Origin of the sequence: Streptomyces sp. NPDC048637 (genome assembly GCF_040650675.1) — a bacterium.
Classification (GTDB): domain Bacteria; phylum Actinomycetota; class Actinomycetes; order Streptomycetales; family Streptomycetaceae; genus Streptomyces.
In genome coordinates this window covers 1-55,853 of sequence record NZ_JBEZHQ010000026.1, presented here as the reverse complement: position 1 = coordinate 55,853, position 55,853 = coordinate 1, and the positions used below count along the sequence as shown (strand labels likewise).

The window sequence follows — 55,853 nt, the reverse complement described above, 5'->3', positions numbered from 1 at the left end:
GACCACGGTGGCCACCGGTCTGATGGCGGCGTTCGCCCAGGCCGGTCTCGTGGTGTCGCCGCACAAGGTCGGCCCGGACTACATCGATCCGGGCTATCACTCCCTGGCCACCGGCCGCCCCGGCCGCAATCTGGACGCCTATCTGTGCGGGCCGGACCGGATCGCACCGCTGTTCCTGCACGGTGCGGCGGGCGCCGATCTCGCGCTCGTCGAGGGCGTGATGGGGCTGTTCGACGGCGCGTCCGGGATGGGCGAGCTGTCCTCTACGGCACATGTGGCGAAGCTGCTGCGGGCGCCGGTGGTGCTGGTGGTGGACGCGTCCTCGCAGTCCCGGTCGGTGGCCGCGCTGGTGCACGGCTTCGCCTCCTGGGATCCGGAGGTGCGGCTGGCCGGGGTGATCCTCAACAAGGTCGGCTCGGACCGCCACGAGGAGCTGCTGCGGGAGGCGATGGACTCCTCCGGTGTGCCGGTGCTGGGCGCACTGCGCCGTGACGGGCGGGCCGGTACGCCCTCCCGGCACCTGGGCCTGGTGCCGGTCGCCGAACGGCGGTCCGAGGCGGTGGAGTCGGTGGCCGAACTCGCCGCGCGGGTCCGCGAGGGCTGCGACCTGGAGGCGCTGCTGGCGCTGGCGCGTACGGTGCCGGAGCTGCCGGACGCGGCCTGGGACCCGGCGGCGGAACTCGCGCCGGCCGAGGGCGCGGCCGCCCCGGAGAAGCCGCTGATCGCGGTCGCGGGCGGCGCCGCGTTCACCTTCTCGTACGCCGAACACGCCGAGCTGCTGACCGCCGCGGGTGCCGAGGTGGCCCCGTTCGACCCGCTGCGGGACGAACAACTGCCGCCCGGCACCCAGGGGCTGGTGATCGGCGGCGGCTTTCCCGAGATCTACGCACCGGATCTGTCGGCCAACGCTCCGCTGCGCGCCGCGGTGACCGCGCTGGCCGCCTCCGGGGCGCCGGTGTCCGCCGAGTGCGCCGGGCTGCTCTACCTGTGCCGGTCCCTCGACGGGAAGCCGATGTGCGGGGTACTGCCCGCCGAGGCCCGGATGACCGAACGGCTCACCCTCGGCTACCGCGAGGCCGTGGCGCTGCGGGACAACGCGCTGGCCGCGGCCGGCACCCGGGTGCGCGGCCATGAGTTCCACCGCACGGTGCTGGAGCCGGGCGCGGGCGCGGACCCGGCGTGGGGGCTGACGCATCCGGAGCGGCGGGTGGAGGGCTTTGTGTCCGGCGGGGTGCACGCCTCGTATCTGCACGTGCACTGGGCGGCCGAACCGTCGCTGGCCGGACGGCTGGTGGCGAGCGCGGCGCGGAGCGCGCCGGCCCGGGGCGCCGCCCGATGACCCGCGGCACCGGCGGGGAGGGGACCCGGCCGCCCGCCGTCCTCGGCCCTCTCGTCTGTGCCACACCCGGCCTGGACCGCACGGTCGCCGAGGTCGCCGAGCCGGCCGCGTCCGGTGTCCACTGGCCGGGGGCGCCCTTCACCGCCGGGGCGGCCGGGCTCGCCGCGGTCCTGGAGGGGCGGCGCGGCCGGGTGGCCTCCGGCCGGGGAGCCGTCGCGGTATGAGGCGTCGGGCGGCCGACGGGACCGGCGGTGCTGACGCGCCACTGGTCGTCGGGGTGGGGGCGAGCCGTGGCGTCCCGGTGTCCGAGGTGCTGGAGCTGATCGCGGCCACCCGCGCGGCGGCGGGGTGTACGGACCGGCCGGTCGTCGCGCTGGCGACGGTCGCGGCCAAGGCCGCGGAGCCCGGTCTGCTGGGGGCGGCGCGGCGGCTGGGGGTGCCGTTGCGATCGTTCCCGGCGGCGGACCTGGCGGCGGTGCGGGTGCCCCGTCCGTCCCTGGCCGCGGCGGCCGCCGTCGGGACGCCGAGCGTGGCCGAGGCGGCGGCGCTGCTGGCCGCGGGGCCGGGCGCCGAACTGGTCGCCGGCAAGCAGAAGTCGGCGCCGCGGGGCCGGCCGGCCCGCGCGACCTGCGCGCTGGCCGGGCCCGCTGTAACGGACAGCGGTGCCCTTACCGCTGGTAGGGAGGGAGTGGCCGCCGACCGCTCTTCCGCTGCGGATAGTGTCAGGACCTCCCCCCACCCGCCCCGCCGTGGCCCGGGTCGGTGGACGGCGGTCGTCGGTGACCCGGCGACCGGCAGCGGACCCACCGGTACCAAGGAGACCAAGTGACGACCCCTCCCGCACTGCTCATCGCCGGTCACGGCACCCGCGACGAAGGCGGGGCCGACGCCCTGCGCGCGCTGGTGCGTCTGCTCGGCGAGCGCCTTCCTGATGTGCCGGTCGCCGGCGGGTTCTTCGGCGTCCCGGCCTCGCCGCTGCCGCTGGCCGGCGCCATCGACGATCTCGTCGGGCGGGGTGCGGCCCGGCTCGCCGTCATACCGCTGCTGACGGCCCCGACCGGACCGGTCCCGGAGGCGCTGCCCGCGGTGCTGGAGCGGGCGACGGAGCGCCACCCCGGGCTCGGCCATGTCTGCGGCGCCGAGCTGGGGCCGCACCCCAAACTGCTCGACGTACTGGAGCGGCGGCTGGTCGAGGCGCTGGGCAGCGGCGCCCGCAGGCCCGCGGACCGGGCCCGCACCACGGTGCTGCTGGTGGGCCAGGGCGCGACCGATCCCTACGCCAACGCCGAAGTGGTGCGCGCCGCCCGGCTGCTGTGGGAGGGCCGCGGCTTCGCGGGTGTGGAGACCGCGTTCGTCTCGCAGGCGGCACCCGATGTCCCGGCGGGCCTCGACCGGTGCCGGGCACTGGCGGCCGCGGCGGCGCCCGGCGGACCGGGCCGGATCGTGGTGCTGCCCTACTTCCTCCTCCCCGGCGGCCCGGTGGAGCGGCTGCATATGCAGGCCGAAGGCTGGGCCGCGGCGCACCCCGGCACCGAGGTCTTCGGCGCGACGGTGATCGGCCCGGAGTCCGAGGTGGCCGACGTGGTCATGGAGCGCTACCACGCGGTGGTAGCGGGCGGTCCGCCGCTCGGCGGTGCGTCGTGCGGGTGCCGGGCGGCGGCGGAGGACGCCCGGCCGGCGCACCGCGCACGGGAGAGCGCCGCCCTGGCCGCGGGCGCCGGGGAACGGTGACCATGCCCCCGCTCACCGGGTCCGCACAGCTCCACGGCCCCGGCCCGGCCGCCCCGCCGCACGAACCCGACCTGCGGCATCACGGCGACGCCGAAGTACGGGGCGCGGACGCCGGGCTGACGGATCTGGCGGTCAATGTCCGCACCGGCACTCCCCCGGCCTGGCTCAAGGCGCGGATCGCCGCGTCGCTGGACGGTCTCGCCGCGTACCCCGACGGCCGCGCGGCGCGCCGGGCGGTGGCGGCGCGGCACGGTCTGCCCGTGGACCGGGTGCTGCTGACATCCGGGGCCGCGGAGGCCTTCGTGCTGATCGCGCGCGCCGTGGCGGCCCGCCGGCCGGTGGTGGTGCACCCGCAGTTCACCGAGCCCGAGGCGGCGCTGCGGGACGCCGGACACGAGGTCGCGCGGGTGCTGCTGGAGGCGCGGGACGGTTTCCGGCTGGATCCGGCCGCGGTGCCCGAGGACGCCGATCTGGTCGTCGTCGGCAACCCCACCAACCCCACCTCGGTCCTGCACCCCGCGGAGGTGCTGGCCTCCTTGGCGCGGCCCGGCCGGACGCTGGTGGTGGACGAGGCGTTCATGGACGCGGTGCCCGGTGAGCGGGCGACGCTGGCCGGGCGCACGGATCTGCCGGGTCTGGTCGTGCTGCGCAGCCTCACCAAGACCTGGGGGCTGGCCGGGCTGCGGATCGGCTATGTGCTGGCCGCCGCGGACACCGTCGCCGCCCTGGAGCGGGCCCAGCCGCTGTGGCCGGTCTCCAGTCCCGCGCTGGCCGCCGCCGAGGCGTGCTGTACGCCCCGGGCGCTGGCGGAGGCGGCCGCGGCGGCCGAGGAGATCGCCGTGGACCGGGACCGACTACTGGCCCGGCTGGGCGAGTTCGGGCAGGTCCGGACGGCCGGCCCGGCGGCGGGTCCGTTCGTGCTGATCCGGCTGCCGGGCGCGGACGGGGTGCGGGCCGCGCTGCGGGACCGCGGCTTCGCGGTGCGCCGTGGTGACACCTTCCCCGGCCTGGGCCCCGACTGGCTGCGGCTCGCGGTACGCGACCGGGCCACCACGGACCGCTTCGTGACGGCGCTGGGCGAGGTGCTCGGGTAGGGCGTACCCGGCAGCCTCCGGCGGGCGGACCCCGCCGGGTTCCCCGTCACACCACGCTTCGCGGGGACCCCGGCGAGGAGGAGGTGTGCCGTACGGTCCGCGGCCCGTACGGCACACCTCGGGCCGTACTCCGCGCGCGACGCCCCCACAGCACCGGCGCGGTGTACGGGGTCGGTCAGCCGCGGCCGCCCTGCGGTGCGGCGCTGCGGCGCCGGCGGGCGAAGACCATCGATCCGGCGCCCGCGGCGAGCAGCAGAGCGGCGCCGCCGGCGAGGTACGGAGTGGCGGAACTGCCGCCGGTCTCCGCGAGGTTCTGGGTGCTGGGCCCGGAGCCCGCCGGGGTCACCTCGGTGCCCTTGCCGCCGGCCGGCTCGGTGCCGCCGCCCGTCTGGCCGCCGCTGGTGCCGCCCTGCTCGGGCGTCTTGCCGCGCGGCGTGGTGCAGGTGGCCTTGGCCAGCGTGACCCGGCCCTGCACGTCGGCGACGTTCAGCTTCAGCGGGTTGAGGGAGACGTTGAGGTCGAGTGCGGTGGCCGCGGCGCCCTTGGAGGTGACGTTCTTCTTCGACAGGTCGAGCCGCACCTGTCCCACCCCCGGCACCTTGACGTCCGTCGTGCCGCCCGCGGTGAGCGTGACCTTCTGGCCCAGGACGCGCACGGGTCCCAGCACATTCGACTCGGCCCGGGGCCGCGTACCCGCCTCGCAGACCGCCTTGGCGGTGACCTGCTGGACTTCGATCACGGACTGCAGCGGCAGACCGGGCAGCTGCACCTTCGCCCGGACGAGGTTGGCGTAGCCCTCGGCCTTGCGGCGGTCGGCGGTGGCCCGTGCGGTGGCGGCGTCGGCGCGCAGCACGCTGAACGGCCTGCCGTGGTCGATGCCGTCGAGCTTGACGGTGAGCGCGGTCTTGTTGGCGGAGGCTGGGGCGTGCACCTCGTTGAGGGCGACGTTCAGCGGGACGTCGACCGTCTTGTTGAGCAGCCCGACGTTCACGCCGGTACGCAGCACGACCGCGTCGGCGGTGCCGCGGGCCGGGCCATGGTCTCCGGTGGCATGCGCGGGGACGGCGCCGAGCAGGACGGCGGGACCGGCCGTGAGCGCGGTGGCGACGAGGGTCGCGGCGAGGCGTCGGGGCATGCCGAAGGAGCTGGTGGGACTGGTGGACACGTGTGTGGAACCCTCACAGGAGAAATGGAGCCGCCGGCCGCGCCAATGGGGGACATCACGCGGGCCGACGGCATCGACCCGCACATCGTGTCCGTACCGAGGGTGAACGGGCAGCCACGTGACGTCAGTTCATCCCAATGGGTGGTTTCCGTGCCTTTATTCGATTCCCGTGACACGGGGCACCACCCGCGCACCAGCCGCCCCACCTCCCGGGTGACCCGCGTTGACCGGGCCGGTGCACGGGCCGGTGCACCGGCGCACCCCGGCAGCTACCCCACGATCCGCCCTCGCAGCACCACCCGGCGCGGTGCGGCCAGCACCCGGACGTCCTCGCGCGGATCGCTCTCGTAGACCACCAGGTCCGCCGAGGCCCCCTCGGTGAGGCCGGGGCGGCCGAGCCAGTCCCTGGCGCCCCAGGTGGTGGCGGAGAGGGCCGCCACGGCGGGCAGGCCGGCCCGGGTCAGCTCGACGACCTCCTCGGCGACCAGGCCGTGGGCGAGCGAGCCGCCGGCGTCCGTACCGGCGAAGACGGGCACTCCGGCGTCGTAGGCCGCCCGCACGGTGTCGTAGCGGCGGGCGTGCAGGCGCCGCATATGGTCCGCCCAGCGCGGGAACTTCGCCGCGCCACCGTCCGCGAGCCGCGGGAAGGTGGCGATGTTGACGAGCGTGGGGACGATGGCCACCCCGCGCTCGGCGAACAGCGGGATGGTCTCCTCGGTGAGCCCGGTGGCGTGCTCGATGCAGTCGATACCGGCCTCGACGAGCGGGGCGAGGGTGTCCTCGGCGAAGCAGTGGGCGGTCACCCGGGCGCCCAGCCGGTGGGCCTCGGCAATGGCCGCCTCGACCGCCCCCCGGGGCCAGCAGGCCTCCAGATCGCCCGTGGAGCGGTCGATCCAGTCACCGACGAGCTTGACCCAGCCGTCGCCGCGGCGGGCCTCCCGGGCGACGTAGGCGACCAGGTCCTCCGGCTCGATCTCGTGCGCGTAGTTGCGGATGTAGCGCTTGGTACGGGCGATGTGGCGGCCGGCGCGGATGATCCGCGGCAGGTCCTCGCGGTCGTCGACCCAGCGGGTGTCGGAGGGGGATCCGGCGTCGCGGATCAGCAGCGTGCCGGCGTCACGGTCGGTGAGCGCCTGTTTCTCGCTGGTGGGGGCGTCCACCGGGCCGTGCGCGTCCAGGCCCACGTGACAGTGGGCATCGACCAGGCCCGGCAGGGCCCAGCCCGTCACGGTGGTGGCATCCCGTGCCATGGCCGGCCGGTCGAATGTCACCCGGCCGCCGACCACCCACAGCTCGTCGCGCACGTCGTCCGGTCCGACGAGGACCCTCCCCTTGAGGTGCAGCACCGCACCTTCACTCATGGACGTCATACCGGCACTTTAGGCGGCGCGCCGCGCCGGGTGACCGTGGCGGTCGCACCCGTTGCACGGTCGCATTTCCCCGCTCGTTTCCCGGGCGTCCGGTATCCCGCCGGGCTTTCGGTCCGGACCGTTGTCCGTGCACTCTCCGTACAGCTTCCGCCACCCGCGCCGCACGGTTCTCCGTGCGTTCTCCGCAACTCTCCGTACGTTTCCCGCAACCTTCCCGGACATCGCCTGGCGCATGTTCTTGCGGGTCTTGTCATGGGTTTGCCGCACAGGTTTCCATGGGCCTTCCGCCCGACCTTCCGGCGGCGAATTCCCAATTCCTCAGAAGTACAGCTTCCCGTATTCTTCTGCCCGCTTTTCCGCACCTCAAACGCCAAGATTTCGCTAGGGCAAGTTCCATAATTCGGACGGATCTCATGGGTGTTACGGAGCTGTGACCGACTACACAACGTGTCTGTTTTGCCCCGAACATCCTGGTCAAATCGGGACAACACGCGGTGGCATCGCGCGTACGGGCGCCCCCGCGCGATAACACATCTTGCCCGCTTCCGTAACCCCTGCTCGCGATGCAATTTCCCTTTTCCCTGGGTAAATTTAATTCCCATGACCGCCGCACAAGCAGACCATGCAGGTGCCCGAAGCGATATCAGAGAATTTCCGGAGGGCTTCAAGCTCGACACCCCACGCGTGGAGGACGGAGCCGCGATCTGGCGCATCGCCCGCGACTCGCAGGCGCTGGATCTCAACTCCTCGTACAGCTACCTCCTGTGGTGTCGCGACTTCGCCGCCACCTCCGTCGTCGCCCGCGACACGGAGGGCGAGCCGGCCGCCTTCATCACCGGATATCTCCGCCCCGAGCGCCCGGAGACCCTCGTCGTCTGGCAGGTCGCCGTCGACGACGCGCACCGTGGGCAGGGACTGGCGGCCGCACTCCTGGACGGGCTCACCGCCCGGGCCAGGGACGAGCTGGGCGTACGTTTCGTCGAGACCACCGTCACCCCCGACAACACCGCATCCAACCGGTTGTTCGCGTCCTTCGCCGAGCGGCACTCAGTGCCGCTCAAGAGCGAGGTGCTCTTCGACGCAGGGCTGTTCCCGGAGCAGGGCCACGAGCCGGAGGTGCTGCACCTCATCGGCCCGTTCGAGCCACCGGCCCGCTCAGGGCACTCCTGACGCACCCAGGACCGCGCGGCGAGGACGCCGCAGCGGTCGTGCGGGACCCGGCACCACACCCCGTGACACCGCCGGCACCGCCCAGCCCCCTACAGACTTCTCATCCTTTCGCCACTCATCTCCCAGGAGCATGCTGTGACCATCACCCAGCCCGATCTGAGCGTCTTCGAGACCGTGGAGTCGGAGGTGCGCAGCTACTGCCGTAGCTGGCCCACCGTCTTCGACCGCGCGCAGGGCAGCCGCATGACCGACGAGGACGGCCACACCTACCTCGACTTCTTCGCCGGGGCCGGGTCGCTCAACTACGGCCACAACAACCCCGTCCTCAAACGCGCCCTGATCGACTACATCGAGCGGGACGGCGTCACCCACGGCCTGGACATGTCCACCACGGCCAAGCGGGCCTTCCTGGAGTCGTTCCAGAACATCATCCTGCGGCCCCGCGACCTGCCCTACAAGGTCATGTTCCCGGGCCCGACGGGCGCCAACTCCGTCGAGGCCGCGCTGAAGCTGGCCCGTAAGGTCAAGGGCCGCGAGTCGATCGTGTCCTTCACCAACGCCTTCCACGGCATGTCGCTGGGCGCGCTCGCCGTCACCGGTAACTCCATGAAGCGGGCCGGTGCCGGTATCCCGCTGGTGCACGGCACCCCGATGCCGTTCGACAACTACCTCGACGGCACCTACCCGGACTTCCTGTGGTTCGAGCGGCTGCTGGAGGACCAGGGCTCCGGCCTGAACACCCCCGCCGCCGTGATCGTCGAGACGGTCCAGGGCGAGGGCGGCATCAACGTCGCCCGTCCCGAGTGGCTGCGTGCCCTCGCCGACCTGTGCGAGCGCTGGGACATGCTGCTCATCGTCGACGACATCCAGATGGGTTGCGGCCGTACGGGTGCCTTCTTCTCCTTCGAGGAGGCGGGCATCACGCCGGACATCGTCACCGTCTCGAAGTCCATCAGCGGCTACGGCCTGCCGCTCGCGCTCACCCTGTTCAAGCCTGAGCTGGACATCTGGGAGCCGGGCGAGCACAACGGCACCTTCCGCGGCAACAACCCGGCGTTCGTCACCGCCGCCGCGACGCTGGACACCTACTGGGCCGACGGCCAGATGGAGAAGCAGACTCTCGCCCGCGGTGAGATCGTCGAAGCACACCTGAAGGCCATTGCCGAGGAGCACCCGGACGCCATTGCCGAGTACCGCGGCCGCGGTCTGGTGTGGGGCATGGAGCTCAACGACAAGCCCGTCGCCGACAAGATCGCCAAGCGCGCCTTCGAGCTGGGTCTGCTGATCGAGACCTCCGGCCCGGAGAGCGAGGTCGTCAAGCTGCTGCCCGCGCTGACGACCACCCCCGAGGAGCTGGACGAGGGACTTCGGGTCCTCGCCCGCGCGGTCCGCGACTGCGTCTGACCACTCCAGAGCCCCTTACCGTTCCACAGAAAGGCACCGAGTCACCGTGATCGTCCGATCCTTCAAGGACATCGAAGGCACCGACCGCCACGTCAAGGCCAAGTCCGGCACCTGGGAGAGCAAGCGCATCGTGCTCGCCAAGGAGCGCGTCGGTTTCTCGCTGCACGAGACCACCCTGTACGCCGGGACCGAGACGTCGATGTGGTACGCGAACCACATCGAGGCCGTACTCTGCGTAGAGGGTGAGGCCGAGCTCACGAACGATGAGACCGGCGAGAAATACACCATCACGCCGGGCACGATGTACCTGCTCGACGGGCACGAGAAGCACACCATGCGGATCAAGGAGGACTTCCGCTGCGTGTGTGTCTTCAACCCGCCGGTCACCGGCCGCGAGGACCACGACGAGAACGGGGTCTACCCGCTTCTCACCGAACCGGAGTCTGAGCCCGAGACGGTCTGAGGCGTCAACCCTGCCTGCCCCGTCCGGCAGCGCTGAGGAAGGCACACGCACGCGCACGTAAGCCAGATTCCGTACGAGAGGAGAGGAAGGCAACACCATGACCACCGCACCCGAGCGCACCGCCGACCTGTACCCGACCCGTGGGACCGCTGAGGTCATCACCCCGCGGAAGGACCCGGTGGTGTGGTCGCAGCCCGGAACGGCCGGCCCCTTCGAGCCGTCCGAGCTGAGCGACTTCGAACGCGACGGCTTTTTCGCCATCGGGGAACTGCTCACGGCGGAAGAAGTCGCGGTGTACCGCGCCGAACTGGACCGTCTCGTCCTCGACCCGACGATGCGTGCCGACCCGCGCTCCATCGTCGAGCCGAAGTCGCAGGACGTACGGACCGTGTTCGAGGTGCACAAGATCAGCGAGGTGTTCGCCAAGCTGGTCTCCGACCCGCGTGTGGTCGGCCGTGCCCGGCAGATCCTCGGCTCGGACGTCTATGTCCACCAGTCGCGGATCAATGTGAAGCCCGGCTTCGGTGCTACCGGCTTCTACTGGCACTCGGACTTCGAGACCTGGCACGCCGAGGACGGTCTGCCGAACATGCGCACCGTGTCGGTCTCGATCGCGCTGACGGAGAATTACGACACCAACGGCGGCTTGATGATCATGCCCGGCTCGCACCAGCACTTCGTGGGCTGTGAGGGCGCGACGCCGAAGGACAACTACAAGCGGTCGCTGCAGATGCAGGACGCGGGCATCCCGTCGGACGAGGTACTCACGAAGATGGCGGACAAGCACAGCATCCGCCTCTTCACCGGCAGGGCCGGCTCGGCGACGTGGTTCGACTGCAACGCCATGCACGGCTCGGGCGACAACATCACGCCCTACCCGCGCAGCAATGTCTTCATCGTCTTCAACAGCGTGGAGAACGCGGCGGTGGAGCCGTTCGCGGCGCCGGTCCGGCGCCCGGAGTACATCGGGGCCCGCGACTTCACTCCGGTGCGTTAGGGGACGTTCGCACCGGTGGCGCGGCCGCCGCACAGCAGGTCTGTGCGGCGGCCGTGCCGTTTTTGTACGGCGGGTGTGCGAAGGCACCCGCCAGGGCGGGGCCCCCGTACTCCGCCCTGCCGGGACCCCCGTACCCGGCAAGGCGGCCCGCCCGCACCCGGCCGGCGGCTCCTCAGGCCTCCAGCGCCGGGTAGTCGAGGTAGCCGGAGTCGTCGCCGCCGTAGAAGCTCGCCCGGTCCGGGGTGTTGAAGGGGCCGCCGAGCGCCAGCCGGCGGGGCAGATCGGGGTTGGCGAGGAACAGCGCGCCGTACGCGAGCAGATCGGCCCCGCCCTCCTCGACGAGGGACAGCTCCTCGGGCCCGGTGGGCCGGCCGTCGGTGGCCGGGTTGAGCAGGAACGTACCGCCGAAGCGCTTGCGCAGCCGGGCCAGCAGCTCCAGGTCGCGTACGTCGCAGGTGTGCAGATAGGCCAGGCCCAGCGGGGCGACGGCCTCGACCACGGCGGTGTAGGTGGCCTCGGGCGCGGGCTCGTCGATGTCGTTGAAGGGGTTGCCGGGCGACAGACGCAGACCGGTGCGGTGTGCGCCGGCCTCGGCGGCGACGGCCTTGACGACCTCGATGGCGAAGCGGGCGCGGGCTTCATCGGAGCCGCCCCACTCGTCGGTCCGCACATTGGAGTTGGGCGCCAGGAACTGGTGGACCAGATAGCCGTTGCCGCCGTGGATCTCCACACCGTCGAACCCGGCCTCCAGGGCGTTACGGGCCGCCGCCGCGAATCCGGCGATGGTCTGCCGGATCTCCTCGCCGGTCAGCTCCCGCGGGGTGACGAAGTCCGTCGGCCCCTCCTGGGTGAAGCCCTGGCCGGCTGCGGCGACCGCGGAGGGCGCGACGGGCACCAGGCCGTCGGGCAGCAGCACCGGATGGCCGATGCGGCCGCTGTGCCACAGCTGGGCGAAGATCTTGCCGCCCGCGGCGTGCACGGAGTCGGTGACCCGGCACCACCCGGCGACCTGCTCCGGGGTGTGCAGTCCCGGGGTCAGCGGGTAGCCACGGCCGACCGGCTCGGTCTGCGCGGCCTCGGCGATGATGAGTCCGGCGGAGGCCCGCTGGGTGTAGTAGCGGACCATCGACGGGGTCGGGACGCCCTCGGCGGTGGCGCGGTTGCGGGTCATCGGGGCCATGACGAGACGGCTGGCGAGCGGGGTGCCGGCGAGGTCTATCGGGTCGAACGCGGTGGTCACTGAGGGCCTTTCAACTGCTGTCCGGAACAAGATCGTTGCCCATTACATCAGCTCTCTCAACGCCCCGCGCCCGCCCCGTATTCCCCGGCCGTCCTACCCCAGCAGGCTCAGCAACCGGTCCACGTCGTCCGTCGAGTTGTAGAGGTGGAAGGCCGCGCGGAGCAGCCCGCCGCGCACCGCGACCCGTACGCCCGCCTCGGTCAGCCGGTGCTCCGCGTCCGCGATCCCCGGGGTGGAGACGATCGCCGAGCCGGGCGCGGGCCGGGGCGTCAGACCGCGCTCGGCCAGCCCCGCGCGGTAGTACGCGGCGAGGGCGGTGTTGTGGGCGTGGATGGTCTTCACACCCAGCTCCGCGAGGAGGCCGAGGGACTGCTCGGCGCCGATGTAGGAGTAGTGGGCGTGCGGTTCGTCGAAGCGCCGGGCGGTGGCAGCAGGCTGGATCGGCCCGTAGTTGGACTCGCCGATGTCCTCCCCCGCGACCCAGCCCGCATGAAGGGCGGCCGGCCACTCCGCGCCCCGCCCGTAGTCCCCGCCGAACGCCATGAAGGTCGCCCCGCGCGGGCACAGCAGCCACTTGAACGCCCCGGCGACCACGAAGTCGAAGTCGGCGGCGCGCAGCGGCAGCCAGCCGGCGGCCTGGGTGATGTCGAGGTAGGTGCGCGCCCCGTGGGCCCGCGCGGCCTCGCGGACCGCCGCCATGTCGGCGATCCGGCCGTCCAGCGACTGCACCGCGCTGAAGGCGACCAGCGCGGTGCCCGGGCGCACCTCGTCGGCGAGCGCCTCCAGCGGCACGGTGCGCAGCTTGAGGCCCGGGTGGACGGCGAGCGGATTGAGCAGGGAGCTGAAGTCGCCCTCGGGGGCCAGCACTTCGGCGCCCGCCGGGAGCGAGGCCGCCACGAACGCGGACTGCACCGCGACCGAGCTGCCGAGGGCGACGCGCTCGGCCGGGAGGTCCATCAGCCGGGCGAAGGCGGCGCGGGAGGCCGTGGCGGCGGCGAAGTAGTCGCGGCCCATCGTGCCGTAGGAGGCGGACTCCTCCAGGGCCGCACGCAGGGCGTCGGCACTGCGCCGCGGGAGCAGTCCGCTGGAGGCGGAGTTCAGATAGGTGGTCTCGGGCGCGAATTCGGCCCCGCCGAGTGGCTCACGTCGATGCATGTCCCCACTCTGCGCGGCCCAACGCGCCGCGTCCATGGCGAATCTGCTTGGCCGGCCCGCAACAGTTCCTTATCGTCGCAGGTCACGCCGGGTGCGGACGGATCGGCCCCGGCTCACTTCCCGGGCACGGCGCAGCTGTCGTCCCCGCACACCCCGGCCTGGCCCGCCTCGCCGGTCGGCCGGAGCGGTTCCGCCCCGTCGGCGTGCGCCCGCTCCAGTGCCTGCCGGAAAACCTCGGCGGGCTGCCCGCCCGATATGCCGTACCGGCGGTCGATGACGAAGAACGGCACCCCCGTGGCGCCCAGCTCCGCGGCCTCATGCTCCTCGGCGCGCACCTGCCGCCGTTCTGATCTCCGCTGGCCCTGACCCTGAGGGCAACCCCCGCCCCGTCCGAATCCAGCGCGGCAGGGGAAGGCGTGAGGCAAAGTCGAAAGTTTCAGAATGTCGCCCATGATGGAGATGGCGAACGCCAGGGCTGCTGTCACGATCGGCCTTCCAGCTCACTCTGCCAGCGAATACAGACGCCCAGGAAAGCCGCGCATTTCATTCTGGGTAGGAACGGAAGCACCATGCCAAATCCAGAGCGTAAGGACTTCCGCCATTCCTGACGACACGCCAGATGGCCGTCGCCGGCCTCGGGCTTGACCGATCAGCGTTGCTCCGGTAAGCGGCGGGCATACCCTTGACGCGAGGTGATGCCGATGTCGACAGGGTTGGCAGAAAACGTCAAGAAGTACCGGCGTACGGCCGGACTGAGCCAGGAGGGGTTGGCAGAAGCGGCTGACCTGTCACTCAGCACGGTCCGCAAGGTGGAGCAAGGCGGGCACGTCAGCATGGACACCCTTGCTGCCCTTGCTGGTGCACTGGAAGTCTCCACTTCCGACCTGTTCGCCAGCGAAGCGCCTGAGTCGGTGGTCGGCGTGCAGGATGAAGCGAATCGCCGCTATCTCGCTGAGCTGAGGCGTGCCCTCATGCCCCCGATGGGGCTTGCTGCCCCCCTGTTGGAGCCTGGTACGGCCGAAGTGCCATCCGTCATCTGTCAGGGCGTACAGGACAGCCACGCGCTCTACCAGGCCGACCGATACGGGGCGGTCGCAAAGCGCCTTCCCTCGCTGCTGCGTAGCTCTGAGGCCGCTGTGTCTGCCTTTGAGGGTGAAGATCAGCAACGCGCCATGATTGCGCGGGCGCATTCGCTATTACTCACAGGCAAGTACCTCACTCAGGTCCGGCAATACGACATGGCCTATTACGCACTCGCTGAGGCAATCCGACTTGCCCGCGAAACGGGCCAAACTCAATTGGCCGCAACGGGAGTTGTGGGGTTGTGTTGGTTGCTGCTCAGGCAAGACCGATTCGATGAAAGCGAACAGCTTGCAGCACAGACGGCAGCGGAGATTGAACCACGAATGTCTCAGGCAAGCCCCGCACAACTTGCCGTCTGGGGTGAACTGTGGCTCAGGGTTGCGGCTGCCGCGCGGAGAAACAGCCGGCCGGACGTGGCGAAGCATGCCCGCCGAATGGCTGCAACCGCCGGGGGTGCACTGGAGCGGGAACACACGGAATTCCCGACGCATTGGAGCGCATTTGGTCCCGTGACCGCTGAGGCAAAGGCTGTTGAGGACCTTGCCCTTGTGGGTGACGCACGTGGTGTTCTCCGTCGCGCCGACGAAGGACCCCTCAGCGTCAAGGCCATGAGGAACTTTGGCCGATTGAGCACGAACAATTGGGGACGTCACCGGCTTGACGTCTCCCGTGCGCATACCTTGCTGCGGTCTCACCAGGACGCCATGGATGAGCTTGTCAACCTTCGTGAAACCGCTGATGTCTGGCTGACACATCAGCCCTTGGCGCGGCGCGTCATGACGGACATCCTCAAGACCCGTAAGCGGAAGCTGACCGCAGAGATACGCAGCATGGCCGCTCACCTGGGCATTGCCGGGTAGGTACTGCGGAGCGTGGCACTTCCGTACATGGCGTCACTGAACTACTCATCTCCGCATCTGGAATGCTCCTCTGACGGTTCGTAAGTTCCCTCTACAGGCAACGTGAGGGGACGGCATGGCAGCGAGCACGGCGACCACCACTGAGGCGGACTACGGGACCTACGCCCCTGACGGGTCCACGTGCGCCGATTGCAAGCAGATGATCAAACGGCTTGAACCCTGTCGCCGTTCCACCATCGACAGGCAATCCGGTTCGTCCGTCGCTGTTTACCGGCATTCCGAGTGCCCCCGATGACCGCCCCGGCAAAGCGCACCAGCGCCCGTCTGAGCGCCTTACCGGAACCTGAGCTGGTGAGTCTCACTGATGACCCGCTGGGGCCGTATGCGGACTCTCCTGACGGCTGGTGGACGGAGTACGGCGGGGCACTAGATGTGGCTTCTGGCGTGGTCCATCTCCCTGACCCCAAGTTCCCGCCGTGCCCGTTTCCGTGCGCCCGGTGCCAGGGAACGGACGCCGAGTGATCGCACTGCCATTTGCTCTCCGGACTCCCCGCGCAACGTCCGCCGGGGCTGACTTCCGTACAGGCTTCCGTGCCGGTACGCCGGGACGGATTGCAAGACGGCACGGGGACCGATTCCCCGCAGTAGTCCAGCGAAGGGATAGACACCATGAGCACGATCCCGGAATTCGACTTCGTCAGCGCGGCTGCCTGCCGTGACAAGAAGGTTGGCAACTGCCCGCAGGTGGCAGTGAACGTGCCGGGCGTGGTGGCGTTGCGGGACAGCGAGCGGCCCGAGACCATCGTCACCATGACACCCGACCAGTGGACCACGCCGGCCGACGCCGTCAAGGCCGGAGAGTTCGACCTGAGCGCCTGAGAGTAGGTCCCGTGGAGAAGTGCCCCCGCTGTTTCGCTGAGTGCCCCACAGACCCTGAGAACGGGTTGCCCTGGTGCGCAGAGTGCGGGGCCTTCTTCAACCTCTCAGCGCCCGCCTGCAAGGGGCTGTGGTGGTGGCGCAACCCTGCCACCCGTGCCCCCATCCGGCCGCGCGGACACTGAGCAGGGACCCCTACCAGCCCCGTCCGTGCGCTGCCCCGTGGCGCATGGGCGGGCTTCTTGCTGCCTGGTCATAGCCCATGATCAAAGCGTCGCGGGAACCTATGGTTCCCGCGACCTGTCAGCGCTGTCGGCCGGGTACGGTCCCGGCATGACCTCGTCACAGGGATTTCTCGGCTTCTGGGAGACGACCGGGTCCGCCAAGACCTTCACCCATCCGCTCGATCCGGCGCTGCTGGATGCGTATGTGCCGCGGAGCGCGCGGCTGCTGGACTACGGCTGCGGCTACGGGCGGCTGACCGCCGAGCTGGCCGGGTTCGGGTATCGCGCGGTGCGCGGGGTGGATGTCTCGGCGGCGCTGATCGCGCGGGGGAAGCGGGAGCATCCGGAGCTGGAGCTGCTGCGCTGTCCCGGTTTTCCGCTGCCGTTCGGGGACGGCGCGTTCGATGGGGCGCTGCTGTTCGCGGTGCTCACCTGTGTTCCCCGGGATGCGGACCAGACGGCGATCGTCGGGGAGCTGGGGCGGCTGGTGCGGCCCGGTGGGGTGCTGTATCTGAGCGATGTGCCGTTGCAGGGGGATGCGCTCAACCGGGAGCGGTATGCGCAATTCGCGGAGCGGTACGGGACGTACGGGGTGTTCGAGACGCCCGACGGCGGGGTGTTCCGGCACCATCCGCCGGAGCGGCTGCGGGGGCTGCTGCGCGAGGCGGGCTTCTCGGTGCGGAAGGAGCGGGCGGGGTCGGTGGCCACGCTGGACGGGCGGACGGCCGAGCGGCTGCAGATCATCGCCCGGCGGGAGCCGGTGCCGCCGGCGGCGTCTGCGCCGTCGCCAGGTCCAGCGTCAGGGTGAGGTGGGTGGCGTCCGGGGCCGGGCGGCGGTCCGGGTCGGGGCGCCAGCCGAGGCGGGTGTAGAAGGCGCGGGCGCGGTGGTTGTGCCAGAGGACGTCGAGGACGGCCCGGGAGAAACCGGCCGCGCGCCAGGCCCGGAGGCAGGCGCTGTGCAGGGCGCGGCCGACGCCGGTGCCCCAGTGGCCGGGGTCGACGTGGAGCTGGTGGAGGGTGACGGCCGGCCGGGGGTGGTCGGCGGGATGGCGGTAGGAGGCCGCGCCGACCACCGTGCCGTGCCGGGTGGCGCAGAGCGCGTGGGTGTCGTCCCGGGCCAGGTCGCGTGACCAGACGTCGTGCCATCGGGCCCGCTCGGCCGGGACGTCGAAGGGCGCGTCCGGGAACCGGGCGCGGTGGTACGCGGCGCGGGCTCCGGTGTGCAGAGCGGCGATCGCGGCCAGGTCCGCAGCGGTCGCGGCGCGGACCTGGAGGGCCGCCTCGTCAGGGGCGGGGCGCACGGTCGCTACGCGCCCTCGGCGCGGCCGTCGACCCGGCGCGGCAGGCCGAGCGGGTTGTCCTCGCGCAGCTCGGGCGGCAGCAGCGCCGGCGGAGTGCCCTGGTAGGCGACCGGGCGCAGCCAGCGTTCGACGGCGCTGCCGCCGACGGAGGTGGAGGTGGAGGTGGTGGCCGGGTAGGGGCCGCCGTGGTGCTGGGCGGGGGCGACCGCGACGCCGGTCGGCCAGCCGTTGACGACCACCCGGCCGGCGAGCGGGGTGACCTCGGCCAGCAGCCGGGCGCCGCGGCCCGCGTCATCGGTGCCGGCGCTCTCCGCGTCGCCGAGCTGCAGGGTCGCGGAGAGGTTGCCGGGCAGCCGGGCGAGTACGGCGCCGATCTCGGCCTCGTCGCGGTAGCGGGCGACGACGGTGACCGGGCCGAAGCACTCCTCCAGGAGGAGGTCGTGCGGGCCTTCGGCGGCCAGACGGTCGGCGGGGACGGTGAGGAAGCCGGCACTGACGGTGTGCTCGCTGCCCGCCCCGGGGGTCACCGGCGCCTCGACACCGGGGAGCGCGGCGCGGGTGCGGATCCCGTCGAGGAACGCCTCCCGCATCCGGTGGTCGAGCAGCACCCCGGCCTCGGTGTCGCTGACCGCAGCGGTCAGCGACGTCAGCAGCCGGTCGCCCTGCTCGCCGCCCGGCGCCAGGACCAGGCCCGGCTTGACGCAGAACTGGCCGACGCCGAGGGTCATCGCCCCGGCCAGCCCGGCACCGATCTGCTCGGCGCGCTCGGCGACCGCGGCCTCGGTGATCACGACGGGGTTGAGGCTGCCCAGCTCGCCGTGGAAGGGGATCGGGTGCGGGCGGGACGCGGCCGCGTCGTACAGGGCGCGGCCGCCGCGCACCGAGCCGGTGAAGCCGGCCGCGGTGATCAGCGGGTGGCGCACCAGGTCGATACCGGCCTGGAAGCCGTGCACCAGGTTGACCACGCCCTCCGGCAGGCCGGCCTCCCTGGCGGCGCGGCGCAGCAGCGCGGCACACAGCTCGGAGGTGGCCGGATGGTCCGGGTGGGCCTTGACGACGACCGGGCAGCCGGCCGCGAGGGCGCTTGCGGTGTCGCCGCCGGGTACCGAGAAGGCGAGCGGGAAGTTGCTGGCGGAGTAGACCGCGACGGGGCCCAGCGGGATCTTGTAGCGGCGCAGGTCGGGCCGGGGCGGGGTGAGTGACGGGTCGGCGTGGTCGATCAGGACGTCGAGGAACGCGCCGTCCTGCACCAGATCCGCGAAGGCCCGCAACTGGTAGGTAGTGCGGGCGAGTTCGCCGGTGAGCCGGCCGGGACCGAGCGCGGTCTCGGCGTCGGCGGCCTCGATGACCGCGTCACCCGCCTCGTCGAGCAGATCGGCGGAGCGGCGCAGCAGGGCGGCGCGTACGGTGCGGTCGGCCAGCGCGCCCCGGGCGGCGTGTGCCGTGCGGACCGCGGTGTCCACCTCGTCGGCCGTGGCTTCCACCGCGACCTGTTCCCGCTGCTTCCCGGTTCGGGGGTCGACACTCCAGACTGGTGCTGCTGCTGTCGCTGCCACCGTGCATTCCTCCTGGGCGATGCTGCCGAGTCGTTCCGCGTCCTGCCGCACACCGGATCACGTTCGATATGCTGAACGCTGTCCCAGATGATGAACAACTGGGACTCTATGGCGGTCCGAACAGAGGGGTCAAGGGCGATGTCAGCTGCCGATACCGGTGGATCGCAGGTCAAATCCGCCGTGCGGACGGTCGAGTTGCTTGAGTACTTCGCGGGCCTTCCCGGTATGCACAGTCTGGCCTCGGTCCAGGAAGCGGTCGGCTACCCGAAGTCCAGTCTCTACATGCTGCTGCGCACCCTCGTCGACCTGGGCTGGGTCGAGACCGACACGACCGGCACCCGCTACGGCATCGGGGTGCGCGCACTACTGGTCGGCACCTCGTACATCGACGGCGACGAGGTGGTGGCCGCGGCCCGCCCGACGCTGGACCGGCTCTCCGACGACACCACTGAGACCATCCACCTCGCCCGGCTCGACGGCACCAATGTCGTCTACCTCGCGACCCGCCAGTCGCAGCACTATCTGCGCCCCTTCACCCGCGTCGGCCGGCGGCTGCCCGCGCACTCCACCTCGCTGGGCAAGGCGCTGCTCGCCACGTACACCGACGACCAGGTCCGGGCGCTGCTGCCGCCGGCCCTCGCGCAGCTCACCGAACACACCCTCACCGACCGCGAGCAGCTGATCGAGGAGCTGCACACGGTGCGCGAACAGGGCTATGCGGTCGACCGCGAGGAGAACACGCTGGGCCTGCGCTGCTTCGGCGTCGCCATCCCCTACCGCACCCCGGCGCGGGACGCGATCAGCTGCTCGGTGCCGGTGGCCCGGCTGACCCCGGGGCACGAGCAGATGATCAAGGACACCCTGTTCGACGCCCGCGACCGGCTGACCCTGGCCACCCGGCGGCTGTGAGGCGGTCCCGCCGGACCGGTTGAGCCTCCGCCTCCCCTCCCCCGTACGGCGGAGGGGGATCGTCACCGGGGCCGAGGTGCTGCGGAGCGGCCGCCGGAAGGCTGGTGGCCATGAGCACCAGGACCAGCCACCTCGCACGGGCCCCGCACCCCGCCGCACCGCACTCCGCCCCGCGCACGGCGGCCCGTACGGTGCTGCGCCTGACCACGCTGGCCGCAGGTGTCCCCTACCTCTCGCTCAAGATCGCCTGGATCGCCGGCGACCGCATCGGCATCCCCGAGGGCAGCGCCCTGCGGCGGGCGGGAAACGGCCACGCTGACCGCCACGGCAGCCGACCCGAAGCTGCCCACACCGCTGATGAGCCTCACTTACGCTGTGCAGATGATCGTCGGGACGATGGTGGTGGTGGCCGGGGCCCACTTCTTCGCCGGACGTGCGGCCGTCCGGTGCGGCTGATGGGCCGGCGCTGGGTCCATCTGGTGCTGGGCGGCGCGCTGTTGATGCCCTTCTTCCTGCTGGCCTCGGTGGCCCTGCCGCTGGTGGCGGACGGCGCCGACCCGCTGCGTCAAGTGGGCTGGCAGTTGGTCGCGTTCGGCTGTGCGCTGCCGCCGGCCGCCCTCGCCGCCCTGCTCTTCCCGCTGCTGCGGCCGCTGGAGGTGACCGCCGTACGGTCGCTGTGCGGGGTGCCCGCGGAGCGGCTGGCCGAGGAGCCGGCGGTCTCGTGGGCGGCCCGGCGGCGTACCGCGCTGTGGTTCGTGGCGCATCTGCTGACCGGTGGGATCGTCAGCGGGATGACGCTGTCCGCGCCGCCGGCCGCGGTGCTGCTGCTGTTGCTGCCGTTCTCCGACACCCTGCGGCACACCGCGGTGGGGTGGCCGGACGCCTTCCAGGGCGTGCTGGGCCCGCTCACCGGACTGGCGCTGCTGGCGCTGGTGACCGGCACGTCCTGGGGAGCGGGGGCGCTGCTGGGTCGCATCGCCCCCGTGCTGCTGGGCCCCACGCCCGCCGACCGGCTGGCGGCCGCCGAGCGCCGGGCCGCCGATCTGGCGTCCCGCAACCGGCTGGCCCGCGAGCTGCACGATGCGGTCGGGCATGCGCTGAGCGCGGTCACCCTCCAGGCGGGCGCGGCCCGCCGGGTCCTCGACACGGACCCGGAGTTCGCCCGCCGGGCGCTGGCCGCCATCGAGGAGACCACCCGCGACGCGGTCGCCGAACTGGACACCGTCCTCGGCCTGTTGCGCGAGGAGGACGGCAGCGATCCGGCCGCGCCCGCGCCCACCCTGGACGGGCTGGCGGCGCTGCTCGGCCGGACCCGGGCGGCCGGCCTGCCGGTCGAGGCGACGGTGGAGGGGACGGGTGCGGGGCTGGCGCCGGTGGTCTCCCGGGAGGCCTACCGGATCGTGCAGGAAGGCCTCAGCAACGCGCTGCGGCACGCCGGACCGGTGCCGGTCCGGCTGCATCTCGGCGTCCAGGAGGGCGCGTTGCTGATACGGGTGGAGAATCCGGTGCCGGGGCCGGCGGCCGGCTCCGCGGGCCCGGCGGGCCGGCCGGGCGGGGGCCGCGGGCTGCGCGGGATCGCCGAGCGCGCACGGCTGCTGGGCGGCACGGCGACGGCGGCGGAACAGGACGGCGTATGGCGGCTGACGGCCCGGCTGCCGCTGGCGGGGACGGAGAAACGGTGAGCGGGGCGGCGTACGACACGAGACCGGAAGCCGGGGACAGGGAGCACGGGGCGGCGTATGACACAGGACCGGAAGCCGGGGACAGGGGCGGGGTGAGCGGCATGACCACAGCGCAGGGCGACGACCGGCGGGCGGGCGACGGGGACGCCCCCCGCCCCCTTCGTATCGTGCTCGCCGACGACGAGCGGATGGTGCGGTCGGCGCTGCGCGCGATCCTGGGTGCCGAGGGCGATATGGAGGTCGTCGGCGAGGCGGCGACCGGCGCCGAGGCGGTGCCGCTGATCCGTGCACTGCGCCCGGACATCGTGCTGATGGACGTCCGGATGCCGGAGATCGACGGGATCCGGGCGACCGAGCAGGTGCTCGCCGGGATGGACCGGCCGCCGCGCATCATCGTGGTGACGACCTTCGAGAACGACGCCTATGTCTATGACGCGCTGCGGGCCGGTGCCAGCGGGTTCCTGCTCAAGCGGTCCGGCGCGGAGGACCTGGTGCAGGCCGTGCGGCTGGTGGCCCGCAGCGACTCGCTGCTGTTCCCGGCCGCGGTGCGCCGGCTGGCCGCCCGCCACGCCGGGGAGCGGGCCGCGGACGACGCGGTGCGGGCGCTGCGGGCGCGGCTGTCGGAGCGGGAGCGGGCGGTGCTGCGGCTGATGACGGCCGGGATGACGAATGCCGAGATCGCGGACCGGCTGGGGGTGGGCCCGGCCACGGTCAAGACGCATGTGGCAGGCGTACTGGCCAAGCTCGGCGTACGGGACCGGACCCAGGCCGTGATCGCCGCGTACGAGTGCGGGTTCGTCCGGCCGGGGTGAGCGCCGGGCGACCGCCGACGCTGAGCACGGGCAGGTCGCCTCCCGTACGCCCCTTCATTGTCCTGGTGCGTGGCTCCAACTCACCGACGCACATGGGACGTTACCGAAGTCCGCCAGGGGCAGCCCGTGGAGACGGCGAAAGGCCCCGCCTCTACGATGGGCCGATGGCGTCGATCAAGCAGGTCCAAATCACCTTCGACTGCGCAGAACCTGAGCGCGTCGCCCGCTTCTGGTCCGAGGCGTTGGGGTACGTCGCACCGCCGCCACCAGAGGGGTTCGCCACGTGGGACGATTTCGATCGCGCGCTGCCCTCTGAGCATCGGGGTCCGGCGTTCGCCTCATGCGCCGATCCCTCAGGTGTGGGCCCGCGGCTGTTCTTCCAGCGTGTTCCCGAAGGCAAGGTCGTCAAGAATCGGGTGCATCTTGACGTGCGGGTCGGCACCGGGCTCGTGGGTGAAGAGCGCCTGGCCGCGCTTGAGGCCGAATGCGCACGGCTGGTCGCGCTCGGCGCGGTACGCGGGCAGCTACTGCTTGCCGATGACGACAACGAGTCGTGCCTCGGGATGCAGGACATCGAGGGCAACGAGTTCTGCCTCGACTGAGGGGCCCGCGAACGCGGCACCTTCGCGAGCCGACTGGTGCCGTTCGCCCTCATGAGGGTCGCCGTCTACTGGGACCTGCACGGCATCGAGACCGTCTCGGTCCGGATCGGCTCCTGCTGCCCGGAACCGGCGTCGGTACGGATGCGGTCGATCTGGCTGAGCCCGGCCGACTGCGCACGACTGCTGGACGCCGCGCTCACCGCGCCCGGCGTGGGCCACACAGTCGTCTACGGCTCCTCCGCCAACACCCGCCTGTGGTGGGACCTGTCGACGGCCCGCGCCCTGGGGTACACACCGCAGGACGACTCCGAGCCGTACGCGGCGGAGCTGATCGCCGCCCAGGGCCCGCTGGACCCCCACAACCCCGCTCACGACCGTCTCGGCGGCACCTTCTGCACCGACCCGCCCCAGTGGCCGCACTGACCGGCGCACCCCCGCGGCCGTACGGAGCACCACGCGGCGCACGCCACGGAACCCGTGCCGCCCGCCCGGCGTCCTGGTCTACGTACCGATACTCCGCGCAGGAACGAGGAACGCATCATGGGCATCGTCAGCTGGCTCGTACTCGGGCTGATCGCGGGCGTCATCGCCAAGGTTCTGCTGCCGGGACGGGACCCGGGCGGGCTCATCGGCACGACCCTGATCGGCATCGTGGGGTCCTTCCTCGGCGGCTGGCTCTCCACCAAGTTTCTCCACGAGCCGATCCCGAAGGACTTCGGCGAGCCGAGAATGTGGGTCGCCTCGATCGCCGGGGCACTGGTCCTGCTGATCGCCTACCGGCTGCTCTTCGGCAACTCCCGCGAACGCCGGTGAACGGGCCGGGCGGCCACCGGACCGCAGGTAATGGAACCGCAAAGGCAAGCCGATCGTTGAGCACGGCATGACCGCTATGACTCCTGGCTCGAACCTCCCGCTCAGCGCCGTGCGGGTGGCGGTGGATGTCACCGCCCCCGTGCGGCTGGACGTCTCGGGCCTGCTGCTGGCCGCCGACGGCAAGGTGCGCTCCGACGACGACTTCGTGTTCTACAACCAGCCCGCCGGGCCGGGCGTGACGCACTCCGCGGCGGCCGGCGGCGGCGACACCATCACGGTGGACACCGCCGCGGTGCCCGCCGGCATCGAGAAGATCGTGGTCACCGCGAGCCTGGACGCCCCCGGCGCGACCTTCGCCGGCACCGAGCCGACCGGCACGGTCCGCAACGCCGACGACGGCAGCGTCCTCGCCTCCTTCACCCCGCCCCAGCTGGGCACCGAGACCGCGCTGGTGGTCGTCGAGATCTACCGCCGCGGCGACGCCTGGAAGGTCCGCGCGGTCGGCCAGGGCTATGCCAACGGCCTGGCGGGGATCGCCACCGACTTCGGCGTCAGTGTGGAGGAACCGGCCGCACCCGCCGCCGCCCCGCAGGCGCCCCCCGCTCCTCCGGCGCCCGCGGCACCCGCGGCACCGGCGGCACCCGCGGCACCGGCCGGCCAGTGGGGGCCGCCCGCCGGCGCCCCGGCCCCTGCCGCCGCGGCCGCCCCTGCCGCCACCCCGGCCGCGCCCGAGGCCGCCGCCCCGGGCAAGATCAACCTCGACAAGGGCCGCGTCAGCCTCCAGAAGAACCAGACCGTCTCCCTGGTCAAGGGCGGCCGCCCGCTGCTCAGCTCGGTCCGGATGGGCCTCGGCTGGGAGCCCGCCTTCCGCAGCAAGAGCATCGACCTGGACGCCTCCGTCATCGCCTACGGCCCGGACCGCAAAAAGATCGACAACTGCTTCTTCGGCAAGCTGATGATCCTGGGCGGCGCGATCCAGCACTCCGGCGACAACCTCACCGGTGAGGGCGCCGGCGACGACGAGGCGATCACCGTCCACCTCGGCGGGCTGCCCCCGGAGGTGACGGGCCTGGTCTTCGTCGTGAACTCCTTCTCCGGCCAGAAGTTCTCCGATGTGGCCAAGGCGTACTGCCGCCTGCTGGACGCCCAGAGCGGCGAGGAGCTGGTCCGCTTCGACCTCACCCACTCGGAGCCCCGTACGGGCGTGATGATGGCCAAGCTCATCCGCCAGTTCTCCGGCGAGTGGGAGATGACCGCACTGGGCGAGTATGTCGACGCCCGCACGGTCCGCGGCATGGTCAAACCGGCCGCCAAGGCGCTGTGACCCGGAGACGCCCGCTCCCCTGACGGCCCCGGCGCCGTCAGGGAGGCGGGCGTCGGCGGGTCCCCCACGGGCCACCCGGCGGATGGCCTTCCCTGGTGCGGGAACGGTCCAGGCCCGAGAATTGTGTCGTCCGTATCGCCGGGCTCAGCACCTCTCCATCCCCGTCCGCACGCCCCCGGGATTCCCCCCGTTCCCCCACGCCCTTCCGCCACGCACCGGCACGGCAGAGCCCGGCACGGCATGTCCCCCACGGCCCGCACGAGGAGCGTTCGATGACGCAGCAGCCGCCGCCGGCCGGACCCGCGGACCCCCCGGACGGCCCAGCGCCCCCGGACATTCCCGACCGGGTCGCCCGGGTCTACGGCGAGCTCGACCTCAGCACCGTCCCCGCCTTCGCCGGCGGCTTCATCAATTTCGGCTACTGGACGGGCCTGCCCGGCCCCGCGGACCGGGAGCTGACCCGGGCCGACCGGGTGCGCAGCGAAGAGGATCTCTACCGCCTGGTGCTCGGCACCTTCGACCGGCCGCAGGGCCGCACCGCCCTGGACGTCGGCTGCGGACGCGGGCTGGGCTGTGCACTGGCGCTGCGGGAGTGCGGTCTGGGGACGGTCATCGGGCTGGACGCCCACCCCGACCAGATCGCCCGTGCCCGGGAGGCCAACGCGGAGCTGCTCGCCACGTCCGCGGACACCCCTGGCCGGCTGGAGTTCGTCCTGGGCGCCGCCCAGGACATCCCGCTCCCCGACGACTCCGTCGACTGCCTGTTCTCCGTCGAGGCGGCGCAGCACTTCCGCGATCTGCCCGGTTTCGCCCAGGAGGCCGTACGGGTGCTGCGCCCGGACGGCCGGCTGGCGCTGACCACCTTCTTCGCCCGCACCCGGGCGGCCGCCCGCGCCCTGCCCGAGCTGCTGCCCCCGTACGCCGACGGCCTGGATGTCCCGCACGTGGTCGACGAGGTCGCCGGGACGCTGGCCGCGGCGGGTCTGCGGGAGGTGCGGGTCCGGCCGATCGGCGACGGGGTCTGGGAGCCCTACGACCGCTATATGGCCCAGCAGCCGGAACTCCACGACGACGAGTGGCCACGCCGCTATCTGACGGCGTACGAGACCGGTCTGCTGGACTACTACGTCCTGACGGCGGCGGCCGGCTGAGCCGCCACCGCCGTCAGCCGCGGGCTACCGCTGCCGGCGCTGCCGCTTCCACGGCCCGGTGATGGCCAGCATGATGCCGGGCTCCTGGATGTTGGCGAACAGCGTCCGCCCGTCCGGGGAGAACACCGGCCCGGTGAACTCGCTGAACTCGGGCTCGGACGCGGTACCGATGTTGAGCTCGTTGCGGGCGATCGGGTAGGTCCGGCCGTCGTCGGTGGCCCCGAAGAGGTGCTGGACGCCCTCGCCGTCCTCGGCGATGATCAGCCCGCCGTAGGGCGAGACGGTGATGTTGTCGGGGCCGTCGAGCGCGCCGTCCTTCGACGGGTCGGGGTTGACGCCCAGCAGCACCTTCAGGGTCAGGGTCCGCCGCCGCGGGTCGTAGAACCAGACCTGTCCGTCGTGCTGGACGGGGCTCTCGTCACGGGCGTAGGAGGACACCACGTACGCGCCGCCGTCCGCCCACCACAGGCCCTCCAGCTTCCGGGCGCGGGTGACCTCACCGTCCTTGAACTGCTTGCGCACCGAGACCTTACGGGCGTCACGGTCGGGGACCTCGACCCAGTCGACGCCGTATACGGTGCCGGCCTTGGTGGCGCGCGAGAGGTCGTCGACGAACCGGCCGCCGGAGTCGAAGCACTTGAAGGCCTCCAGCACACCCGCGTCACCGGCGAGCGAGCGCAGCTGACCGCGGCCGTGGCGGAAGCCGTGCGGCGGGGTCCAGCGGTAGAAGAGGCCGTTGGGGTCGGAGGCGTCCTCGGTCAGGTAGAGGTGGCCGCGCTTGGGGTCGACGACGACGGCCTCGTGGGCGTAACGGCCCAGCGCCTTGAGGGGCTTGGGGTCGCGGCCGGCGCGGCGGTCGTAGGGGTCGACCTCGAAGACATAGCCGTGGTCCTTGGTCATGCCGTGCTCGCCGGCCTTGTCCTCGGTCTCCTCGCCGGTGAGCCAGGTGCCCCAAGGGGTGGTGCCGCCCGCGCAGTTGGTGGACGTACCGGCGATGCCGACCCATTCGCCGACCGGGCTGCCGTCCTTGGCGACCTCGACGACGGTGCAGCCGCCGGACGCCGCCGGGTCGTAGACCAGTCCTTCGGCCAGTGGCACCGGGTGCGGCCAGTCGGCGCGCGGGCCCTTCAGCTCGTGGTTGTTGACCAGGAGGGTGGTGCCGCGGTGGCCCTCGAAAGTGCCGGTGCCATCGTGGTTGGAGGGGGTGGACTCGCCGCTGTCGAGCGTGGTCTCCCCGGTCCGGGTGATGATCTGGTACGAGAACCCGGCGGGCAGCGCGAGGATGCCGTCCGGGTCCGCGATCAGCGGGCCGTAGCCGATGCCGGGCCCGTCCGCCGCGCCGTCCGGGCCGCCGTCCGGTGCCTCCGCGCCGATGGCGCCGGGCGCGGAGGCCAGCACGCCGACGCTGCCGGCCAGTGCGACCCCCGCACCGGTGAGGGCGGAACGCTTGGCGAAGTCTCTGCGGGTGAGCGGCATTGTCATCTCCTGGATGGCCGGTTTCTTCTCCCCTGTCCTGTGGCCACACGCTCTCGTGTGCCGTCGAACTCCAGTTGAACGCGGCGCGACATCCAGGAAGCAGTTGGGGCCGGCCCGGCGACCGGGACCGTGCGGTCCTGGTCGCCGGACCGGCCCCGGGGCGTGGGTGACACCGCCCGGCCCGGCCCCGCGGGGCTTCAGCCCGACTGTCGCGAGCGCGCCTTGAACGCGGCCTTGCGGGCCTCCTTGGCGGCCTTCTTGTCCGGGTGCAGCCGGCCCATGGCCTCCAGGACGTCGGCGGTGGCCGGGTGGTCCACCCGCCAGGCGGTGTCGAAGAACCCGCTGTGCTGCTCGGTCAGTCCCTGCACCAGGTCGCTCAGCTCGGTCGTGGCGTCCTCGTCGGCGCTGTCCAGCTGCGCCGCGATGGTGTCGACCGTCAACCAGAAGATCATCTCCTGGGACGGCTCGGGGATGCCGGGCAGCGCGCGCTCGGCGAGCCAGACCCGGGCCAGGCCGCCGAGCTGCCGGTCGTCGAGCACATCGCGCAGCGCGGCCTCGGCGTCCGGTGAGACCAGCGAGAGCGTCTGCTGGGCGGCGAGCCGGCGCCGCGGGGCCGACTCGTCGTCGCCGCGGGCGGACGTGAGCAGGTCCCGGGCGGCGTCCAGGGGCGTACGGGCGGTGAGCCAGAGCTCGGACTCGGCCTGGGCGAGCGCCTCGGGGTAGTCGGGGAGCGCCTCCAGGAGGACATCGGCGCCCTTGTCGGTGAGGTCGCCGACCGCGGGGGCGTGCACGCCCGCGTCCAGCATCCGGGCGCGTACGGCGTAGACGCCGAGCGGGGTGAGGCGGACCAGGCCGTAGCGGGAGACGTCCTCGTCGCTCAGCGGCTCGGCGGTGGAGGCTCCCGCCCCTTGGGGAACGACGGTCTCGCCGTCCTCGTCCAGCTCCTCGATGAGGGCCTCGTCGACGGGCTGGTAGGCGACCAGACCGATCGGCTCCAGCACCCGGAACTGGTCGTCCAGGCGCATCATCGCCTCGGAGACCTCTTCGAGGACATCGTCCGTGGGCTCGTCCATATCGTCCGGGACGATCATGGAGGCGGCCAGCGCGGGCAGCGGCACCTCCTGGTCGGGGCGCTCGTTCAGGGCCGTCAGCAGGTAGAGGTTCCCGAGGATGCCGTCCAGCAGCTCGGCCTCCTCCTCCGGGTTCCAGTCGAGCGCGTCCAGGTCCAGTTCGCCGCCCTCGGTGAGCTGGTCGGCGAGGTCGGCGAGGTCGGGGGCGGCCGCGTCGGCGAGCACGGTCTCCATACCGCCGAGCCAGATGTCGAGGATGTCCTGCGGGCTGCCGGAGGTGAGCAGGCCGAGCTCCTCGCCGGGGGTGGCGACACCGGCCGCGGCATCGTCGGAAAGGTCGGCGCCGTCCTCGCTCTCCTCGGTCTCCGCGATCTCCACGAGTCCGGTGTCCACGGCGAGCTGCCAGGCCTCGGCGGTGTAGGCGGCGCCGTCCTCGTCGCCGGCCAGGCCGAGGTGCTCGGTGGCGGCCGCCAGCGGCTCCTCCAGGATCTGGCCGCCGACGCCGACCGGGACACCGCGCTCGGCCCAGCGGGCGAGCTTCGCGGCGCGGGCCATCAGGGGCGCGCTCAGCGCGTCCCGGGCCAGTTCCGCTTCGGAGTGCAGCCGCACCGGCGGCAGTGTGGGGCGGTCTGCGGACATCGGGTGCTCAGCTCCTCGGACGGACTACGACTGGGGTACTCCCCCAGCTACCGCTGGAGGGGGGACCCCCACCCAGCGGTAGCTGGGGTCTGCGCCGCCCAAGCGTAGACGGAATTCTCCGTATCTCGGACGGTTCACCCCCGCGCCCCCTCCCGGTTACCCGGAGAAGCTTGACAACTCCCTTACGTGCAGCCGAGATTGACGCAGATCGACGCGCGTAGCGTGCGTCGGTCCCGCTCCGTATCCACGGTGCCCCAGCCACCCCCCTACCCTCGGAGGCATGTATGCCGTCCCGTCGCTCGCTCCGCAGACCGGCCGCCGTCAGCGCGGTGGTCTGCGCCGCCCTGGCCGGCGGACTGCTGACCGCCGCGCAGTCCGCCTCCGCGGCCGGCGCCCGGATCCATGACATCCAGGGCAGCACCCGAATATCCCCGCTGGCCGGACAGCAGGTCAGCGAGGTGCCCGGTACGGTCACCGCGATCCGCTCGTTCGGCTCGGCGCGCGGCTTCTGGGTGCAGGACCCGCACCCGGACCACAACCCGGCCACCAGCGAGGCGGTCTTCGTCTTCACCGGCAAGGAGACGCCGAAGGTCGCGGTCGGCGACGCGATCACCCTCTCCGGCACGGTCAGCGAGTACTACCCCGGCGGCAAGGACGCCGGGCTGCAGTCGGTCACCCAGATCACCGGCGCGACCTGGCAGGCCGGTTCCGCCGACGCCCCGCTGCCGGCCGCCTTCACGCTCAACCCGGCCTCGGTGCCGAACCGTTACGCCCCCGACGCGGACGGCAAGAGCATCGAGTCCCTGAAGCTGCGCCCCGCCTCGTACGCCCTGGACCGCTACGAGTCGCTGGAGGGCATGCGCGTCAAGGTGTCGAACGCCCCGGTCGTCGGGGCGACCAGCACCCATCACGAGCTGTGGGTGACCGCCGAGCCGAAGCGCCACCGCACGGCCCGCGGCGGCACGCTCTACGGCTCGTACGCGGACCCCAACGGCGGCCGGGTCAAGGTGGCGTCGCTGATCCCCTTCGCGCAGCAGCCGTTCCCGGTGGCCGACGTCGGCGACGAGCTGACCGGCTCCACCGCCGGACCGCTGGACTACGACAGCTTCGGCGGCTACACGCTGCAGGCCACCGAGCTGGGCAAGCTGACCGACCACGGCCCGGCGCCGGAGACCACCCGCAAGCAGAAGTCCGACGAGCTGGCGGTGGCCACCTACAACGTCGAGAACCTCTCCCCCAGCACCCCGCAGGCCAAGTTCGACCGGCTGGCGAAGGGGCTGGTGGAGCACCTCGCCGCCCCCGACGTGGTCGCGCTGGAGGAGGTCCAGGACGACAACGGCGCCACCGACAACGGCGTGGTCACCGCCGGGGCCACCCTCAAGAAGCTCACCGACGCCATCAAGGCGGCCGGCGGCCCGGCGTACGAGTGGCGGCAGATCGACCCGGCAAACGGCCAGGACGGCGGCCAGCCCGGCGGCAACATCCGGGTGGCGTTCCTGTTCAACCCCGAGCGGGCCGCGTTCACGGACATCAAGGGCGGCGACGCCACCACCCCGGTGAAGGTGGTCGCCGACCACGGCAAGGCCACACTGTCCGCGTCCCCGGGCCGGATCGCGCCGGCCGATCCGGCATGGAAGACCAGCCGCAAGCCCCTTGTCGGCCAGTTCTCGCTCAAGAGCCGCCCGGGGAGCCGGGTGTTCGTGATCGCCAACCACTTCAACTCCAAGGGCGGCGACCAGGGCCTGGACAGCCGGTTCCAGCCACCGGCCCGGAGCTCGGAGACCCAGCGCACCGCACAGGCCGGACTGGTCAACCAGTTCGTCAAGGAGCTGCTGGCCAAGGACCCGAAGGCCGCGGTGGTGGTGGCCGGCGACCTCAACGACTACGCGTTCTCGCCGGCCCTGAAGAAGCTCACCGCCGGTGGTGTGCTCACCGACCAGGTCAACCGGCTGCCGCGGGCCGAACGCTACGGCTATGTCTTCAACGGCAACTCGCAGGTGCTGGACCACATGCTCACCAGCCGCCCGCTGACCCGGGCCGACTACGACATCGTGCACCTCAACGCCGAGTACGCCGACCAGGCCAGCGACCACGATCCGCAGGTCCTGCGGATCCGGCCGTAGCACCGCGGCACCTCACCCCGTGTGACTCCCTCGTCACCCGACCGGCCCACGTCCGGGGGCCAACTGCCGCAGGGGGTGCGGTACTGGGCAGGTAAGAACCATTCGGCGAGACATAGGGAGTCATCATGCCGAAGTCCCAGAACCGTAAGTCGGGCAACAAGGACCGTGCCGCCGAGCGCCGCACCGACCAGCGGAAGCCGAAGTCGTCGGAGGAGTCCGCCGCCGAGCGGACCCAGGACCTGAAGCGTTCGCGGAATGGCCTGACTGGCGCGTGATGGGCCTGTGATGCCCGGGCGGCCGTCGCACCGAAGGGTGCGGCGGCCGCTTCACGTTGCCGGGCCTTCTGGCGTAGCACTGCTTAACAAATCACCCAGTACAACTAAGTGGACGTGAAATATGAGGCGCCCTCAGACTCCTGGCATGACCTCCATGACCACCCCCCGCGCCCCCGCACCGTCCTTCGGGCGTTTCGCGGCCGCCATGATCACCCCGTTCACCGCCGACGGCGGGCTGGACACGGACGGCGCGCAGCGGCTCGCCACCCACCTCGTCGACGACGGCGGCTGCGACGCACTGGTGCTGAGCGGCACCACCGGGGAGTCCCCGACCACCTCGGACGCCGAGAAGGAGACCCTGCTGCGGGCCGTGGTGGAGGCCGTCGGCGACCGGGCGTGGATCACCGCCGGGGTCGGCACCAGCGACACCCGGCACACCGTCACCCTGGCCCGCGCCGCCGAACGGGCGGGCGCACACGGCCTGCTGGTGGTCACGCCGTACTACTCGCGGCCCGCCCAGGAGGCCGTCAGCCACCACCTGCGGACGGTCGCGGACGCCACCGGACTGCCGGTGATGCTCTACGACATCCCGGGCCGCACCGGCACCGCGCTGACGGCCGGGACCTTGCTGCGGCTGGCCGCTCATCCGCGGATCGCGGCGGTCAAGGACTGCGCCTACGACCTGCTGAAGTCCGCGAAGGTGCTGGCCGCGACGGACCTGGCCTACTACGCGGGCTGCGACGAGCAGATCCTGCCGCTACGGGCCCTCGGCGGCGCCGGCTGCGTCAGCACCGCCGCCAACGCCGCGCCACGGACGGTGCGCGCCGTACTGGACGCCTATGACGCCGGCGACACGGCCGGAGCGGCCCGCCGTCAGCTCGCCCTGGTCCCGCTCATCGAGGCGGTGACCGGCGGGGAGAACCCCGGCACGGTCACCGCGAAGGCGCTGCTCAACCATCTCGGGCTGCCCGCGGGGCCGGTCCGCGGCCCGCTGCTGGCGGCGGACGCCGCGCTCACCAGCCGGCTGGCGGACGCGCTGCAGACGACCCTGGACCGGACTGCTGATGCGGGTACGGCGGTGCCTGCGGCGATCCCTGGTTAGGCGGGAAGGGTGCGGGCGGCGGCCCGAAGCCGCCCGCCCCACCCGGCTGCCCGTACGGAGCCGCGGCCCCGTCCTGCCCGGCCGCCTGCTCGTCCCGCGCCGGCGGTTCCTCCGCGTCCGGCACCAGGTCCCGGACGAGCAGCGTCGCACCGGCGACCGCGCCCGGCATCAGCACCACCGCGATGAACGGGATCAGGAACAGCAGCACGATGGGGGTGCCGAAGCCGACCGCGAGACCCTTGCGGCCGCGCAGCAGCCGGAGCCGCTCACGCACCGGAATGTCCCGGCGCTGCATGGCCACCGAGGTCAGCTCGACGGCGAGGAAGAAGCCGGAGACACAGAAGCCGATGGCGGGGATCACGGTCTGCCCGATGAACGGCACGAACCCGAGGACGAACAGCAGGATCCCGAAGCCGGCGGCCCGCAGCAGCACATGGACGCTGTCCCGCAGCGCGATCCAGATCTCCTGCCACAGCGGCCGGTCCGGGGACGGCGGGCAGTTTCCCTCGGACTCCTCGACCTTCTCCGAGAGCGACTCGTAGAAGGGGTCGCCGATCAGCAGGGTGGCCGCGGTGAACGTCAGCACCGACAGCATCAGTCCGCCGGCGAACAGCAGCGCCACGAACACCCCGCGCAGCAGCCCCTGCCAGGGCGAGCCCCAGCCGTCGGCGAACGGCGTCGCCCAGGCCGCGATGTCGCCGGACCAGATGGCGAGCGCGATGAGCACCCCGACGTACAGCACCAGGGCGATCAGCGCCGGAATCAGCCCGAATCCCCACCACCGGCCGTGCTGGGCGACCCAGCGCTGCCCCTTACCCAGATACCGCATCCCCGCTACAAGATCACGCATGGCGCAAGCCTATCGGCGTCCGGCCGGGCCGGGGACCGGGGTGGCCACATCAACGGCCCGGCGGGAAACCCGCCGGGCCGTGGTGCGACCGTGTCCGCTCAGTTGTGGCTGTGCAGCACCTCGTTGAGGCCGCCCCAGTCCGCCTTGTTCGGACGGGCCTCGACGGTGCCGGTGGTGGAGTTGCGGCGGAAGAGGATGTTGTCCGCGCCGGAGAGCTCCAGGGCCTTGACGATCTGGCCATCGGGCAGCGTGACCCGGGTGCCCGCGGTGATGTACAGGCCGGCCTCGACGACACACTCGTCGCCCAGCGCGATACCGATACCCGACTCGGCGCCGAGCAGGCAGCGCTCACCGATCGAGATGATCTGCTTGCCGCCGCCGGACAGGGTGCCCATGGTCGAGGCGCCACCGCCGATGTCGGAGCCGTCGCCGACGACGACGCCCGCGCTGATCCGGCCCTCGACCATGGAGGTGCCCAGCGTCCCGGCGTTGAAGTTGACGAAGCCCTCGTGCATGACGGTGGTGCCGGCCGCGAGGTGCGCGCCCAGGCGCACCCGGTCGGCATCCGCGATCCGCACCCCGGCGGGCGCGACATAGTCCGTCATCCGCGGGAACTTGTCGATGCCGGTGACCATCAGATGGAGCCCCTCGGCGCGGGCGTTCAGCCGCACCGTCTCCACCTGGTCGACGGCCACCGGGCCCAGCGAGGTCCAGGCGACGTTGGCCAGCAGGCCGAAGAGGCCTTCCAGGTTCTGCCCGTGCGGCTTGACCAGCCGGTGGCTGAGCAGGTGGAGGCGCAGGTACGCGTCATGGGCGTCCAGCGGCTTGTCGTCGAGGGAGGCGATGACCGTCCGGACGGCGACGACCTCGACCTCGCGGACCGGGTCGGGGCCGATCGCCTTGAGCACGGCGGCGCCCAGCAGTTCGGTGGCGCGCGCGTCGTCGAGACGCTCGGTGCCGGCGGGGCCGAGGCCGGCCGTCGCGGCGGCCAGCTCGGGCGCCGGGAACCAGGTGTCGAGAACGGTGCCGTCGGAGGTGACGGTGGCGAGCCCGGCGGCGACGGCGCCGGTCGTACGGGAGGTAGCAGCTTCGGTCATGTTCGAAACCTAACCGGAGGGCGCCCGTCGAGGCGAACCGGTCTCAGCGGCCGGGCCGGGCCGTGGGGTCGCACCACCCCGTTCATGCGGACGGCACCGGACCGCGTGCCACCGGGGGGAGCGGCTCAGCCCAGCACGCCGGCCAGCCCGGCCCGTACCGTCGTGGGGTCGAAGGGCTGCCCGGTCAGCAGATGCTGCAGCACCAGCCCGTCGGTGAACGCCACCACGGCCCGCGCGGTCCGGACATCGCCGATCCGCCGTCCGAGCAGCCGCACCATCTCCTCCAGACACTCCGCGGCGATCGGCCGCACCGCCTCGTGCCGCAGCGCCGTCAGATAGAGCTCGTACTCCAGCTCCATCCGCGAGCGGTCCCCCGCCAGGGTGTCCTCGATGAGCCGGGCGACCTCCTCGGCGAGCGGCACCGCCGGATCGATCCCGTCGGCCCAGCGCGCGAACTCGGCCAGGCACACGCCGTTGACCTGCCGCAGCGCGGCGATCAGCAGCTCGTCCAGGGAGGCGAAGTGGTACGTCGTCGAGCCGAGCGGCACATCCGCGGCGGCGGCCACCGAGCGGTGGCTGAGCCCGGCGATCCCGCGCTCGCCGACCACCGCGATCGCCGCGTCGATGATCCGCTGCCGGCGGTCCGGGTCGTAGCGCCGGGCCATCAGTGCGCCCCGTCCAGATTGAGCACCACGACACCGGCGATCACCAGCAGCACCCCGAGGATCTTCAGCGCGCTGGCGCTCTCCCCCAGGAACGCTATCCCGATCGCCGCGATCACGGCCGTGCCGGCGCCGGACCAGATGGCGTACGCGGTGCCGACGCTCATCGACTTGAGCGTCTGGGCGAGCAGCACGAAGGCGAGCAGATAGCCGAAAGCGGTCCCCAGCGACGGCCACAGTTTGCTGAAGCCGTCGCTGTACTTCATCGCCGTGGTGGCGAGGATCTCGGAGAGGATCGCGCCGGCGAGCGTCAGATAGACCATGCGTACGAGCGTACATAGCGTTGCGTACGGGCGTACACAGCGATTTTCGGCCCCGCTTCCGCACGGCCTGCCGGGCCCGGCGCCTGCCCGGAACGGCGAAACGGCCGTGCCCGCCGGATTTTCCGGGGGCACGGCCGTATCGGCTCGGTCTTTCGGGCGCCGACGTCTCAGACGTTGAAGCCCAGCGCGCGGAGCTGCTCGCGGCCGTCATCGGTGATCTTGTCCGGGCCCCACGGGGGCATCCAGACCCAGTTGATCTTCAGTTCCTTGACGAGGCCGTCCGTGGCGGACTTCGCCTGGTCCTCGATGACGTCGGTCAGCGGGCAGGCCGCGGAGGTCAGCGTCATGTCGATGGTGGCGATATTGGCGTCGTCGATGTGGACGCCGTAGATCAGCCCCAGATTGACGACATCGATGCCCAGCTCGGGGTCCACGACGTCGTACAGCGCCTCGCGGACCTCCTCCTCGGAGGCAGGCTTCGTGGTGGTCGGAGTGTCGGTCATGCGGTTTTCGCCTCCTCGGAGAGGGCCTTGGCCGTGGCGTCCTTCCAGGCCATCCAACTGAGCAGCGCGCACTTCACACGCGCCGGGTACTTGGAGACACCGGCGAACGCCACTGCGTCCTCCAGGATCTCCTCCATCGCGTCATCCGGCTCCATCTGGCCCTTGGACTGCATCAGCTCCAGGAACGTCTCCTGGATCTTCTGCGCGTCACCGAGCTGCTTGCCCACCAGGAGCTCATTGAGCACCGACGCGCTGGCCTGGCTGATGGAGCAGCCCTGGCCCTCGTAGGACACATCCTCAATCGTCGCGCCGTCGAGCCGCACGCGCAGCGTGATCTCGTCACCGCACGTGGGGTTGACATGGTGCACCTCTGCGTCGCCGTCCCGAAGACCGCGCCCATGGGGGTGCTTGTAGTGGTCCAGGATGACGTCCTGGTACATGGAATCCAGCTTCACGGCTCAGTCAGTCCTCGTCCTCATCCGCTGTGCTTGGTCAACCGGCTGCATTTATCTAACCGAAGAAGTTGCGGACGTGCTCCAGGCCCTCGACCAAGGCGTCGACCTCGGCGGGCGTGGAGTACAGATAGAACGACGCTCGCGTGGTCGCGGGAATTCCGTAGCGCAGGCAGACCGGCCGTGCGCAGTGGTGACCCACCCGGACCGCGATGCCCTGCTCGTCCAGCACCTGGCCGACATCGTGGGGATGGATGTCACCGAGCGTGAAGGAGAGCGTCGCCCCGCGGTCCTCGGCCGTGCTCGGGCCGATGATGCGCAGGTCGGGGACCTCCAGCAGCCGCTTGACGGCGTACTCGGTGATCGCGTGCTCATGCGCGGCGATGTTGTCCATGCCGATCGAGGTGAGGTAGTCCACGGCCGCGCCGAGGCCGACGGCCTGGGCGATCGGGGGCGTACCGGCCTCGAACTTGTGCGGGGCGGGCGCATAGGTCGAGGAGTGCATCGAGACGGTCTCGATCATCTCGCCGCCACCGAGGAACGGCGGGAGGTCCTCCAGCAGCTCCTGGCGGCCCCAGAGGACACCGATGCCGGTCGGGCCGCACATCTTGTGGCCGGTGAAGGCCACGAAGTCGGCCTGCAGCGCCTGCACGTCCAGCACCATGTGCGGGGCGGCCTGCGAGGCGTCGATGCAGACCAGCGCGCCGACCTCCTGGGCGCGGCGGATGATCGCCTCGACCGGGTTGATGGTGCCCATGATGTTGGAGACCAGCGTGAAGGAGACGATCTTCGTCTGCTCCGTGATGATCTCGTCGATGTTGGACAGGTCGAGGCGGCCGTCGTCGGTGATACCGAACCACTTCAGCTTCGCGCCGGTGCGCTGCGAGAGCAGCTGCCACGGAACGATGTTGGAGTGGTGCTCCATCTCCGTGATGACGATCTCGGTCTCGCGGTCCACGCGGTAGGGCTCATCGGCCCAACCGAGCATGTTGGCCACGAGGTTGAGCGACTCGGAGGCGTTCTTGGTGAAGATCACCTCGTCGCGGCTCGGGGCGTTGATGAAGGCGGCCACCTTGTCACGGGCGCCTTCGTACAGCGCCGTGGCCTCCTCGGCGAGCACATGCACGCCGCGGTGGACGTTGGCGTTGTGGCGTTCGTAGTAGGCGTTCAGGGCGTCGAGGACCTGACGCGGCTTCTGGGAGGTCGCCGCGTTGTCCAGGTACACGACCTTCTTCCCGTCATGGATCACGCGGTCCAGGATGGGGAAGTCCTTACGGATCGCCTCTGTGTCGAGGAGGCCCGGCAGCTGTGTCACGCGGTTGCGCCACCCTTCGTGTACTCCTCGTAGCCCTCGGCCTCCAGCTTGTCGGCGAGCTCGGCACCGCCGGACTCGGCGATCCGGCCGTTGGCGAAGACGTGGACCTGGTCGGGCTTGATGTAGCGCAGGATGCGCGTGTAGTGGGTGATCAGCAGGGTGCCGACCTCACCGGTCTCGCGGACCCGGTTCACGCCCTCGGAGACGGTGCGCAGCGCGTCGACGTCCAGACCGGAGTCGGTCTCGTCGAGGATCGCGATGGCCGGCTTGAGCAGCTCCAGCTGGAGGATCTCGTGGCGCTTCTTCTCACCGCCGGAGAAGCCCTCGTTGACGTTGCGCTCGGCGAAGGCGGGGTCCATCTGGAGGCGCTCCATGGCCTCCTTGACCTCCTTGACCCACAGCCGCAGCTTGGGGGCCTCGCCGCGGATCGCGGTCGCGGACGTCCGCAGGAAGTTGGAGACCGAGACGCCGGGCACCTCGACCGGGTACTGCATGGCGAGGAAGACGCCGGCGCGTGCGCGCTCGTCGACGGACATCTCCAGGACGTCCTCGCCGTCGAGGGTGACGGTGCCGCCGGTGATCGTGTACTTGGGGTGACCCGCAAGGGAGTAGGCGAGGGTCGACTTGCCGGAGCCGTTGGGGCCCATGATGGCGTGCGTCTCGCCCTGCTTCACGGTCAGGTCGACGCCCTTCAGGATCTCGCGCGGGCCGTTCTCGGCCTCGACGGAGACGTGCAGGTCGTGGATCTCAAGCGTTGCCATGGGGAACTCAGGACTCCTGGGTGACGGAGACGAGCACGTCGTCCCCTTCGATCTTTACGGGGTATACGGGGACGGGGCGCGTCGCGGGAAGGCCGTTCGGCTTGCCGGTGCGCAGGTCGAAGCTCGACCCGTGCAGCCAGCACTCGATCGAGCAGTCCTCGACCTCGCCTTCCGATAGCGAGACGTTCGCGTGCGAGCAGATGTCGTTGATCGCGAACACCTCGCCCTCGGTGCGGACCAGAGAGACGGGCGTGCCGTCGAGTTCCACCCGCTTGGGGGTGTCCTCCTCCAGCTCGCTGAGCGCCGCTGCGCGTACGTACGTCATGCCGCGGACGCTTCCAGCTCGGCCTCGATCTTGCTCATCAGACGCTCTTCGACGTCCGGGAGACCGATCTGCTGGACCAGCTCGGCGAAGAAGCCGCGGACGACCAGCCGGCGGGCCTCGTCGGCCGGGATACCGCGGGCCATCAGGTAGAACAGCTGCTCGTCGTCGAAGCGGCCGGTCGCCGAGGCGTGGCCGGCGCCGACGATCTCGCCGGTCTCGATCTCAAGGTTGGGGACCGAGTCGACCCGCGCACCGTCGGTGAGGACGAGGTTGCGGTTGAGCTCGTAGGTGTCCGTGCCGGTGGCCGACGCCTGGATGAGGACATCGCCGATCCAGACCGCGTGTGCGTCCTGGCCCTGGAGCGCGCCCTTGTACGTGACGTGGGAGCGGCAGTTGGGCGCCTCGTGGTCGACCATGAGGCGGTGCTCCTGGTGCTGGCCCTCTTCGGTGAAGTACAGACCGTAGAGCTCGGCCTCGCCGCCGGGTCCCGCGTACGTGATGCGCGGGTGCAGCCGGACGAGGTCGCCGCCGAAGGTGACGACCACGGACTTGAAGCTCGCGTCCCGGCCGACGAGGGCGTTGTGCTGCCCGACGTGCACGGCCTGGTCGTCCCAGTCCTGGACGGAGACGACGGTCAGCTTGGCGCCGTCACCGAGGAGGTAGTCGACGTTGGCGGCGAGCACCGCGTCACCGGTGTGGTCGATGACGACGACCGCCTCGGCGAACGCGCCGAGCTCGATGACCTGGTGGCCGAAGGCGGTACCGCCCTCACCGTGCACGGTGATCCGGATGGGCTCGGGGAGCACGGTCTCCTTGGGAACCGAGACCACCGAGGCCTTCTCGAAGGAGCTGTACGCCTGCGCGGCGACCCGGTCCACGGGCTTGCCGGCCTTGCCGACCCGCGGGTCGGTGCGGTCGACCAGCTCGTGGGTGACGCCCTCGGGAGCGGTGATGTCGATCTTCAGGTCCGGACCGCCGGCCTCGGCACTGCCGTCGTGCAGGCCCTTCAGACGCGCGAGGGGCGTGAAGCGCCACTCCTCCTCGCGGCCGTGCGGCACCGGGAAGTCCGCCACGTCGTAGGACGGCGGGGCGCTCATCCGGGTGGCGACGGTGGACTCCGCGGCCACCGCGATGGAGCCGGTGGTCGTGGAACCCGCCGGGATGTTCTGAGCCTCAGCCATGGCTGTCGTAGTGCTCGCTTTCTGGTTGCGATCCTCGGCCTGCCCGCAGGGCGGCCGCCGCGTCGATCGTTGAGTGTGCCGTGGCCGTCAGCCGACCGAACCTTCCATCTGCAGCTCGATCAGCCGGTTGAGCTCCAGCGCGTACTCCATCGGCAGCTCACGGGCGATCGGCTCGACGAAGCCGCGCACGATCATCGCCATGGCCTCGAACTCCGTCAGGCCGCGGGCCATCAGGTAGAAGAGCTGGTCCTCGCTGACCTTGGAGACGGTCGCCTCGTGGCCCATCGACACGTCGTCCTCGCGGACGTCGACGTAGGGGTAGGTGTCCGAGCGGGAGATGGTGTCCACCAGCAGGGCGTCACACAGCACGTTGGACTTGGAGCCCGCGGCGCCCTCGCCGATCTCGACCAGACCGCGGTAGGAGGTCCGGCCGCCGCCTCGCGCCACCGACTTGGAGACGATGTTGGAGGAGGTGTTCGGCGCCATGTGGACCATCTTGGAGCCGGCGTCCTGGTGCTGGCCCTCGCCCGCGAAGGCGATGGACAGGGTCTCGCCCTTGGCGTGCTCGCCCATGAGGTAGACCGCCGGGTACTTCATGGTCACCTTGGAGCCGAGGTTGCCGTCGACCCACTCCATGGTCGCGCCCTCGTAGGCGACGGCGCGCTTGGTGACCAGGTTGTAGACGTTGTTCGACCAGTTCTGGATGGTCGTGTAGCGGCAGCGGCCGCCCTTCTTCACGATGATCTCGACCACCGCGGAGTGCAGCGAGTCCGACTTGTAGATCGGCGCCGTGCAGCCCTCGACGTAGTGGACGTAGGCGTCCTCGTCGACGATGATCAGCGTCCGCTCGAACTGGCCCATGTTCTCGGTGTTGATCCGGAAGTAGGCCTGGAGCGGGATGTCGACGTGGACACCCTTGGGCACGTAGATGAACGAGCCGCCGGACCACACCGCGGTGTTCAGCGACGCGAACTTGTTGTCGCCGACCGGGATGACCGTGCCGAAGTACTCCTGGAAGAGCTCCGGGTGCTCCTTGAGCGCGGTGTCGGTGTCCAGGAACAGGACGCCCTGCTCCTCCAGGTCCTCACGGATCTGGTGGTAGACGACCTCGGACTCGTACTGCGCGGCGACACCGGCGACCAGGCGCTGCTTCTCCGCCTCGGGGATGCCGAGCTTGTCGTAGGTGTTCTTGATGTCCTCGGGCAGGTCCTCCCAGGAGGCGGCCTGCTGCTCGGTGGAGCGGACGAAGTACTTGATGTTGTCGAAGTCGATACCCGACAGGTCCGAGCCCCAGTTCGGCATGGGCTTCTTGTCGAACAGCTTCAGACCCTTGAGGCGGAGCTTGAGCATCCACTCCGGCTCGTTCTTCTTCGCCGAGATGTCGCGGACGACGGCCTCGGAGAGGCCGCGCTTGGCGGAGGCGCCGGCCACGTCGGAGTCGGCCCAGCCGTATTCGTACTTGCCCAGGCCCTCGAGCTCAGGGTGAGCAGTCTCCGTGGGGAGCGTCATGCGGGGTTCCTCCCGGCCGTGCTTGCAGATGCTGTGGTGGTCTTGGTGGTGCGTGCGGTGCTGTGAGCGGCCTTGCCGGCACCGGCCTTCGGGACGAAGGTCGTGCACACCCCGTCGCCGTGGGCGATGGTGGCAAGACGCTGTACATGGGTCCCCAGCAATCGGGAGAAGACCTCGGTCTCCGCCTCGCACAGCTGCGGGTACTGCTCGGCGACATGGGCGACCGGGCAGTGGTGCTGGCAGAGCTGTTCACCGAGCTGGGGATTGGGGGCGCTGCGCGCCGTAGCAGCGTACCCGTCCGCGGTCAACGCCTTCGCAAGGGCCTCGGTGCGGGCCGCCGGCTCGGCGGCCTCGACCGCCTCGCGGTAGCCCTCGGCCTGCGCGGCGAGCCGCGCGCGGGCGAACGCGGCGACGGCCGCCTCGCCCTTCTCGCCGCCGCCCGCGCTCTGCGCGATCCAGCGCAGCGCGTCGGTGGCGAGCTGGTCGTAGGCCTGGTCGAAGGCGTCCCGTCCGCAGTCGGTGAGGGCGAAGGCCTTGGCGGGGCGGCCGCGGCCGCGGTTGCCGTAGACACGCTTCTCACGGGGCTCGACGACGCCCTCCGCGGCCAGCGCGTCCAGATGCCGTCGGACGGCGGCCTGGGTCAGCTCCAGGCGAAGGGCGAGCTCGGCCGCGGTGGATGGACCGTGGTCGAGGATGGAGCGGGCGACCCTGTTGCGGGTGCCCTGCTGTTCATCGTGCGGCGCCGCGGCGTGCGGGGCGGGCCCGCGCCGCTCGGTCTGCTCGGGCGCGGAGGCGGCCGGCCCTTCGGTCTGCTCGACCGCGGGCCCTTCCTGATCCTCGCTCGCGTATTTCACAACGCCATTGTTGCGTAATTCGTCAAAGCGATACAAGCCTCGTCCGGATCACGGATGGGTGGCCTCTATCACTTAGGGTTACCTAAATCAAGTACCTGCCGGAGCGGCGGAAGCACCGCCGACCTGCGAAGGCCCGCCCGCGCCCGCAGCGGCGCACCACGGCTCACGGGCCGTGGAAATCCGTGCGATCACGCACCGCCAGATCGGGGAACGGGCGCCGATGAGGGCCCACGCCCCCATTGAAGGCCGGCCTGCCACTCTCCGTAGACTGCCCGGCATGCCCAGCACCTCCCCGGGGGGCGACCCCCGGCCTCCCGGCCGAGAGCCTGCCGTCGAGATCACCGGCCTGGTCAAGCGCTACGGGACCAGGACCGCCGTGGACGGGCTCGACCTGACCGTCGCCCGCGGCGCGGTGACCGCCGTGCTCGGCCCGAACGGCGCCGGCAAGACCACCACCGTCGAGACCTGCGAGGGCTACCGCCGCCCGGACGCCGGCCGGGTGCGGGTCCTGGGGCTGGACCCGGTCGCCGACGCCGCGGCACTGCGGCCGCGGATCGGCGTGATGCTGCAGTCCGGCGGCGTCTACGCGGGCGCCAGGGCGGAGGAAATGCTGCGGCACACCGCCACCCTGCACGCCCACCCCCTCGACGTCGGCACGCTCATCGACCGGCTCGGCCTCGGCAGCTGCGGCCGGACCCCCTACCGGCGGCTGTCCGGCGGCCAGCAACAACGGCTGGCGCTGGCGATGGCCGTGGTCGGCCGCCCCGAGCTGGTCTTCCTGGACGAGCCGACGGCCGGACTCGACCCGCAGGCCCGGCACGCCACCTGGGACCTCGTACGGGAACTGCGCGCCGACGGCGTCAGCACCGTACTGACCACACACTTCATGGACGAGGCCGAGCAGCTCGCCGACGATGTCGCGATCATCGACGGCGGCCGGGTGATCGCCCAGGGCAGCCCGGACGAGCTGTGCCGCGACGGCGCGGAGAACAGCCTGCGCTTCACCGGCCGCCCCGGACTCGACCTCGCCTCGCTCCTCAAGGCGCTGCCCGCGGACAGCGCCGCAGCGGAGCCCGCCTCCGGCGTCTACCGCGTCCACGGCAAGGTCAACCCGCAGCTGCTGGCCACCGTCGCCTCCTGGTGCGCCCAGAACGGCGTGATGCCCGACGCGATAGCCGTCGAACGCCACACCCTGGAGGACGTCTTCCTGGAGCTCACGGGTAAGGAGCTGCGCGCATGACACGGCAGGGCCACGCGATCGCCGGCCGGGGGTCCGGGGGTTGTCCCCCGGGACAGCACGGCCTGGAGCTCACGGGTAAGGAGCTGCGCGCATGACCACCACCGAGGCCGGCGGCGCCACCGGCACCTTCAGCCCGCGGCCCGGGGCGGCTCCGCTGCCCCGGATGATCCGCGCGCAGGCGGCCCTGGAGACCAGGATGCTGCTGCGCAACGGGGAGCAGCTGCTGCTGACCGTGATCATCCCGACGCTGCTGCTGGTGCTGTTCTCCGCCGTCGACATCATCGCGGTGCCCACCGACACGGCCGGCGGCGCGGGCAGGTCCGTCGACTTCCTGGCGCCCGGCGTCCTGGCGCTCGCGGTGCTGTCGACCGCCTTCACCGGCCAGGCCATCGCGACCGGCTTCGAGCGGCGCTACGGCGTGCTCAAGCGGCTCGCCGTCTCGCCGCTGCCGCGCTGGGGGCTGATGACCGCCAAGACCTGTGCGGTGCTGGTCACCGAGGTCCTGCAGATCGCGCTGCTGACCGCGGTCGCGCTCGCGCTGGGCTGGTCCCCGCACGGCACTCCGCTCACGGTGGCGCTGCTGCTCCTCCTGGGCACCGCTGCCTTCTCGGGCCTGGGCCTGCTGATGGCCGGCACGCTCAAGGCGGAGGCCACCCTCGCGGCGGCCAACCTGGTGTTCCTGCTGCTGCTGGTCGGCGGCGGCGTGATCGTCCCGCTGGACAAGTTCCCGGAGGCCGCCCAGAGCGTGCTCGGGCTGCTGCCGATCACGGCACTGTCCGACGGGCTGCGCGAGGTGCTCCAGCACGGCGCCGGCATCCCCTGGCCGGACCTCGGCGTCCTCGCGGTGTGGGCGGTGCTGGGGCTGGGGGCCGCGGCGCGGTTCTTCCGCTGGGAGTAGACGGCCGCGGTACGGCTCCAACGGGTGATTCCGCCGCGGACGCACCCCTCGTGAAAGTTTGCACAAGGGGCCGCCTACGATGGCTCCCGTGCCGAACACGCTGAATCCCCTTGAGCTGATCGCCCGCCGCTGGCAGCCGTCCGCGGCCTTTGTGCGACGGGCCGCGCTGGCGACTGTCGTCATGGCCGTGATCATCGTCGTCACGGGCGGCGCGGTCCGGCTCTCCCAGTCCGGGCTGGGCTGCTCGACCTGGCCCAAGTGCACCCCGGACAGCCTGACGCCGACGGCCGCGATGGGCATCAACGGCCTCATCGAGTTCGGCAACCGCATGCTGACGTATGTGCTGTGCGCGGTCGTCGGGCTGTTCATCATCGCCGCCCGCGCCCGCGCCCCCCGGCGCCGCTCGCTCACCCGGCTCGGCTGGGCGCAGTTCTGGCTCGTCACGAGCAACGCCGTCATCGGCGGCGTCACGGTCCTGACCGGCCTGAACCCGTACATCGTCAGCTCGCACTTCCTCGCGGCCACGGCGCTGCTCACGGTCGCCGTGCTGAGCTGGAAGCGGGCGAGTGAGGGCGACGAGGAGCCGCGTGACCTGGTCGCCCGACCGGCGCGGCAGCTGGCCTGGCTGCTGGTCGCCGCGACCGGCGCGCTCACCGTCATCGGCACGGTCGTCACGGGCACGGGCCCGCACGCGGGCGACGCCAAGAAGGTCCACCGCATCCCGCTGGACTGGCAGGAGATCACCCAGCTCCACGTCGACTTCGTCTACATCGTCGTCGGCCTGTCCGTCGCCCTGTGGTTCACGCTGCGCGCCGTCAAGGCGCCGGCCGCCCCGCGCCGGATGCTCCTGGAGCTGTTCGCCGGTATCGCCGCGCAGGGCGTCATCGGCTACGTCCAGTACTTCACGGGTCTGCCCGAAATCGTCATCGGGCTCCACATGCTGGGCTCCGCCCTGGTGTGGATCTGTGTGCTGCGGGTCTCGCTGTCGTTGCGCGACCGCGGTCCGCTCCAGGAGAAGGACCCCGGCAGGCCCGCCCCCTCCGGTGAGCAGGAGGCACCGGAGCCTCAGGCGGCCTCCGCGCTCAGCCGGTAGACCCGGCGCGCGGTTCCGAACCCGATCGTCTCGGTGATCCGCCGCCCGTCCTCCGGCCCGCACAGGCCCTCGTCGGTCCACTCCCGTACGAGGCGCGCCATGGCGCGCAGGAAGCACCGGGCACCGGTCACATAGAGCTCGGGCAGCCCCCGGGCGCCCGAGGAGAACAGCAGCTTGCCGAACGGTGCCTGACCGAGCGTCTCCTCGGGGCGGGGCCCGGCGTCCGCGTACACATGGGCGTGCACCGCGGCGAGCTGCGCCGCCCGCCGGTGGTGCGGCGCCTCCGGCAGCAGGACGAGATCCGAGCCGATGCCGGTGGTGGCGCGCAGAAAGGCCGCCAGCGGCTGCGGATCGGGGCAGTGCAGCTGCACCGGCAGACCGGTCGCCACCGCGCTCCACAGCAGATGCCGTACGAGCACGGGCTCCCCGAGCCGCTCCCCTGGCCGGCGGCCGCGCAGCCAGCGGTCCGCGGCCCGCCGCACCTCACCGGCCTCCGGGGCGTGCCCCTCGCAGGAGGTGGCGCCGGAGGCGAAGGCGGTGGCGTGCTGGGCCGCGGCGTAGAGGGCCTCGGCGGTGTAGCCGATGAAGGAATCGACGCTGCCGGAGGTGTCGGCGACCTGCTCGGCGAGCGGTTCGAGCCGTACGACCTCATGGGCGCGGGCCGCGGCGGCGGTGGCGAGTTCGGTGGCCGAGGTCAGATTGCTGGGGGCCCCGGCCTCCAGCAGGAACGTGCCGATTCCGGAGCCGCGCAGCAGCATGCGTCCGGCCCGGTAGGCACCGACCTCGCGTCTGCGGGCCAGGTAGCGGGCGGGCGGGCAGTGCGGTTCCAGGCCGAGCAGCGGGGGGCACCAGCGGCGTATCGCGAGGCCGGTGAAGCTGTCGAAGTAGCTGGTGCCGGCGGGGGCCGGGCCGTGTGCGCCGGCCGCGGCGGCGAGGTGGGTCTCGAAGGAGCCGAGGCCGAGCTCGTCGTGCACCGCGCCGACGCTGTACTGGTCGATGAGCGGTGGAAGTCCGTCCATCCGCATCTCCTCGCCGCGAGCCCGCCGGGCGCGGCCGAAGCGCCGCGCCCGGTGGGCTTAACGGACGAGGCGGTGGTGAGGTAGCGGGCTCCGCTTCCGGCGTACGCTCCGGCGCACGGCGCCCGGGTACCGCCCGTCAGGTGTTGGCCGGGCCGCCGACCTGGATGCCTGCCATCCGGGACCACTCGTAGCGTCCGGTGCGGACCCTGGCGGCGAGGTCGCCGTCGAAGTCGTCCTGGAGGGTGATGCCGGCCGCGGTGGCCGCGTCCTTGGCGGAGTCGGAGGAGTCCGCGACGAGGTTCCCCCACTCACCGTTGGCCCCGACGAGGGCGATCCGGATGCGGCCGCGGCCGATGTGCGCGAGCTGGCCCTCGGCGCTGCCGCCGTGGGTGTCGGCAAAGGCGCGGATCTGCTTGGCGAGCTTGGCCGTGCGCCGGCCGGCCCGCTTGTCGGCCGCCGTGCCGGCTGCCGTCTCCACCTGCTCTTCCGCCTGCTGGGTGTCTGCCATACCCAGCATGCTACCCGCGAGTATGGCCAATGGTGAGGGTGATCCCCCACACCTCTCAGCGAAGGAAGGGGTCCACGGCGACGGCGACGAACAGCAGCGACACATAGGTGATGGACCAGTGGAACAGCCGCATCTCCTTGAGCTTGGCGCCCGTGACGCCGGCCTTCGCGCGGGCCTGGAGACCGTGCGCCTCCTTGAGCCAGAAGGCTCCGCAGACGAGCGCGACCGCGGTGTAGAACCAGCCGGTGTAGCCCAGCGGCTGCAGCAGCAGCGAGACCGCCACCATCACCCAGCTGTAGGCGACGATCTGCCGGGCGACCACCTTGTTGCCCGCGACGGCCGGCAGCATCGGCACACCGACCCGCTCGTAGTCGTCCTTGACCTTCATCGACAGCGGCCAGTAATGCGGCGGCGTCCAGAAGAAGATGACCAGGAAGAGAATGAACGAGGCCCAGGAGACGGAGTTCGTCACCGACGACCAGCCGATGAAGACCGGCATGCAGCCCGCGATACCGCCCCACACGATGTTCTGCGAAGTGCGCCGCTTGAGAATCATCGTGTAAACGACGACATAGAAAAGCAGCGCACCGAGCGACAGCATCGCCGACAGCGGGTTGACGAGGTACCAGAACCAGGCGGTGGAGCCGACCGCGAGGGCGGTCGCGAAGACCAGGCATTCACGGGGGCTCACGATGCCGGTGATCAGCGGACGCTGGGACGTGCGGTCCATCAGCGCGTCGATGTCGCGGTCGAGGTACATGTTGAAGGCCGCGGCGCCGCCAGCGGAGAGGTAGCCGCCGATGCAGGTCGCCAGGACCAGCCACAGATCGGGCACTCCCTTGGCCGCCAGGAACATCACCGGCACGGTGGTCATCAGCAGCAGCTCGATGACCCGTGGCTTCGTCAGCGCCACGAACCCTTTGACGCGGGCCCCGAACGGCCGCTCACCGGGATTCCTGGGGACCTGAGCAAGCTCCCCCACAGCCTTGACGGCGTGGGCGGTGCCCCCACCCGCAGGACGGGATTCGACGGCCGTCACGCACACCCCTGGAAGTAACGTCAGCGGCCTCTGCCGCAGAGGAGAAAAGGCATGCAAGCCCATCCGGCGGTGAAGACGCGGTGTAGGGCTTGCGCGTACCACGCCACTTTAGACGTTGGCCATACGGCGATCTTCGCGGGGGTGGGGTCGTGTTGGCGCCGGGCAGCGGTGCGGCGGCCACACCTTCACCCGGGTGTCCGCCCGGCGTTCAGGAGGCGAACCGGACCGCCGCCCGGCAGTCTGGTCGTAGGGCCCGCACATCTGGGACCGGAATGCCAGAAGTCCTGATGTGGTTGCCCGGAGCGACGGGCCGCCGCGACAGCACCGCACCGACTGAGCGCCGAAAACACCGACTGAGCGTCGAAAAGACGCACGCACTGGCGGGGGTAGGCTCGACACCGCCTGGCGGACATACCGTCCGCGGCATTCGACATGTGGAGAGGAGCCCTGACTCAGGGTGAGCACCAAGCCGACCACCACAGATCTCGAGTGGACCGAACTGGATCAGCGGGCAGTGGACACCGTCCGTGTCCTGGCCATGGATTCCGTGCAGAAGGTCGGTAACGGCCATCCGGGTACGGCCATGAGCCTGGCACCGGCCGCCTACCTTCTCTTCCAGAAGCTGATGCGGCACGACCCGGCGGACGCGAACTGGACCGGCCGCGACCGGTTCGTCCTCTCCGCGGGCCACTCCAGCCTGACCCTCTACATCCAGCTCTACCTCGCCGGTTACGGCCTGGAGCTGGGCGACCTGGAGGCGTTCCGCACCTGGGGCTCGAAGACCCCGGGCCACCCCGAGTACGGCCACACCACCGGCGTGGAGACCACCACCGGCCCGCTGGGCCAGGGTGTCGCCAACGCGGTCGGCATGGCGATGGCGTCGCGCTACGAGCGCGGCCTGTTCGACCCCGATGCGGCTCAGGGCACCTCGCCCTTCGACCACACCATCTACTGCATCGCCGGTGACGGCTGCCTCCAGGAGGGCATCTCCGCCGAGGCGTCCTCCCTGGCGGGCCACCAGAAGCTCGGCAACCTCATCCTGCTGTGGGACGACAACCACATCTCCATCGAGGGTGACACCGAGACCGCGGTCTCCGAGGACACCCTCAAGCGCTACGAGGCCTACGGCTGGCACGTCCAGCGTGTCGCGCAGCTCCCCAGCGGCGACCTGGACCCGGCCGGTCTGGCCAGGGCCATCGAGGCCGCCAAGGCCGAGACCGAGCGCCCGTCGTTCATCGCGATGCGCTCGATCATCGCCTGGCCCGCCCCGAACGCCCAGAACACCGAGGCCGCGCACGGCTCGGCGCTGGGTGACGAGGAGGTCGCGGCCACCAAGCGCGTCCTGGGCTTCGACCCGGAGAAGTCCTTCGACGTCGCCGACGAGGTGCTCGCGCACAGCCGCGCCGCCCTCGACCGCGGCCGCGACGCCAAGAAGGAGTGGGAGAAGTCCTTCGCCGACTGGCGCGCCGCCAACCCGGAGCGTGCCGCGGAGTTCGACCGGATCGCGGCGGGCGAGCTGCCCGCGGGCTGGGAGGAACACCTCCCGTCGTTCGAGACCGGCAAGTCCGTGGCCACCCGCGCCGCGTCCGGCAAGGTGCTGCACGCGCTCGGCGGGGTCATCCCCGAGCTGTGGGGCGGCTCCGCCGACCTGGCGGGCTCGAACAACACCACGATCGACAAGACCTCGTCGTTCCTGCCCGAGGGCAACCCGCTGCCGGGCGCCAACCCCTACGGCCGCACGATCCACTTCGGCATCCGTGAGCACTCCATGGCCGCGGAGATGAACGGCATCGCGCTGCACGGCAACACCCGCATCTACGGCGGCACCTTCCTGGTGTTCTCCGACTACATGCGCAACGCCGTCCGGCTGTCCGCGCTGATGCACCTGCCGGTGACGTACGTGTGGACGCACGACTCCATCGGTCTGGGCGAGGACGGCCCGACCCACCAGCCCATCGAGCACCTCGCCTCGCTGCGCGCCATTCCGGGCCTCAACATCGTGCGCCCGGCCGATGCCAACGAGACCGCGATCGCCTGGCGCGAGATCCTCCGGCGCTACACGAAGGAGTACGGCGTGGGGGCCCCGCACGGCCTCGCGCTGACCCGTCAGGGCGTGCCGACGTACCCCGCCAACGAGGACACCGCCAAGGGTGGTTACGTCCTCTTCGACGCCACCGGCCCCGAGGGGCAGGCCGCCGAGCCGCAGGTCGTGCTGATCGGTACCGGTTCCGAGGTGCAGCTCGCCGTCGGAGCGCGCGAGCAGCTGCAGGCCGAGGGCATTCCCACCCGCGTGGTGTCGATGCCGTCGGTCGAGTGGTTCGACCAGCAGGACCAGGCCTACCGCGACAGTGTGCTGCCCCCGTCCGTCCGGGCCCGGGTCGCCGTCGAAGCCGGCATCGGTCTGACCTGGCACCGTTTCGTCGGTGACGCCGGGCGCATCGTCTCCCTGGAGCACTTCGGTGCCTCGGCCGACGGCAAGGTCCTCTTCCGCGAGTTCGGCTTCACCGCCGACGCGGTCGCGGCCGCCGCCCGGGAATCCCTCGAAGCCGCCGCGCGCTGACGCCCGTCCACGACAAGTAGGAGATGCAGAACCCATGACAGACGCACTCAAGCGCCTCTCCGACGAAGGCGTCGCGATCTGGCTGGACGACCTGTCGCGCCAGCGCATCACGTCCGGCAACCTCGCCGAGCTGATCGACCAGCAGCATGTCGTCGGCGTCACGACCAACCCGTCGATTTTCCAGAAGGCCATCTCGGACGGCCACGGCTACGACCAGCAGGTCGCCGACCTCGCCGCCCGTAAGGTCACCGTCGAGGAAGCCATCCGCATGATCACGACGGCGGACGTCCGGGACGCCGCCGACATCCTGCGGCCGGTCTTCGACGCCACCGGCGGCCAGGACGGCCGGGTCTCCATCGAGGTCGACCCGCGCCTGGCACACCGCACCACCCCGACCATCGCCGAGGCCAAGCAGCTGGCGTGGCTGGTGGACCGCCCGAACACGCTGATCAAGATCCCGGCCACCAAGGCGGGTCTGCCGGCGATCACCGAGGTCATCGGCCTGGGCATCAGCGTCAACGTCACGCTGATCTTCTCGCTGGAGCGCTACCGCGAGGTCATGGACGCCTACCTGGCGGGCCTGGAGAAGGCCAAGGCCGCGGGCCTGGACCTGTCCCTGATCCGTTCGGTGGCCTCGTTCTTCGTGTCCCGTGTGGACTCCGAGATCGACAAGCGCCTGGAGAAGACCGGCACCGACGAGGCCAAGGCCCTCAAGGGCAAGGCCGCGCTGGCGAACGCCCGGCTCGCCTACGAGGCGTACGAGGAGGTCTTCTCCTCGGAGCGCTGGGCCGCCCTCGACAAGGTCGGCGCCAACAAGCAGCGTCCGCTGTGGGCCTCGACCGGCGTCAAGGACCCCGCGTACAAGGACACCCTGTACGTGGACGAGCTGGTCGCCCCGGGCACGGTCAACACCATGCCGGAGGCCACTCTGGAGTCCACCGCCGACCACGGTGACATCACCGGTGACACCGTGCGCGGCGGGTACGCGCAGGCCAGGGCCGACCTGGACGCGATCGCCAAGCTCGGGATCTCGTACGACGAGGTCGTGCAGCTCCTGGAGGACGAGGGCGTGGAGAAGTTCGAGGCGTCCTGGAACGACCTGCTCAAGTCCACGGAGGCGGAGCTCAAGCGCCTCGCTCCCTCGGAGGGCTGATCTCCCTTGACTGACTCACACGGAGCCAACCCGCTCCGTGACGCCCTGGACCGACGGCTCCCGCGTATCGCGGGGCCGTCGGGCCTGGTCATCTTTGGCGTCACGGGCGATTTGTCCCGTAAAAAGCTGATGCCCGCGGTCTACGACCTCGCCAACCGGGGGCTGCTCCCACCGGGCTTCTCACTCGTCGGGTTCGCCCGCCGCGAGTGGGAGCACGAGGACTTCGCGCAGGAGGTGTACGCGGCGGTCAAGGAGCACTCCCGTACGCCGTTCCGCGAGGAGGTCTGGCAGCAACTGGTCCAGGGCTGCCGCTTCGTCCAGGGCAACTTCGACGACGACGAGGCCTTCGAGACGCTCAAGGAGACGATAAACGAGCTCGACAAGGCGCAGGGGACCGGCGGCAACTTCGCCTTCTACCTGTCCGTGCCGCCGAAGTTCTTCCCCAAGGTCGTCCAGCAGCTGAAGAAGCACGGGCTGGCCGAGCAGAAGGAGGACTCCTGGCGCCGCGCGGTCATCGAGAAGCCCTTCGGGCACAACCTGGAGAGCGCGCAGGAGCTCAACCGGATCGTCCACGAGGTCTTCCCGCCGCACGAGGTCTTCCGGATCGATCACTACCTGGGCAAGGAGACGGTCCAGAACATCCTGGCGCTGCGGTTCGCCAACACGATGTTCGAGCCGCTGTGGAACCGCAGCTATGTCGACCATGTCCAGATCACGATGGCCGAGGACATCGGCATCGGCGGCCGGGCCGGCTACTACGACGGCATCGGCGCCGCCCGTGACGTCATCCAGAACCACCTCCTCCAGCTGCTCGCACTGACCGCGATGGAGGAGCCCGCCTCCTTCGAGGCGGACGCGCTGGTCGCGGAGAAGACCAAGGTGCTGGGCGCGGTCCGGCTGCCCAAGGACCTCGGCAAGGAGACCGTCCGCGCGCAGTACGCGGCGGGCTGGCAGGGCGGCGCAAAGGCCGTCGGCTACCTCCAGGAAGACGGCATCGACCCCAAGTCGAAGACCGACACCTATGCCGCGATCAAGCTGTCGATCGACAACCGCCGCTGGGCGGGTGTCCCCTTCTACCTGCGGACCGGCAAGCGCCTGGGCCGCCGGGTCACCGAGATCGCGGTGGTCTTCCAGCGCGCTCCGCACTCCCCCTTCGACCACACCGCCACCGAGGAGCTGGGGCAGAACGCCCTGGTCATCCGGGTGCAGCCGGACGAGGGCGTGACCGTGAGGTTCGGCTCCAAGGTGCCGGGCACCTCGATGGAGGTGCGGGATGTGTCGATGGACTTCGCCTACGGCGAGTCCTTCACGGAGTCCAGCCCCGAGGCCTACGAACGGCTGCTCCTCGATGTGCTGCTCGGCGACGCCAACCTCTTCCCGCGTGTGGAGGAGGTGGAGCAGTCCTGGCGGATCCTCGACCCGATCGAGGAGTACTGGGACAAGCACGGCAAGCCCGCGCAGTACCCGGCGGGCACCTGGGGCCCCACCGAGGCGGACGAAATGCTCGCACGAGACGGACGGAGCTGGCGTCGCCCATGAAGATCGATCTGACGGAAACCACGTCCAGCAAGATCAACAAGGCGTTGGTCCAGGGCCGTCGCGCCGTCGGCACCCCTGCCATCGGCATGGTGCTCACCCTCGTCATCGTCACCGATGAGGAGAACGCCTATGACGCGCTGAAGGCGGCCAACGACGCGTCCCGTGAGCACCCCTCGCGCACCCTCGTGGTCATCAAGCGGGTCAGCCGCTCGCCGCGCGACCGCGCCAAGGCCCGCCTCGATGCCGAGGTACGGGTCGGCACGGACGCCGGAACCGGCGAGACGGTCATATTGCGGCTGTACGGCGATGTCATCGACCACGCCCAGTCCGTGGTGCTGCCGCTGCTACTGCCGGACGCCCCGGTCGTGGTCTGGTGGGCGGTGAACGCCCCGGCGGCCCCCGCCCAGGATCCGCTCGGCGCGCTCGCGCAGCGCCGGGTCACCGATGCCTACGCCGCCGAGCAGCCCATCCATGAGCTGTCCACCCGCGCGGAGACGTACACGCCGGGCGACACGGATCTCTCCTGGACCCGGATCACGCCGTGGCGCTCGATGCTGGCGGCGGCGCTCGACCAGGCTCCGTGCACGGTCACCTCCGCCGAGGTGACGGGCGAGGAGTTCAACCCCAGCTGCGAGCTGCTCGCCATGTGGCTGGCCGACAGGCTGAACGTCCCGGTCACCCGCAGGGTGTCCAGCGGCCCCGGTCTGACGGCCGTGCGGATGGAGTCCAGCAGCAGCGGTGCGATCGTGCTGGACCGCCCGGACGGTTCGCTGGCCACGCTCTCGATGCACGGCCAGCCCGACCGTGCGGTGGCGCTCAAGCGGCGGGACACCTCCGAGCTGCTCGCCGAGGAGCTGCGCCGGCTCGACCCGGACGAGATCTACGCCAGTGCGCTGAAGTACGGCGTGGACCGGCTCGATGACGGCAACGGCGAGCAGCCGGCCGCCGAGGAGAATGCGGCGGCCGAGAGCGCACCTGCCAAGCCCGCGGCGAAGAAGGCCGCGAAGAAGGCGGCCGCCAAGTGAGTGCTCCGCAGGTGGTCGTCCACCGCGACAAGGAGCTGATGGCCAAGGCCGCGGCGGCCCGGCTGATCACGAAGATCGTGGACGCCCAGGCCGCCCGTGGCTCGGCCTCCGTGGTCCTGACCGGCGGGCGCAACGGCAATGGGCTGCTCGCGGCCCTTGCCGAGGCGCCCGCCCGGGACGCGGTGGACTGGTCCCGGCTCGATCTGTGGTGGGGCGACGAGCGGTTCGCACCGGACGGCGATCCGGAGCGCAACCACACCCAGGCCCGGGAGGTGCTGCTGGACAGCGTTCCGCTGAACCCGGCCCGGGTACACCCCATGCCCCCGTCGGACGGCCCGTACGGCAATGACGCCGACGCCGCCGCCGAGGCGTACGCGGCCGAACTCGCCGCCGCCGCGGGCCCCGAGGACCACGGCCCGGTGCCGTCCTTCGACGTCCTGCTGCTGGGCGTCGGCCCGGACACCCATGTCGCCTCGCTCTTTCCGGAGCTGCCCGCCGTCTACGAGGAGGAGCGGACGGTGGTCGGGGTGCACGGCGCGCCGAAGCCGCCGCCCACCCGGGTCTCGCTGACCCTGCCCGCGATTCGTGCGGCGCGGGAGGTCTGGCTGCTGGCGGCCGGCGAGGACAAGGCCAATGCCGCGGCCATCGCCCTCTCCGGCGCCGGTGAGGTCCAGGCCCCTGCGGCCGGCGCACGGGGCCGCAGCCGGACCCTGTGGCTGCTGGACGAGGCGGCGGCATCCCAGCTGCCGCGCGGCCTCTACCCGCCGGCTTCGGCCTGAGCCCCCACCGGCTCCGGACCGAGCACGTCACCAGCGCACGGCCGTAGGCCCCGCGCCCTTCCTTGAGGGGATGCCGTTGGTTAATCCGGGGTCCGGGTTGTTTCGCCCCGCCGAGCTTGTTGCTCGGCGGGGCGAAGTGCTGCCAGGTGGGAGGTTCGGGTG

The 55,853-nt window shown here is 71.4% G+C and carries 52 protein-coding genes and 3 pseudogenes (1 of these 55 running past the window's edge); 31 read left to right on the top strand and 24 right to left on the bottom strand.

The genetic code is table 11. The features are described from left to right. The 5 genes and pseudogenes from AB0C46_RS27700 to cobC all read left to right on the top strand — a co-directional run. Positions 1 to 1,339, top strand: the 3' portion of a protein-coding gene (locus AB0C46_RS27700; RefSeq protein WP_362831058.1) for a cobyrinate a,c-diamide synthase. The gene continues 59 nt to the left of window position 1, outside the view; 1,339 of the gene's 1,398 nt are visible here — the last part of the coding sequence; its start codon lies beyond the left edge, outside the window; the stop codon is at positions 1,337 to 1,339. After that, the gene (locus AB0C46_RS27695) at positions 1,336 to 1,563 is read left to right on the top strand and encodes a hypothetical protein (protein WP_362831057.1); all 228 of its coding nucleotides are present in this window, start codon (positions 1,336 to 1,338) and stop codon (positions 1,561 to 1,563) included. Before AB0C46_RS27700 ends, AB0C46_RS27695 begins: the two co-directional genes overlap by 4 nt. Next, positions 1,560 to 1,979, top strand: a pseudogene (locus AB0C46_RS27690) (cobalamin biosynthesis protein); the annotation flags it as partial. The gene AB0C46_RS27695 and the pseudogene AB0C46_RS27690, both read left to right, overlap by 4 nt. A 185-nt stretch (positions 1,980 to 2,164) precedes the next feature. Further along, entirely contained in the window at positions 2,165 to 3,070 is a 906-nt protein-coding gene (locus tag AB0C46_RS27685; protein ID WP_362831055.1) for a sirohydrochlorin chelatase, read from the top strand. 2 nt (positions 3,071 to 3,072) lie between these two features. Then, on the top strand, positions 3,073 to 4,164 hold the full coding sequence (gene cobC / locus AB0C46_RS27680) for an Rv2231c family pyridoxal phosphate-dependent protein CobC (RefSeq protein WP_362831054.1): 1,092 nt from the start codon (positions 3,073 to 3,075) through the stop codon (positions 4,162 to 4,164). A 175-nt stretch (positions 4,165 to 4,339) separates the two neighbouring features. On the opposite strand, the gene AB0C46_RS27675 is transcribed toward cobC, so the two are convergent. Continuing rightward, positions 4,340 to 5,299, bottom strand: coding sequence for an SCO1860 family LAETG-anchored protein (locus AB0C46_RS27675; RefSeq protein WP_362831143.1), 960 nt, complete (start codon positions 5,297 to 5,299; stop codon positions 4,340 to 4,342). 299 nt (positions 5,300 to 5,598) lie between these two features. Continuing rightward, on the bottom strand, positions 5,599 to 6,690 hold the full coding sequence (locus AB0C46_RS27670; protein ID WP_362831142.1) for an amidohydrolase family protein: 1,092 nt from the start codon (positions 6,688 to 6,690) through the stop codon (positions 5,599 to 5,601). Between the two features lie 609 nt (positions 6,691 to 7,299). Between AB0C46_RS27670 and ectA the strand changes: the two genes are divergently transcribed. From ectA to thpD, 4 genes are all read left to right on the top strand, one after another. Then, entirely contained in the window at positions 7,300 to 7,869 is a 570-nt protein-coding gene (ectA, locus tag AB0C46_RS27665; protein WP_362831053.1) for a diaminobutyrate acetyltransferase, read from the top strand. 135 nt (positions 7,870 to 8,004) lie between these two features. After that, the gene (gene ectB / locus AB0C46_RS27660; RefSeq protein WP_362831051.1) at positions 8,005 to 9,273 is read left to right on the top strand and encodes a diaminobutyrate--2-oxoglutarate transaminase; all 1,269 of its coding nucleotides are present in this window, start codon (positions 8,005 to 8,007) and stop codon (positions 9,271 to 9,273) included. A gap of 46 nt (positions 9,274 to 9,319) precedes the next feature. Continuing rightward, positions 9,320 to 9,736 carry an ectoine synthase gene (locus AB0C46_RS27655; protein WP_018091828.1) on the top strand — a complete coding sequence of 139 codons (417 nt, stop codon included), beginning with the start codon at positions 9,320 to 9,322 and terminating at the stop codon, positions 9,734 to 9,736. A gap of 97 nt (positions 9,737 to 9,833) precedes the next feature. Beyond that, positions 9,834 to 10,733 carry an ectoine hydroxylase gene (gene thpD, locus AB0C46_RS27650; protein ID WP_362831049.1) on the top strand — a complete coding sequence of 300 codons (900 nt, stop codon included), beginning with the start codon at positions 9,834 to 9,836 and terminating at the stop codon, positions 10,731 to 10,733. A 172-nt stretch (positions 10,734 to 10,905) separates the two neighbouring features. Here the strand turns inward: thpD and AB0C46_RS27645 are convergent, their stop codons facing one another. The 3 genes and pseudogenes from AB0C46_RS27645 to AB0C46_RS27635 all read right to left on the bottom strand — a co-directional run. Beyond that, complete coding sequence (locus AB0C46_RS27645; RefSeq protein ID WP_362831048.1) at positions 10,906 to 11,973, bottom strand: alkene reductase; 1,068 nt, start codon at positions 11,971 to 11,973, stop codon at positions 10,906 to 10,908. A gap of 93 nt (positions 11,974 to 12,066) precedes the next feature. Then, positions 12,067 to 13,128: an aminotransferase class V-fold PLP-dependent enzyme gene (locus AB0C46_RS27640; RefSeq protein ID WP_362831046.1), complete on the bottom strand. Its 1,062-nt coding sequence runs from the start codon at positions 13,126 to 13,128 to the stop codon at positions 12,067 to 12,069. Positions 13,129 to 13,241: 113 nt separating this feature from the next. Further along, positions 13,242 to 13,466, bottom strand: a pseudogene (locus tag AB0C46_RS27635) (DsbA family protein); the annotation flags it as partial. Positions 13,467 to 13,829: 363 nt separating this feature from the next. On the opposite strand from AB0C46_RS27635, the gene AB0C46_RS27630 reads away from it, so the two are divergent. From AB0C46_RS27630 to AB0C46_RS27620, 3 genes are all read left to right on the top strand, one after another. After that, positions 13,830 to 15,071: a helix-turn-helix transcriptional regulator gene (locus AB0C46_RS27630; protein ID WP_362831045.1), complete on the top strand. Its 1,242-nt coding sequence runs from the start codon at positions 13,830 to 13,832 to the stop codon at positions 15,069 to 15,071. Positions 15,072 to 15,740: 669 nt separating this feature from the next. Then, on the top strand, positions 15,741 to 15,950 hold the full coding sequence (locus AB0C46_RS27625; RefSeq protein ID WP_362831044.1) for a DUF397 domain-containing protein: 210 nt from the start codon (positions 15,741 to 15,743) through the stop codon (positions 15,948 to 15,950). Between the two features lie 330 nt (positions 15,951 to 16,280). After that, positions 16,281 to 16,979, top strand: coding sequence for a class I SAM-dependent methyltransferase (locus AB0C46_RS27620; protein WP_362831043.1), 699 nt, complete (start codon positions 16,281 to 16,283; stop codon positions 16,977 to 16,979). Here AB0C46_RS27620 and AB0C46_RS27615 read toward each other — a convergent pair. Next, on the bottom strand, positions 16,912 to 17,472 hold the full coding sequence (locus AB0C46_RS27615; RefSeq protein WP_362831042.1) for a GNAT family N-acetyltransferase: 561 nt from the start codon (positions 17,470 to 17,472) through the stop codon (positions 16,912 to 16,914). The genes AB0C46_RS27620 and AB0C46_RS27615 overlap by 68 nt on opposite strands. 5 nt (positions 17,473 to 17,477) lie before the next feature. Next, complete coding sequence (locus AB0C46_RS27610) at positions 17,478 to 19,028, bottom strand: aldehyde dehydrogenase (NADP(+)) (RefSeq protein WP_362831040.1); 1,551 nt, start codon at positions 19,026 to 19,028, stop codon at positions 17,478 to 17,480. Positions 19,029 to 19,166: 138 nt separating this feature from the next. Here AB0C46_RS27610 and AB0C46_RS27605 point away from each other — a divergent pair, with 138 nt between their 5' ends. The 8 genes and pseudogenes from AB0C46_RS27605 to AB0C46_RS27570 all read left to right on the top strand — a co-directional run bounded on the left by AB0C46_RS27605 (position 19,167) and on the right by AB0C46_RS27570 (position 26,321). Then, positions 19,167 to 19,937: an IclR family transcriptional regulator gene (locus AB0C46_RS27605; RefSeq protein WP_362831038.1), complete on the top strand. Its 771-nt coding sequence runs from the start codon at positions 19,167 to 19,169 to the stop codon at positions 19,935 to 19,937. Positions 19,938 to 20,392: 455 nt separating this feature from the next. Then, positions 20,393 to 21,619: a histidine kinase gene (locus tag AB0C46_RS27600; RefSeq protein ID WP_362831140.1), complete on the top strand. Its 1,227-nt coding sequence runs from the start codon at positions 20,393 to 20,395 to the stop codon at positions 21,617 to 21,619. A 101-nt stretch (positions 21,620 to 21,720) separates the two neighbouring features. Continuing rightward, complete coding sequence (locus tag AB0C46_RS27595) at positions 21,721 to 22,431, top strand: response regulator transcription factor (protein ID WP_362831037.1); 711 nt, start codon at positions 21,721 to 21,723, stop codon at positions 22,429 to 22,431. A 164-nt stretch (positions 22,432 to 22,595) separates the two neighbouring features. After that, on the top strand, positions 22,596 to 23,033 hold the full coding sequence (locus AB0C46_RS27590; RefSeq protein WP_362831035.1) for a VOC family protein: 438 nt from the start codon (positions 22,596 to 22,598) through the stop codon (positions 23,031 to 23,033). A gap of 63 nt (positions 23,034 to 23,096) precedes the next feature. After that, positions 23,097 to 23,456 (top strand): annotated as a pseudogene (locus AB0C46_RS27585) (NAD(P)-dependent oxidoreductase); the annotation flags it as partial. A gap of 117 nt (positions 23,457 to 23,573) precedes the next feature. Continuing rightward, positions 23,574 to 23,846, top strand: a complete 273-nt coding sequence (locus AB0C46_RS27580; protein ID WP_362831034.1) for a GlsB/YeaQ/YmgE family stress response membrane protein — start codon at positions 23,574 to 23,576, stop codon at positions 23,844 to 23,846. Positions 23,847 to 23,922: 76 nt separating this feature from the next. Further along, the gene (locus AB0C46_RS27575) at positions 23,923 to 25,170 is read left to right on the top strand and encodes a TerD family protein (RefSeq protein WP_362831138.1); all 1,248 of its coding nucleotides are present in this window, start codon (positions 23,923 to 23,925) and stop codon (positions 25,168 to 25,170) included. 272 nt (positions 25,171 to 25,442) lie between these two features. Beyond that, complete coding sequence (locus AB0C46_RS27570) at positions 25,443 to 26,321, top strand: methyltransferase domain-containing protein (RefSeq protein WP_362831032.1); 879 nt, start codon at positions 25,443 to 25,445, stop codon at positions 26,319 to 26,321. 24 nt (positions 26,322 to 26,345) lie between these two features. Here the strand turns inward: AB0C46_RS27570 and AB0C46_RS27565 are convergent, their stop codons facing one another. Together AB0C46_RS27565 and AB0C46_RS27560 are read right to left on the bottom strand one after the other, a co-directional pair. Then, on the bottom strand, positions 26,346 to 27,797 hold the full coding sequence (locus AB0C46_RS27565) for an alkaline phosphatase PhoX (protein WP_362831031.1): 1,452 nt from the start codon (positions 27,795 to 27,797) through the stop codon (positions 26,346 to 26,348). Positions 27,798 to 27,994: 197 nt separating this feature from the next. Beyond that, positions 27,995 to 29,506, bottom strand: a complete 1,512-nt coding sequence (locus tag AB0C46_RS27560) for a hypothetical protein (protein ID WP_362831030.1) — start codon at positions 29,504 to 29,506, stop codon at positions 27,995 to 27,997. A gap of 284 nt (positions 29,507 to 29,790) precedes the next feature. Here AB0C46_RS27560 and AB0C46_RS27555 point away from each other — a divergent pair, with 284 nt between their 5' ends. From AB0C46_RS27555 to dapA, 3 genes are all read left to right on the top strand, one after another. Beyond that, positions 29,791 to 31,629: an endonuclease/exonuclease/phosphatase family protein gene (locus tag AB0C46_RS27555; RefSeq protein ID WP_362831029.1), complete on the top strand. Its 1,839-nt coding sequence runs from the start codon at positions 29,791 to 29,793 to the stop codon at positions 31,627 to 31,629. Between the two features lie 125 nt (positions 31,630 to 31,754). Next, positions 31,755 to 31,904, top strand: a complete 150-nt coding sequence (locus AB0C46_RS27550; protein ID WP_018091848.1) for a hypothetical protein — start codon at positions 31,755 to 31,757, stop codon at positions 31,902 to 31,904. 145 nt (positions 31,905 to 32,049) lie between these two features. Further along, positions 32,050 to 33,006, top strand: coding sequence for a 4-hydroxy-tetrahydrodipicolinate synthase (dapA, locus tag AB0C46_RS27545; protein WP_362831028.1), 957 nt, complete (start codon positions 32,050 to 32,052; stop codon positions 33,004 to 33,006). Here dapA and AB0C46_RS27540 read toward each other — a convergent pair. The 12 genes from AB0C46_RS27540 to AB0C46_RS27485 all read right to left on the bottom strand — a co-directional run bounded on the left by AB0C46_RS27540 (position 32,918) and on the right by AB0C46_RS27485 (position 42,838). Further along, on the bottom strand, positions 32,918 to 33,856 hold the full coding sequence (locus AB0C46_RS27540; protein ID WP_362831026.1) for an EI24 domain-containing protein: 939 nt from the start codon (positions 33,854 to 33,856) through the stop codon (positions 32,918 to 32,920). The two genes, dapA and AB0C46_RS27540, sit on opposite strands and share 89 nt — an antisense overlap. A gap of 98 nt (positions 33,857 to 33,954) precedes the next feature. Beyond that, complete coding sequence (gene dapD, locus AB0C46_RS27535; protein ID WP_362831025.1) at positions 33,955 to 34,953, bottom strand: 2,3,4,5-tetrahydropyridine-2,6-dicarboxylate N-succinyltransferase; 999 nt, start codon at positions 34,951 to 34,953, stop codon at positions 33,955 to 33,957. A 125-nt stretch (positions 34,954 to 35,078) separates the two neighbouring features. Continuing rightward, on the bottom strand, positions 35,079 to 35,618 hold the full coding sequence (locus AB0C46_RS27530) for a TetR family transcriptional regulator (protein WP_362831024.1): 540 nt from the start codon (positions 35,616 to 35,618) through the stop codon (positions 35,079 to 35,081). Then, positions 35,618 to 35,938 carry a multidrug efflux SMR transporter gene (locus AB0C46_RS27525; protein ID WP_362831023.1) on the bottom strand — a complete coding sequence of 107 codons (321 nt, stop codon included), beginning with the start codon at positions 35,936 to 35,938 and terminating at the stop codon, positions 35,618 to 35,620. Before AB0C46_RS27525 ends, AB0C46_RS27530 begins: the two co-directional genes overlap by 1 nt. A gap of 167 nt (positions 35,939 to 36,105) precedes the next feature. Continuing rightward, positions 36,106 to 36,441 (bottom strand): metal-sulfur cluster assembly factor, encoded by a 336-nt coding sequence (locus tag AB0C46_RS27520; RefSeq protein ID WP_362831021.1) that lies wholly within the window; start codon positions 36,439 to 36,441, stop codon positions 36,106 to 36,108. Beyond that, entirely contained in the window at positions 36,438 to 36,896 is a 459-nt protein-coding gene (gene sufU / locus AB0C46_RS27515) for a Fe-S cluster assembly sulfur transfer protein SufU (protein ID WP_362831020.1), read from the bottom strand. Before sufU ends, AB0C46_RS27520 begins: the two co-directional genes overlap by 4 nt. 55 nt (positions 36,897 to 36,951) lie before the next feature. Then, positions 36,952 to 38,208: a cysteine desulfurase gene (locus AB0C46_RS27510; protein ID WP_362831019.1), complete on the bottom strand. Its 1,257-nt coding sequence runs from the start codon at positions 38,206 to 38,208 to the stop codon at positions 36,952 to 36,954. Continuing rightward, complete coding sequence (gene sufC, locus AB0C46_RS27505) at positions 38,205 to 38,969, bottom strand: Fe-S cluster assembly ATPase SufC (RefSeq protein WP_362831018.1); 765 nt, start codon at positions 38,967 to 38,969, stop codon at positions 38,205 to 38,207. Before sufC ends, AB0C46_RS27510 begins: the two co-directional genes overlap by 4 nt. 7 nt (positions 38,970 to 38,976) lie before the next feature. Continuing rightward, positions 38,977 to 39,294 carry a non-heme iron oxygenase ferredoxin subunit gene (locus tag AB0C46_RS27500; protein WP_018091858.1) on the bottom strand — a complete coding sequence of 106 codons (318 nt, stop codon included), beginning with the start codon at positions 39,292 to 39,294 and terminating at the stop codon, positions 38,977 to 38,979. Continuing rightward, complete coding sequence (gene sufD, locus AB0C46_RS27495) at positions 39,291 to 40,475, bottom strand: Fe-S cluster assembly protein SufD (protein WP_362831017.1); 1,185 nt, start codon at positions 40,473 to 40,475, stop codon at positions 39,291 to 39,293. The genes AB0C46_RS27500 and sufD overlap by 4 nt, the downstream gene beginning before the upstream one ends. Positions 40,476 to 40,562: 87 nt before the next feature. Further along, positions 40,563 to 41,984, bottom strand: a complete 1,422-nt coding sequence (gene sufB, locus AB0C46_RS27490; RefSeq protein WP_260638218.1) for a Fe-S cluster assembly protein SufB — start codon at positions 41,982 to 41,984, stop codon at positions 40,563 to 40,565. After that, positions 41,981 to 42,838, bottom strand: a complete 858-nt coding sequence (locus tag AB0C46_RS27485) for an ArsR family transcriptional regulator (RefSeq protein ID WP_362831016.1) — start codon at positions 42,836 to 42,838, stop codon at positions 41,981 to 41,983. Before AB0C46_RS27485 ends, sufB begins: the two co-directional genes overlap by 4 nt. A 277-nt stretch (positions 42,839 to 43,115) precedes the next feature. Here AB0C46_RS27485 and AB0C46_RS27480 point away from each other — a divergent pair, with 277 nt between their 5' ends. The 3 genes from AB0C46_RS27480 (at position 43,116) to AB0C46_RS27470 (ending at position 46,069) form a co-directional block, all read left to right on the top strand. Next, a complete protein-coding gene (locus AB0C46_RS27480; RefSeq protein ID WP_362831014.1) occupies positions 43,116 to 44,078 on the top strand; it encodes an ABC transporter ATP-binding protein in 963 nt (320 codons plus the stop codon). A 91-nt stretch (positions 44,079 to 44,169) separates the two neighbouring features. After that, complete coding sequence (locus AB0C46_RS27475) at positions 44,170 to 44,976, top strand: ABC transporter permease (RefSeq protein WP_362831013.1); 807 nt, start codon at positions 44,170 to 44,172, stop codon at positions 44,974 to 44,976. A gap of 88 nt (positions 44,977 to 45,064) precedes the next feature. Then, complete coding sequence (locus AB0C46_RS27470) at positions 45,065 to 46,069, top strand: COX15/CtaA family protein (protein WP_362831012.1); 1,005 nt, start codon at positions 45,065 to 45,067, stop codon at positions 46,067 to 46,069. On the opposite strand, the gene AB0C46_RS27465 is transcribed toward AB0C46_RS27470, so the two are convergent. The 3 genes from AB0C46_RS27465 to AB0C46_RS27455 all read right to left on the bottom strand — a co-directional run bounded on the left by AB0C46_RS27465 (position 46,042) and on the right by AB0C46_RS27455 (position 48,635). Then, positions 46,042 to 47,088: an amidohydrolase gene (locus tag AB0C46_RS27465; RefSeq protein WP_362831011.1), complete on the bottom strand. Its 1,047-nt coding sequence runs from the start codon at positions 47,086 to 47,088 to the stop codon at positions 46,042 to 46,044. The two genes, AB0C46_RS27470 and AB0C46_RS27465, sit on opposite strands and share 28 nt — an antisense overlap. A 136-nt stretch (positions 47,089 to 47,224) precedes the next feature. Further along, a complete protein-coding gene (locus tag AB0C46_RS27460) occupies positions 47,225 to 47,605 on the bottom strand; it encodes a hypothetical protein (protein ID WP_362831010.1) in 381 nt (126 codons plus the stop codon). Positions 47,606 to 47,651: 46 nt separating this feature from the next. After that, positions 47,652 to 48,635, bottom strand: a complete 984-nt coding sequence (locus tag AB0C46_RS27455; RefSeq protein WP_362831009.1) for a heme o synthase — start codon at positions 48,633 to 48,635, stop codon at positions 47,652 to 47,654. Between the two features lie 457 nt (positions 48,636 to 49,092). On the opposite strand from AB0C46_RS27455, the gene tkt reads away from it, so the two are divergent. Genes tkt through pgl form a run of 5 tightly spaced genes read left to right on the top strand, consistent with a single transcriptional unit; the run spans position 49,093 to position 55,691 of the window. After that, positions 49,093 to 51,195, top strand: coding sequence for a transketolase (tkt, locus tag AB0C46_RS27450; RefSeq protein ID WP_362831008.1), 2,103 nt, complete (start codon positions 49,093 to 49,095; stop codon positions 51,193 to 51,195). A 34-nt stretch (positions 51,196 to 51,229) separates the two neighbouring features. Next, on the top strand, positions 51,230 to 52,348 hold the full coding sequence (gene tal / locus AB0C46_RS27445; RefSeq protein ID WP_362831007.1) for a transaldolase: 1,119 nt from the start codon (positions 51,230 to 51,232) through the stop codon (positions 52,346 to 52,348). A gap of 6 nt (positions 52,349 to 52,354) precedes the next feature. Further along, positions 52,355 to 53,887: a glucose-6-phosphate dehydrogenase gene (zwf, locus tag AB0C46_RS27440; RefSeq protein ID WP_362831006.1), complete on the top strand. Its 1,533-nt coding sequence runs from the start codon at positions 52,355 to 52,357 to the stop codon at positions 53,885 to 53,887. Then, entirely contained in the window at positions 53,884 to 54,912 is a 1,029-nt protein-coding gene (gene opcA / locus AB0C46_RS27435) for a glucose-6-phosphate dehydrogenase assembly protein OpcA (protein ID WP_362831005.1), read from the top strand. Before zwf ends, opcA begins: the two co-directional genes overlap by 4 nt. Continuing rightward, on the top strand, positions 54,909 to 55,691 hold the full coding sequence (pgl, locus tag AB0C46_RS27430) for a 6-phosphogluconolactonase (protein WP_362831004.1): 783 nt from the start codon (positions 54,909 to 54,911) through the stop codon (positions 55,689 to 55,691). The genes opcA and pgl overlap by 4 nt, the downstream gene beginning before the upstream one ends. The last annotated feature ends 162 nt before the right edge of the window (positions 55,692 to 55,853 follow it).

Excerpts from the sequence above, each read along its gene's own strand:
- AB0C46_RS27695 (WP_362831057.1), top strand. The coding sequence starts at position 1,336 with ATGACCCGCGGCACCGGCGGGGAGGGGACCCGGCCGCCCGCCGTCCTC.
- cobC (WP_362831054.1), top strand. The coding sequence starts at position 3,073 with ATGCCCCCGCTCACCGGGTCCGCACAGCTCCACGGCCCCGGCCCGGCC.
- AB0C46_RS27675 (WP_362831143.1), bottom strand. The coding sequence starts at position 5,299 with ATGCCCCGACGCCTCGCCGCGACCCTCGTCGCCACCGCGCTCACGGCC.
- AB0C46_RS27670 (WP_362831142.1), bottom strand. The coding sequence starts at position 6,690 with ATGAGTGAAGGTGCGGTGCTGCACCTCAAGGGGAGGGTCCTCGTCGGA.
- ectA (WP_362831053.1), top strand. The coding sequence starts at position 7,300 with ATGACCGCCGCACAAGCAGACCATGCAGGTGCCCGAAGCGATATCAGA.
- thpD (WP_362831049.1), top strand. The coding sequence starts at position 9,834 with ATGACCACCGCACCCGAGCGCACCGCCGACCTGTACCCGACCCGTGGG.
- AB0C46_RS27640 (WP_362831046.1), bottom strand. The coding sequence starts at position 13,128 with ATGCATCGACGTGAGCCACTCGGCGGGGCCGAATTCGCGCCCGAGACC.
- AB0C46_RS27630 (WP_362831045.1), top strand. The coding sequence starts at position 13,830 with ATGTCGACAGGGTTGGCAGAAAACGTCAAGAAGTACCGGCGTACGGCC.
- AB0C46_RS27625 (WP_362831044.1), top strand. The coding sequence starts at position 15,741 with ATGAGCACGATCCCGGAATTCGACTTCGTCAGCGCGGCTGCCTGCCGT.
- AB0C46_RS27620 (WP_362831043.1), top strand. The coding sequence starts at position 16,281 with ATGACCTCGTCACAGGGATTTCTCGGCTTCTGGGAGACGACCGGGTCC.
- AB0C46_RS27605 (WP_362831038.1), top strand. The coding sequence starts at position 19,167 with ATGTCAGCTGCCGATACCGGTGGATCGCAGGTCAAATCCGCCGTGCGG.
- AB0C46_RS27600 (WP_362831140.1), top strand. The coding sequence starts at position 20,393 with ATGGGCCGGCGCTGGGTCCATCTGGTGCTGGGCGGCGCGCTGTTGATG.
- AB0C46_RS27595 (WP_362831037.1), top strand. The coding sequence starts at position 21,721 with ATGACCACAGCGCAGGGCGACGACCGGCGGGCGGGCGACGGGGACGCC.
- AB0C46_RS27590 (WP_362831035.1), top strand. The coding sequence starts at position 22,596 with ATGGCGTCGATCAAGCAGGTCCAAATCACCTTCGACTGCGCAGAACCT.
- AB0C46_RS27580 (WP_362831034.1), top strand. The coding sequence starts at position 23,574 with ATGGGCATCGTCAGCTGGCTCGTACTCGGGCTGATCGCGGGCGTCATC.
- AB0C46_RS27575 (WP_362831138.1), top strand. The coding sequence starts at position 23,923 with ATGACTCCTGGCTCGAACCTCCCGCTCAGCGCCGTGCGGGTGGCGGTG.
- AB0C46_RS27570 (WP_362831032.1), top strand. The coding sequence starts at position 25,443 with ATGACGCAGCAGCCGCCGCCGGCCGGACCCGCGGACCCCCCGGACGGC.
- AB0C46_RS27565 (WP_362831031.1), bottom strand. The coding sequence starts at position 27,797 with ATGCCGCTCACCCGCAGAGACTTCGCCAAGCGTTCCGCCCTCACCGGT.
- AB0C46_RS27560 (WP_362831030.1), bottom strand. The coding sequence starts at position 29,506 with ATGTCCGCAGACCGCCCCACACTGCCGCCGGTGCGGCTGCACTCCGAA.
- AB0C46_RS27555 (WP_362831029.1), top strand. The coding sequence starts at position 29,791 with ATGCCGTCCCGTCGCTCGCTCCGCAGACCGGCCGCCGTCAGCGCGGTG.
- AB0C46_RS27550 (WP_018091848.1), top strand. The coding sequence starts at position 31,755 with ATGCCGAAGTCCCAGAACCGTAAGTCGGGCAACAAGGACCGTGCCGCC.
- dapA (WP_362831028.1), top strand. The coding sequence starts at position 32,050 with ATGACCTCCATGACCACCCCCCGCGCCCCCGCACCGTCCTTCGGGCGT.
- AB0C46_RS27540 (WP_362831026.1), bottom strand. The coding sequence starts at position 33,856 with ATGCGTGATCTTGTAGCGGGGATGCGGTATCTGGGTAAGGGGCAGCGC.
- dapD (WP_362831025.1), bottom strand. The coding sequence starts at position 34,953 with ATGACCGAAGCTGCTACCTCCCGTACGACCGGCGCCGTCGCCGCCGGG.
- AB0C46_RS27530 (WP_362831024.1), bottom strand. The coding sequence starts at position 35,618 with ATGGCCCGGCGCTACGACCCGGACCGCCGGCAGCGGATCATCGACGCG.
- AB0C46_RS27525 (WP_362831023.1), bottom strand. The coding sequence starts at position 35,938 with ATGGTCTATCTGACGCTCGCCGGCGCGATCCTCTCCGAGATCCTCGCC.
- AB0C46_RS27520 (WP_362831021.1), bottom strand. The coding sequence starts at position 36,441 with ATGACCGACACTCCGACCACCACGAAGCCTGCCTCCGAGGAGGAGGTC.
- sufC (WP_362831018.1), bottom strand. The coding sequence starts at position 38,969 with ATGGCAACGCTTGAGATCCACGACCTGCACGTCTCCGTCGAGGCCGAG.
- AB0C46_RS27500 (WP_018091858.1), bottom strand. The coding sequence starts at position 39,294 with ATGACGTACGTACGCGCAGCGGCGCTCAGCGAGCTGGAGGAGGACACC.
- sufD (WP_362831017.1), bottom strand. The coding sequence starts at position 40,475 with ATGGCTGAGGCTCAGAACATCCCGGCGGGTTCCACGACCACCGGCTCC.
- sufB (WP_260638218.1), bottom strand. The coding sequence starts at position 41,984 with ATGACGCTCCCCACGGAGACTGCTCACCCTGAGCTCGAGGGCCTGGGC.
- AB0C46_RS27480 (WP_362831014.1), top strand. The coding sequence starts at position 43,116 with ATGCCCAGCACCTCCCCGGGGGGCGACCCCCGGCCTCCCGGCCGAGAG.
- AB0C46_RS27475 (WP_362831013.1), top strand. The coding sequence starts at position 44,170 with ATGACCACCACCGAGGCCGGCGGCGCCACCGGCACCTTCAGCCCGCGG.
- AB0C46_RS27465 (WP_362831011.1), bottom strand. The coding sequence starts at position 47,088 with ATGGACGGACTTCCACCGCTCATCGACCAGTACAGCGTCGGCGCGGTG.
- AB0C46_RS27460 (WP_362831010.1), bottom strand. The coding sequence starts at position 47,605 with ATGCTGGGTATGGCAGACACCCAGCAGGCGGAAGAGCAGGTGGAGACG.
- tal (WP_362831007.1), top strand. The coding sequence starts at position 51,230 with ATGACAGACGCACTCAAGCGCCTCTCCGACGAAGGCGTCGCGATCTGG.
- opcA (WP_362831005.1), top strand. The coding sequence starts at position 53,884 with ATGAAGATCGATCTGACGGAAACCACGTCCAGCAAGATCAACAAGGCG.